A 57,671-nucleotide genomic window follows, 5' to 3' on the forward strand; every position below is an offset into this window, starting at 1 on the left:
CTTTATCGAAGGCAAACTTCGCTCTAATCCATGGACTGATGAAGACGGCAATAACCGCCACGCTATTAGTATTGTGGTGAGTAATATTCAGTTGTTAGGGCAAGCCAAAGCTAGTCAAAAGACAACAGCCTTAGCTGAGCAACACATGTTAGCAATGCGCGAAATACTGCAAGAAAACGCATCTACAACAAATGTCCCCTTTTAATCTTCTAAGTCATGAGCAAGCTATCTACTGAGTTTGCTCAGGCATCTTTTATTTAAGGAGAAAATAATGCTTACCCCAAGCATTTATGTGGCATGCCTGGCTTCTTATAACCATGGCATTTTACATGGCACTTGGATTAACGCTAATCAAGGTACAGACGAGATAAGTGAAGAAATCCAAACAATGTTAGCTCAAAGCATGACAGAGGACGTTGGCGACTATGCGATTCATGATTATGAAGGTTTTGGCAACATCAATCTCAGTGAGTATGAAGACTTAGAAACCATCACTCAATATACTGACTTTATAGCTACTTATGGTAAGTTAGGACAAGCACTCATTGCAGATGTTGGTTTTAAAGAAACTCAAACCATGATGACTGATGATTATGTAGGTTGTTACGATTCTGAAATTGATTTTGCCTGGCATATTTTGGAAGAATGCTATAGCCATGCGATACCGGATAATTTAATAAGTTATTTCGATTGCGAAGCGTTTGCTCGTGATTTGTTTCTTAGTGATTATTGTTCGGTTGAAGCGAATGGCGAGACGCATGTTTTTTCAAGGTATTAAGCCCCTATTTGGGGCTTAAATTACTATACAATTAACACTAATTTTTAAGCTGAAAATTTTAATCTGTTTAAAATTATCTTAAATAAATCTAATACCATTAAATACTCATCATAGAATTGCTCAATAACCTTTGATGTGCGAGTACTATGCCATATGTTCTAAAACTATTTTTTTGATACAACTTTTTACTACATAATTATTTATAACTACGATTAAATAGATTCGTCTTGCATTATTAAACTAACTTTTAATTGAAAAGGACTTAGAGTAAGAAAAATTATAAATTATAAGAGCTTAACTACCTGACTTAGTTAGGTAATTAAAATCTTACTTATTTTTTAAACTTCAATTTTACAATTATTGGAGTTTAATACTTATGTATAAAGCAAAAATGTTTCAACCAAACTCACCACTTGAATTTACATTGGATGTTGATGATTTATTGAAAAACTATCTTTATTTAGATAAATCATTATTTAAAATAAGAAAAGATAATAGTATTGAGCAAGGCGATGCATGTTTTAAAAAATTTTCAAATGAAGGTAAAGGGATTACCTTACCGTTGAGAATGAAACTAGATGCTATTGCTACCGCAATTAGAGAAAAAGAATTTACGCCTGAAGATGCCTTAAGCTATATTGATATATTTACCTTATATTCTAATCATTTAGACCAACAACGATTTAATGAAAAACCTGAGCCAAAAGAAAAAGAAAGATTGGTGTTAAATTATCTTGAAGCAGCCTTTATGCTTGATAAAAAATACGATTATGAGCATTTAGAAAAATACAGCCCACGCGAATTATCGAGTCATGCTCAGCTGCTCCATTATTTAGGTAAAGCACGTCGCTATGCAGGAATTTCTGCTGAAGAACGTTTACCTTTACTGTCCAATGCTTTGAAAATTGCTCAATATCTGAGTCATTTAAATTGTAATGAAAAAGAAGACCCTCACAATTATGAAAATCGTATTGCTACTTATGAAATGCCCGTTAATTATTGTCTGCAAGATATGAAACAGTATGATAAAGCAGCTGAATTAATCACACCCCAGTTAGCATTACCAAGTGCTTTTCATCGAGCTCAAGCCTCTATTCAATTAGCGAATATTTATATCAAAAAATATCAAGATTTTGGCTCTGGAATAGAAGTTGCGAAACAATATGCGTTACAGGCTGTTCAAGAAAGTCTTATGCCAGAAAGTAGCAGTTTAGTAAACTTTAATGCACGAGTTTGCTTGATGAAAGTTTTAGAAGCTGCAGATGAAAAAGATGAAGCCCAATCAATGGCTAGCAGTATTTTAGAAGAAATGGATAATAATCCTGAGTGCGGTGCTAAACCCACTCATAGGGAAGCAGCAGAAAAAGTAATTAATGCTCATAAAACCTGTACATTATAATTAAAAACATGATGCAGGTAATCATAGTCTTACCTGCATTTATTGATTTCTCTTATTGAAGGCTCATTATTTTTTGGGGCTCATGCTCTATAGTAGACTCTACATATGGAAGCAATAAAGTGATAAATTTGTTCAACCAAGAAGATATTTGCTCTACTGCATTAAAGATAGAAGGATTATAAATATCATAAATAAAATGAGAATAATTATACAGATTATTGTTAAGCTCGGAGAAGCGGTCGATATCCATTTTCATTACCGCAAAAATTTTCTTAAGTAGCATTTGAGCCTTACCATGGCAATTAAAATAGAGATTCATTAAATATTGGCCATTCCAATAGATATCAAGGTTAATAAAAAAATGCTCAACATATTGTTGTTCTTCAATATAAGGTAAAGGCAATTTAGGATTAAAATTATCTATTTTTTGTTCAGTAAAAAAATCACGAATTTTTGCTATTTTCTCTTGAGATATTCTAGAAGAAAGACAATATTTAGTAATATAAATTTTATCTTTTCGTTCATATTTCTCTGCCATTCTGTCGTATAAAGGATAGGTATGTAAGTGAGTTACTTGAAATGTTTTGCCTAGCTGATTTTTAAAAAAAGCTAATTCTCGCCAATCTAAAGAATATAGATGCAAATTAGAATAGCCGTCATTTACCTTTTCTAAGTAATAAGATGGTTTAGGACCAAAATAATCAAATTGAAGATTAAAGAGAGGGTCATGCGCTCGTTCCCAAAAAATGTGTGCAGAATTGCTTAAATTTGTTGTTTGCGGTTTAAGTAATTGTAGATGTTTTGCGTCTACCCGCTTACCAGCAAGATTTACTTCTTCAAAATAATCGTTCCAAAAATAGGTTTGACAATTAGCAGATTTTTTCACAATTTTATTAATACGATGAATTACATCTAAATAAGTTTGATTCGGTGTTGATAAATAAAGATTTGCCCATACGGGTATCTTATTAATTTCTTTTGTTTCGAGCATTAATAATAAATGTTGTCGTGCTAACATCAATAAAGCTTTTGACTCTTGTTTCTTTACTTTCAAAATTAAGGCGTCGAAGCTTTTAGTAATTTGATTGACTGCAGAAAGTTTATCAAACTTAGTTAATTTAATTTGTTTAAGTTTTTCATCATAAAAGCGGTTATTTAAAGTTTGAATGACAAAATTAATCAATTCTTCTAATAATTCAGCATGGTCTTTGGCAGATAGTTTTTGATACATTTCTGGTGGAAAACAATCAACAAGATGTAATGCTTTAATGTAATCACCCTGAGCAAGTAATTGTTTAGCTACAAAATAAGCGAGTGTGCCGCCATAAGAAAAACCTAACAAATGATAAGGGCCTTTAGGTTGTATAGTTTTAATCGCTTGTACATATCTACTAGCGGCTTCTTCCAAAGTTTTAGGTAGTAATGTGGCGTCATAAATACTAGGGTCTGATAGACCATAAACATTAAATTGATAATGAGATAAAAAAATCTGTGTTAATTCTTTATAAGTAAAATAGCCTTCACCTAATAAAGGCGGAAGGAAGAAATAGTTAGCTCTATCATTAACAGACGGGCATAAAGCTCGAACTATAGCACTGGTCTGCGTAGTTTGTTGGGTATTTTGTAGAGAGGCTCGTATTTGACTTAGTGTTAAAGAAGGTAAATTAAGTATTTTTTGATAACTAAAAGTTGAGTCAATATTCTGTTGAATTTGGAATACTAGCTGGCTTAATTGAATAGAGTCCCCACCTAAAAAAATAAACTCTTGATCTTCATCGCTCTCAGTTATTCCCAGGACATTACACCAGTTACGAGCTAATTGATCATAACGCTGTAATGTTTCTTTTGCGTCTCGTAAATGATGCGCCTTTACACCACAAAGTGGGTTAGTTTTATAAGCTGCAAGAATTTCTCTGGCTAGCTCGCACGCTTTGTTTTCTTCTTTGTTTTGTAGACAACACTTGATATAGGCTATTGCGGCATTGCAGAATACAACCTGATACTCATAAAATTGTCTCGATAATATGAGAGCCTCACTAGCCCACTCTAATGCTTCTTTAGGTTGCTTAAGGGAGAGTAATATCCCTGCGATATATGATTTGAATTGTATGATATGGAAAACTTCTTGCTTTTCTATAGCAAAAGCAACTTGGTTTTTTGCTAATTCAAGCGCTTCCTGTAGGCTACCTTTATCACGCAAACAAAGCATCAAACCTAGATTGTAAGTTAATAATCGACCTCTAAAGGTGTGGGGATCCTCAAGCTCTGATTTTTCTTCGAGATAAGAAGCAATAGTTACTGCTGCCTTTAAGAATTTAATGCGTTTTTCATGATAAGTTTCATTATAACGTAAGGCCTTACCATAATAATGCAGTAATTGAGCAAGACTGGCTAAATGAGAAATTGAATAGTTTTCCAAAATGCTCTGCGTTGTATTGTCTTCTAAAAGCTCGAGAGACTGAGGAAAAAATTTGGTAACTAACTGATAAGCTGCATCTACCCATGTCAGGACCTTTTCTTTATTACCATTTAAAGTTAATTCTTGATCAAGATGGTTTGCTGCAAGAACTAATTTATCAATTTTCATAAATAAATCGTCTTCAGTAGTGTACTCAATTTGATTGTTTTTAATTCTTTCAACAAATTCATTCATTTCATGCCTGACAGAAGGCTCTAAACCCATACCACTTGCAGAAAATTTTTCTTTATTTTGTCTTCCTTCATTAAAGAAGAATTCATCTGGATGATCAACTCTGGCAATAAGGGCTCGACGATCTATTTTTCCACTAGGAATTAAGCGAGGAAAATCAGATAGTGTAACAATAATAGGTAACTCTTCTTTACGTAGCCATTTCTTCAAATAAGCCATAAAATGAGGCTTAGAAAATTTATGCTGTACTACAAGGTAAGCAAACGGTTTAGTATTATTAAGCCATGGTTTAACGACTACATAAACTTGTAACGCATTTCTCCCTATTTCATCATTATACTTTTCAATACATTGCTGAATGGCATACGGGTCTACCTTAACGCCAGATACTTTTATATGTGCATCATTATCAATTCTCCCCTTAAAAATGAGTCGATTACCTTTAACTAAAAATTTATTTTCTGTATTAAAAACACGTACCCAGTGATCATTGATAAATAAAGTGGGGAAATTTTTTTTTGTAAGCTCAGGGGCATCAATATAACCATGGGATAAGAAAGGTGATTCTATATAAAGACACTCATCAATAAGATGGCATTTTACTTCTTCACTATTAGGAAACCCTATTGGGACAACAAGTTGTCCATTTTCATCCTGAATTTGTTCATCATTTACACGCAATATACTTATCCCAAATGTAGCTTCAGTTGGGCCATAGCAATTCCATAAATTAATATGGTATTTTTCACAAAGTCTCTTTAAGCCCATGCTACAAGCATCGCCTGTAACCATTAAATGAGTTAAACCTGCTTTAGCAAGACGTTGAATGAGTTCTTCCTGATTAGGCATTGTTAATTGAGAAGCAATTAATATCAGACAGGTTATATTCTCTTGCTCACACCGTTCAATAATCGTATTTAAATCTCTACGGGCAGCTTGCGGCATGAGAACTAAGGTGCTCCCTGCTGCAAAACTGCGAACATACTCAGAAATTCTAGCATCATAAGCAGGACTGCGTGTGCATAATATTTTATCTTTAGGTGATAATTTAAGTAATGTCCTCTCTACCTCTGCCCAGTAAGCAAGCCCTGATGAATTAATAGGAATCCATTTCTTATTACTTGATACACCTGATGAAGCAACTATATAGTTAGGTATATCAGGATTACGTTCAATTATTGGCAAACAAACAGACGTTAGTTCATTATTATTTTTAGGGATAATACCTTGGATAGGAAGATACGATTTAATTTGCTCAGGTATCTCATAATTTTGACAGAGATCTTTATCAATAACGATTTTATTTAAATTGAGTTTCTTAATATCAGTTACTAACTGCGCCGGTGGAATGTCCGTATCTAACGGTACAACAGTTGTATTAATCTTATCCAATGCAAGATGTAAAAAAGGATGTAAATCTTCATTTTTTGTAAGAACAGCGACTCTATTTCCTTGTTGTACGCCTATAAAAATAAAGTACTTTGCCCAAAACTCGACAAGTTCATCAACTTTCTTATAACTTAATTTTTCCCTATTACTTAAAATAATTGCAATTGCGTCAGAATCTTGCTGAACAGAATGAGAAAATATATTAAACATCAGAGTATAATTTGTTGAATAATTTTTTGATTGTAAACTGTCATGATCAAGCTACTTTTATTAGTAGCACCTAATTTCTCTTTAATGTTTTCGAGGTAAAATTCGATAGTTGTTTGCTTTAGTCTAAATGTTTCTGCGATCTCTTTAGCATTCTTACCTTTAAGAAGCTCAATAATACATTGAATTTCTCTTTTTGAGAGTGTAATTTTTTTGTCATAAATGACCACCGGATAAGAGCGCCTAATAAAATTATTATCCATCTCTTCCTTACTCATACTAATAGCAGTTTCTAGAGTTAGTTTGAAAGGTAAATATTTTGTTTTTACAACGCCTAATATTGCTGTAGGTTTACTTCCTTGGTTAAAGATAGGATAAATTGTCCCAGTCATTTGCTTTCTTAATAATTTATTTTTTTGCGGGAGAATTTCTTCATTGACTGGCAAAGATTGCTCTGTTTCAAGAACTTCTTCATCATGTTGTAAATAAACTTTTATTTTTGTTGTATCTCTGCAAAGATCATAATCTGTTTTTTTATAGAGGTTCTTTAATGTATTGAGTCCCATAAGATCTAAAAATTGTTGATTTGCATATTGGTACACTGAGAATTTATTTTTTATAAATATAAAGTTTTCTTTTTCTGATAATAAAGATAAAAAATCTTTTTGTAAGATAGTTAATTTATAAGAATTCAATTTGCTTACAGTAAAATCATACATCGTTAATATAGTCCTAACTAAACAATGCGCATGATCCGTTGCAAGTCTCCATAGAATTTAATTTAATATTCTCTAAAGTATTATTTTTAATAAAGAAAGATATTAGTGATAAAAGTGGCAGAGGTTAGCATATAAATTAGTTCTGTCGCAAAAATTTTCTAGAATGTTCTAATTATTTGATAAAGTGGTACTAAAGGTTTCCACGGCAAGATGCAACTTAGTTAGTAACCTACTTATAATTTTAGAAACTTTAAAATTATAGAATGCGTGTTAAGATGATTTGCAACTAACTTATAATGCCCCTATAAATGGGAAAGATCCTACTATTTAGAAAGTGTACCCAGAAGTGTACCCAAAAAGCACTAAGAATTAATTTATAATAGATAAGCCTTGATCTTACTATGCCGTTGAGCGGAATCGAACCGCTGGCCTATTGATTACGAGTCAATCGCTCTACCGACTGAGCTACAACGGCAATTTTTACAGTATAGCCTTGGGTATTTTGGTGGGCAAGTATAGCTATGTGCTTGTTTAACTTAAATAAGCGTCGATTGACCAGCTGCCGGCGCCTACTATTAATAAGTAACAGCATCCCATTAGCATGGCCCAATCTGATCTTAATTCATGCAGCATGCTCCAGAAACCGTAGCGGTTTACTTCGCGTACTTGAAACGGTCCCCACTGGCCGTTAAACCAAATAGGCATTTTTGTGGTTAAAAGAGCGATAATCATTAAAACAATGAGAGGAATACAGGCAATACGGGTAAATAATCCGAGAAGAATTAATACGCCGCAGATTAATTCAAGCCAACCTACTAAGGGGCCTAATATATGAGGATAAGGAAGTCCTAGGTTTTTAAACCAACCTCGGCCAAAAAGCTCAGGAAAAATTAATTTTTGTATGCCTTCAGGGAAGAAAATGAAGCCAACCCCTAAACGAATGAAAATGACCCAAGGAGATGGTATAGTACTGACTATGTCCTGAAATAGATTGTGCTCCATGCAAAATTCCTTTTCATTATTTCTAAATACAATCTTTTAAATTAACAGCTCTACTTTAAGACAAATAAGTGTCTTTAACTACCTTTTTGTTGTAGCACGACACCTAAGCTCCAATCTGCACTTTGATCTTTGGGCAAATAATTTAAAGCTTGCTCTGCTTGAATGCCATAACCATCAACAATTAAAGCGTAATAATAGGCTGGGAAGAGACAATAGCCATATAAATAATCATTATTTGAATATTGCGCACTAAACTCTGGCCATGCCTGCTGACAAACTAAGGAATTACCTTGATCGAGAAGTTCTTGGCTTGAGAAATGGTTATCGGCAAAATTAAAAGGTGCGCTCTTTGCTAACTCTTCTAGTCCACCACCTACATACCAATCCTTAACAGAGCTTAAGCTTAAAATAGGTTGAATGGCTTTATTAACATGATGTACGCTATTCATTAAAGCCGATACTTCGCTTTCACATTGATAGGCGTCCCCTTGAGCTAGCTCACCGCTTGGTAATTCATAATCTTTTATAAAGCAGCTATTGGTATCTAAAAATTGATGAGTGACTTCGGTTTGACCTAAGCCTAAAAAGCTATGTACAAACACTTTAAAATGTTGGCCATATAAATCAATATTCTTAATATCTTTTGTATCAGTAGCTTGGTCTTGAGCAACGGGGAAAGCAATTTCAACTGATGCGCCCCCCATATCCATATAGCCTGCGGGTTTTGCATCCGCATTGGCCAACTTATTTAATCGATAATTCAGAGCAAGCCAACCATATAAGCCTTCATCATTACCACTAATCGTTTTCGCAGCAGCCAATTGCCAATTTGAATTTGATTGAAACCAATTATCAACTAATGAATATAACTGTTGCTGTTTTGCTTGCGGAAGAAGACGCATGCCGGCTGTGGCATAAAAATAAACTGGGTAAGCTTGTCCCGGTGTACCAGAAAATAAAGTAGTAAGATAGGCATCTACAGTTGCTGCATTAGACTCAATGGTTGCAAAACCTGGTTTAATTTTCTTACTATAGCGCTCAGTAATCTTTATAGGTGAATTAGTCGGGTCTAAATCATAAGAATAAAGATGTAGACGTGAACCCGTACTCCCTGCATCAATAACAATGACACATTTTTGTTGCTCACAGCCACTGGGTGAAACGGCAAAAAGTGCTGAAGTATAAAGAAGACTTGATAAACAAAGAGTTACAGATAAACGCATTGATAAGGCACCTAAATCTTTAGTGCGCGCATAGTACACAATGATCATTTTAATGTCAATAAAAAATTGGCCGATTAACTAATTTAAATGACAAGTTTGCTTATAGCATTTGGTCGTAATTCCTTGTTTTTGAAGATTAAAAACGATTGAAATCATACCATAGTCGATGGTATTTAAAATGGTACTTTTATATTGAGCTAAGGTGTTGAGGGTTTGTTGATGTGGAAAGTGATAGCGATTATCAAATCCTGCTGAAATAAGCGCAAGCTTGGGCGCTACTAGTTTAATAAACTTTTGTGATGAGGAGGTTTTACTCCCATGATGGGCTACAACTAAAACATCCGAAGGTAATTGCTCTGCAAAATGCCTGATTAAATAATCTTCTGCTGCAACTTCAATATCGCCAGTCAATAAAGCACTACCTACCGGTGTAGTTATTTTCAATACACAAGAAGAATTATTTTTACTATGGTCTGTTAAATGAATAGGTAAGAAGCTAAAGCTAATTCCATCCCACTGCCAGGCTGGGTAATCATGGCAATTCTCGCCCCCTTGATAAAATTTAGGATTATCAACAAGTAAATCAACTTGGCCATATTTTTCTTCCAAACTAGGTAGACCGCCCCGATGATCTAAGTCAGGATGACTGATAATAACTTTATCAATTTTCTTGATACCATGTTTATTAAGGTAAGGTATAATCGCCATTTGGCCCATATCACCACCTTTATAAAATTTCATGCCTGTATCATATAAAAGTACATGCCTAGCCGTACGGACTACAATAGCCAATCCCTGCCCTACATCTAATACATCGAGTCGAGCTTGATTAAAATTAACTTCCGGGTACTTAGGTAATAATCCTGCGCATAATAAAATTCCTGCACCAATCCGTAGTTTATTTAAGGGCAGCAAAAAGATAATGACAATAGAAATAACTAAAGCAAGCAAGGTGTAGAACTCAGGTAAAGCGAAATTTAAATTGAGAAAGGTTAATTTATCTACCCATTTTAAGAAAATCAGTAGACCTTTAATTAAAGAATCCACAGGCCATAAAACCCAAGGCTCAGTAACCCAAAGGCTTACCATTAAACTTAATAAGGATAATGGTACAATAAGGTAACCAACCACAGGAATTGCAATCAAATTAGCTAATAACCCATTGATAGAGCCGTACGAAAACCAAAATAAAGTAAAGGGTAACAAACCAATTAAGCAAGCAACTTGCAGAGCAACGATTTGCTTAAATCCACGATAGTTAATACGTTGGCTAGCAATAATTAGAATAGCCACGGCAATAAAAGATAGGTAAAAACCAGGCAGTAAAACGGCATGGGGCTCAATAATTAAAATAATTAATAGTGCAAAACGCCAGGCTTGCCAGCTTGAATAATAGCGCTTAGAAAAATAGCGTAACATTAACACTGCACAAGCCGTTATTGCTCTTTGAGCAGGAATGCCTAAACCTGATAATAGCGCATAACTGAAAGCCATTATTAAACCGCCTAAACTTGCAGGTTGCATAGCAGGTCGATATAGAGATAAATAGCCAACTTGACGCCAGAGCCAGTAGATTAAGTTATAAAAAAGAGTGGCAACTAAATAAATATGTGCACCCGAAATAACCATCAAATGCGCGGTACCGGTGTGACGAAATAAGTCCCATTGGGTTTTATCAATATGATTTGTCAAACCTAAAGTTAAAGCTTCTATAATGCCTAAAGATACGCTTTCTGGTAAAAGAATAGCTAATTTACTGGCAAGATATTCACGAAAGGTAGACACATAATTTAAATTATCTTCTTGCAATAATTGTTGCTGACTTGGCTTTAAATACCCTACCCAATGAATATGTTCTGCTAATAGACGCTCCCGAAAACGAAAATGGCCTGGATTACCTAAGTTTTCAGGCTGTTTTAATTTAACTCGCAATTGCCATAATTGACCAATTTTAAACGTTGGACAATGATTGAAGCACGTTAATAAAATGGTTGTTTTAACAGGGTTACCATTTAATTGTTGTACACGAAATTGAAATTGGGTTTTTGATTCAGTAACAGTTGGAATAGAAATAACTTTTCCCACTAAAGAAGCTTTTTCAATAACTTTAGCAGCGGGCATGCCCCTATCAACTAGCCACCAATGGTGAGTTAGGCTCCAAAAAATGCCTAAAAAAAACCAATAAATAATACGTCCAGGGGCTTGCAATAAGAAGGCTATTAAAAGAAATAAAACAGAGTAGCCGGACTTTAAATAAATTAAAGCCACTCCAGCCAAAAAGCAGAGAATTTCCATAATTATTTTATTGGACTTGCAAGTGGATTAATTTAGAATAAATTTATATATTAATCAATTAATTAATTATCTTTTCCTTGAATAACCATTTATTTTAGACTTTATTAAAAACACTCTTATTTACTTAAAGTATGACAAATTTTACAATTTTTTTACAAAATGTACTAATATATTTAATATTATCTTAAGTTAATAATCTTATAGTAGGAAGAAAGTTGTAACATCATAGGTTTATTATGCAAACTTTAACAGAATATGAAAGTGCAGTCAGCAAAGACTGGCGAAACTTAAGGGCTGTTCCTTTTCACTTAACTTTTTCACTTTCAATGCAAGATCGATATAGGCTTTTAGAAAAGGCTATTGAACAATCACCTGAGGCGTTAGAATTGTTTCCGCGTCCAGTAGATAGTAATAATATCTCTAACGAGCACTTAGCAGTCTATTTAAAAGCACTTAATCATCCCCACTTTACTGTAGCGAACTTACGGCTTTTACCACTGCCTAATCTTACTACAGCTGGAAGTTTAAGCGAAAACCAATTAAAATTATTGGAAAAAGCAGCGACTATCAATCACTTAGCTATTTTAGGTCCTCTTAGTCAGATTTCACCCTTAAATCAACCAACTTTATATGGGGATTACCTGCAACTCCTTGAGCGATTAATTGTGAACGATCATCCTAACCTTAGAGAAAAGATAGGCGCACATTTCCCACATCAAGGTTCAGAATTTTCTCCAAGGGAGATAGCAATTTATATTGCTTTTGCTCAGAAATATCCTGAGGGAATAAGAAATGTTCGTAATGAGGCTATTAAAAATTTAATGATTGAACACTTAGGTGTAAAACATTTTATTCAATCAGATCTTACTTTAATCTCTGCAATGCCGGCTAAATATATAAAAGAGGCAAAGGAAGTAGTCAGACAAAGCCTTGCGGGTAAGAGTCAGATTATCATTACACCACCTCCCCCAAACAGCGATGAGCTTAAAGCAGTTTATAACGCTTATTCCAATCAAAACCATCCAGGCCAATGTGTTAGACTAACTTCTTCTCACTTGGAAGTTGTTAAAGATATTCTAGCTGAAGCTGGTAGGGTAAATGAAAATAAACCTACCTTAGTCTTTATGGGCCCGACACTAGGGGACTCTACAAGAATTGCTGATTATGATGCAAATCAAATTGCAGAGTGCGTGAAAGCACAGGGAAAAGTCCAACGAGTAGTATTAATGGGCTATAATACAGCAGGTGTTACTGGTTCTGTCGAGGATAAAAAAGGCCTTTTAGCACAAGTAGCAGGCGCATTTAAGGAAGCCGGAATCCAAGGCGTCAATGTTAGCGCTTTTAAAGGTGAAGGCTATTATAGTTTTGCACACTCATCCTATGCCCTATTCTCGTCTAATCAAGCTCAGCCCAGTATAGTAGGGCAAGTATCTGAAATTAAATACACTTCTCCTTAAACCTTTAAGTAGGGATATGGCCAGCCTTATCCCTACTTATCATTAATAAATTACTTTCTAAATAATGCCATAGCAAGAAAGCTAACCTGTTTAAATCTTTCCTTTAATTTCCGAAATTGGATAAAGAAATAATTTAGCTAAATTTAGTGAGCTAATTTCATAAATTTATTCCAAATTTATATAAAAGCTAGAAAAATCTATTGGTATATCATACGATAAATTATTTAGTTAAAGGATTAGCTATGATTATTGCTGCTTTAAATGAAAGCTCAGCAGACTCTCGGGTTGCTATTACTCCATCTATTGTTAAGCACTACACCAAATTAGGTTTTAAAGTTTATTGCGAAAAAAATGCAGGCCTTGCCTCTGGTTTTAGTGATAAAGCTTATGAAGAAGTTGAAGCAAGTATCAGTGATAATCGAGAAGAGTTACTAAATAATACGAATGTATTAACCTTCGTTAACTCTCCAGATCCTACTGTACTAACAAATCTACCTGATAAAGCGCTTATTATTGCGCCTGTTGATAATGAGCCTGAAAGTGAGCTGATTAACTGGTGTTGTAAACATAGAGTAAGCCTTTTTTCGATGAATTTAATTCCACGAATTAGCCGCGCTCAAGCTATGGATAGTTTATCTTCGCAAGCTAATTTAGCCGGGTACCGTGCCGTATTAGAAGGTATTAATCATTTTAACCGTGCAATTCCTATGATGATGACTGCTGCTGGCATGATTAAACCAGCTAAAATTTTAATACTTGGTGCTGGCGTTGCTGGTTTACAAGCGATTGCTACTGCTAAACGTTTAGGTGCGGTCGTTTATGCTTTTGATGTACGCCGAGCGGCTAAAGAACAAGTAGAAAGTTTAGGTGCTGAATTTATTGAAGTTGAAGATGGCGCTGATCTTGAAGCAGCAGGTGGCTATGCCAATGAAATGAGTGAAAGCTATAAGGCGCGTCAAGCAGCACTTATTCATAAGTATGCTAAATTAGCTGATATTGTTGTTACCACAGCACTTATCCCAGGTCGACCTGCACCAGTATTAATTAGGCGAGACACCGTTGAGGAAATGAAGGAAGGTTCAGTCATTGTCGACTTAGCCACTTCACGTGGCGGCAATTGTGAGTTAAGTGAAAAAGATAAAATAATTAAACACAGCGATACTACTATCATTGGTTACAGCAATTTTGCAGGTTTAATACCTGCAACTGCCAGTGAGCTTTATGCTAATAATGTCTTAAATTTAATACGTTTAATTACAGTTGCACCAACATCATTGTGCTTCCATGTAGAAGATGAAATTATTCAGCAAGCGCTGCTTTGTCATGAAGGTTCCTACATGCCATTTCAAAAAGCAAAGGAGGTTTAGCATGTTACATCACACTGTTACTGCAAATGACTATATTGCCATTTTAACTATTTTTGTATTGGCTTGCTTTGTTGGGTATTACGTCATATGGAAAGTAACACCTGCCTTACATACACCTCTCATGTCAGTGACTAATGCCATTTCAAGTATCATTATTTTAGGTGCTTTGATTGCTGCAGGTAATAAATTATTAGGAACGATCACAGTTTTAGGTGGATTTGCAATTTTTATTACTGCAATAAATATCTTCGGCGGCTTTGTTGTTACGCAACGGATGCTAAGAATGTATAAAAAATAATAATGGATACTACCATGACTTCATTAATTTCATTTCTCTATTTAATTGCCGCTGTCTTTTTTATTTTAGCTCTTAAAGGGTTAGCCAGTCCTGTTACAGCAAGAGGAGGAAACTTACTCGGTATCCTTGGTATGATTATCGCTGTTGTTGCAACCTTGCTGATGCCAACGGTTAATCATCATCTAATTTTAATAAGTCTTATTATTGCTGGTGGTATTGTAGGAACTATTATTGCCCTTAAAATTAATATGACTGCGATTCCGCAATTAGTTGCCGCTTTTCATTCTTTAGTAGGCTTAGCGGCAGTTTTGGTGGCCTTTTGTGCTTTTCTTTCTCCTGCTTCTTTTAATATTGGCGTACCTGGTGATATTGAATTTAAAAGTTTAATCGAAATGAGCTTAGGTTTAATTATTGGAGCGATCACTTTTTCAGGTTCAGTCATCGCTTTTTTAAAACTACAAGGAATTATGTCCGGTCAACCTATTCGTTTTAAGGGACATGTTTGGATTAATTTAATTATTGGTCTTGTTATTTTAGCGCTTTTGGTTGCCTTTGTTATGCAACAGACAATAAGTATTTTCGCAAGTCTGACTTTTTTAGCTTTTTTAATTGGTATTTTATTAATTATACCTATTGGGGGCGCAGACATGCCCGTTGTCATTTCTATGCTTAATTCTTACTCAGGTTGGGCTGCTGCTGGTATTGGTTTTACTTTAAGTAATAATCTTTTAGTTATTACCGGTGCTTTAGTTGGTGCCAGTGGTGCCATCTTAAGCTACATTATGTGTGTTAGCATGAATCGCTCAATAATTAATGTTATTTTTGGTGGCTTACAAGGAGCCTCAGATGACAATAATGCTGCTATTCAACGTGATAATCAGTCTGTTCGGCAAGCAAATGGTGAAGATGCTGCCTTCTTATTAAGTAATGCTCAAGATGTTATTATTGTTCCAGGCTATGGGATGGCCGTTGCTCATGCCCAGCATGCGGTTAAAGAGTTGATGGATGCGTTAGAAAAACGCTCTATTCGTGTACGTTTTGCTATTCACCCCGTTGCAGGTCGCATGCCCGGCCATATGAATGTTTTATTAGCTGAGGCTAATATTCCCTATGATCGTGTTTTTGAGCAAAGTGAAATCAATTCTGATTTTGCTACTTGTGACGTTGCTTTTGTAATTGGCGCGAATGATATTACCAATCCAGCCGCAAAAACCAATTCAAGCTCACCTATTTATGGTATGCCCATTTTAGAAGTTGAAAAGGCTAAAACTGTTTTATTTGTTAAACGAAGTCTTGCCGCTGGTTATGCAGGTGTTGAAAACGAATTATTTTATAGAGATAACACGTATATGCTCTTTGGTGATGCCAAGGCAATGACAGAATCCATCGTTAAAGCGCTAGCGAATTTATAAATGTTTTAACTAAAGATACATACTAATTACTTAATGGCACAATTGCTATAGATAAAAATTAAGGGTATCTTAGTACCCGTTTTTTACACTAAGGATTTACTAATGCGAAAAATTGCTTTAAGTTTTTTATGTGCTGGTGCTTTAATAAGCAGTACAACCATGGCTATGACTCATAGCTTAAGCCCACAGACAAGTATAGACTATGAACTTCCAGCCAACTCTCCAGAAGTTTTTACTAATTTTACTATTTTTAAAATTCATGCAGTTTGTAAAGTTCAGACGCAAGATGAAAGTAATATTATGCATGTTAAAGGATTAAATCGCTCCGGCCAGGTTAATGGTAGAGTGATTAAAGCCGGCGATGAATTAGATATCATTATCCATAATGGTGATGTTTTTGATCTAGTTGCTGAAGCTGCAGCACAGGTCGAGTTAACAAATAAAGGGCCTCACTCTATTAAGACTAAATGTCAAATATCTTAAACTTGGCCTAACGTCTACTATTTCCTCTTAAACTTTTAAGAGGAAATAGTAAATTTCTATCTTATCTTTTATTAATCAGATTTAATTTCTTTCCTAGAAATTGCGCCAAGCGCGCGATCAAGCATTTTAGTGGTTAAGAACCGCTTTAAGAAGGCAAGTAAATAGGCAGGTAAAGTGACTAAATATTTGGCTTTAGGTTCAGATGATTCAATCGCGTGAATTAATTTTTTGGTCACAGCGTCTGCTTCTTTAGTAAAAAACGATGTTTCCTTTTGTTCTTTATAAGCATTCAACATATAGTCATAATCATTTTTAAAATAACTATTTTCCAGATCTATTTTAGTTAATGAAGAATCAACGACATTGTCCCTAAATTTACTTTTTATAGGCCCTGGTTCAATGGTAATGACTTTGATGCCTGAGGGTGCAAGCTCAAGGCGTAAAGTATCGCTCAAGCCTTCAACTGCATATTTTGAAGCATTATAGGCACCTCGAAAACGCATGCTAACAAGACCCAAAATGGAGCTTATATTAATAATTCGACCATAACCTTGTTTACGCATGATAGGTATTACTAAGCGCGTTATATCAAGAAGGCCAAAAACGTTGGTTTCGAACTGTGATCGTAGGGTCTCACGCGAAACATCTTCAAGCGCCCCAGCTTGTCCATAACCAGCATTATTAATTAAAACATCTAAACGGCCATCTGTCTTAGCTAAAACTTCTTGAAACGCTTGTTTAATTGAGGTTGAATCATTTACATCCAATAAAACAGCTTCTAAGCCTTGTGCTAATAAATTTTGTAAATCTTCTGGTTTGCGACAAGAAGCAATGACACGATGGCCACGTTTAGCTAAGGCAAGCGCTGCGTCATAACCAATCCCACTTGAACAGCCCGTAATAAGAATAACTTGGGGTTGCATAAATTAATATTCCTACAAATTTTGTTTCAATTTTGCCAGAAGGCAATAAAAAAAGCTAAGCTTAATAGTCTTTAGCTATTTCTGACAGAACAATTTTAAAAATTCTTCAATCGTTTGGGAGTTTGCTTGAGCATAGGTGGCTCTGCGACTGATAAAATTGCCAGTTAATTCTTGTAATTTTAGGGCCATTTCTGCAAATTTAGCACAAACTGCTATTCCATTCACAATAACTGCACCGCCAACGGTTAGATTCTTTTGTTGGGCAAGTAAAAGCATCGGCAAGCCACCTGCCAAGATAATAACTTCAACACCTTCTGCTACCATAGGCTTAATTTGTTCTAAGAAACTATTACGTAATTTTTCATAAACAGCTTTATTATTGAATGCTTGCTCAAAATCATCCACTTGTGCATTGACTGCTTGAACCGAGAGAATTCGCCGCTCTAATCCATAGTAATTAATTTGATTTTCATGCCAAGGAATAAAAATAGGATTAATAGTGGCTAATCCTATTGTACGGCCAATGCTACAGGCATAAAGCATGTTTGCCTCACCAAGTCCAATGACAGGTATATCTAAAATAGCTTTAATTTCATTGATACCCGGCTCTTGAAAATGTCCAATTACAAAAGCATCAAAACCCTCCTTCTGTGCTTTAATCGCATTTTGAATAGTCTGTGCTGCGCAACGAAACTCAGTTAAAGGATGCAGATTTTTATCAGGCGGCGTCAATCCATATACTTCAAATTTAAATCCTTTATCTGCATAGGCGTCTAAAAAAGTTTGTAGGTGAGTTAAATAATTTTTCTGTTCTTTGGGGTCAACAAAACTTTGATACCAAATCCGTTTATTATGCAAAGTTGCTCCTAACTGGGTTATCTTGATAATAAGATAAATTATAGCACTTTGTTAGAACTCATTTTTATTGTTTAAGAAAGTATACAGTGAGATTTATAATTTAAAGGTAACGGTTCTAAAGAATATTTAGAACCATTATCTTAGTAATTTTAACTTTAAATCTTTAATTATATTCTAGAGAGCTAACAGGTTCTGCTAGGGTCAGTTTATTATTATGTATCTTTTTTACCTGTTTTTGTAAATGACCTGCCTTTTCTTCTAATAACTTCAGACCATCAAATAATTTGGTGTAATCTTGATAATATTCTTGTGAAGGTAAGATTTTATGAGATAAAGCTCCTTGGACATTATTTGTAGCACCAACCATTTTTGAACATGTATTTTCTATTTTATAATCTTTAACGATTGTTTTTGTAATTTCCTTAACATCTTCCTGAGCAAAACATTGGTTTAATACTTCTATTGATTTTTTAATTGATTTTAGATAGGTCATAAACTCTGATAAATCTACCTTCATTGTCTGTTGAGTGGGCAAAGTGCACTTAGAATTAAACATATTAATACAATTAGGCCCTGCTTCTTCTAATTGTGCAACGTAAGTACTTAATGCCTTAACTTCCTCTCTTAATTCTTCTAAGGTAATTGCTTTTCTAGTTTTCTCTGCAACTTGAGATTTATTGTTTGTTTGGAAGAAATAATTTCCTTTAAGCTTACCAAATCGCTCTTCTAAAGTAAGTTCTGGTTTGCTCGTGCTATGCGTTATAAAAGACGACGAGTAATTTCGGCTTGTCGTTTCATTTATTTTTTGTAGTTGAGGTTGAATAGTTACAGGAGTTACTTTAGTTGATTTAGCTTCTAAACTTGCAATAATTTGAGGAATCTGACGAGTTTTCGCTATATCTAACGGCGTATTACCAGTTATATCTCTTGCTAAACAATTTGCGCCAGCTTCAAGTAATAAATTTACAATTTCTACATAGCCAAAGTTAGCAGCAGCATGTAACGCAGAGAAGCCATTTTTTGCCCCAACTATATTCACATTGGCCTTACGTGCAATTAGTTTTTTGACCATTTCTGTATTACCAATACAACAAAAATGAAACAAAGCTGTATGTTGTATTTTATCATCAATATTTCTAATTGATGTTTCAATATCTGCACCCTTATTTAAGAGTTCCTCAGCCTGTTCCCAACTATATTCAAGGATTGCTTCCTTAAAATTCTTATTTAATAAATCACGATATTCCTGCATATAAATTTTAATAGGATGGTTATCAGCTTTTTTAAAAGCAGCTGAAAATGCATTTTCAGAATTATGATTGCTTATAGTAGGGCTAGCGTTATGTTGTAACAAATAAATCATTTCAGAATAATGATTATTTGTAACGGCATTTAATAAGGGTGTGGAACCATTTGAAGTAGTAGAATTAATAGCTTGAGGACATTTAGCAATAAGCTTCTTTAAAATATCTAATTGCCCTTCATTTGCTGCCCAATGCAGTGGATTGCCAGTATAAACAGGATCAACTATCTCAGTCATAGAAACATGCTTAAGAAGATTATCCAATAATGAATCTACAATAAGCACATTCCCTTCCTTAACTGCTTCAATAAATACACTAATTGATTTATTAATTTGATCATCTAAACGCACTACTGTTCCCCTTAATATATAGTTGAAATCAAATTGCACTGATTTTACACACTGGATTACTCGGGTCAATTAATTAATTAGGAGGATTTTACAGTTTTGCCAACCATGGCATTAGAAAGCCCTACTAAGTTAAATAATTTCAAATAGTTTAAACTTTGACGGTACAGGTTATTTCCTTTTTTAATAAAGAACCTCCCTAATCAAAATTTACTTCAATAAACCAATATGTCTAGAATATTATCAAATTTTGATTATAATGGGCCTCAAAATCATAATTTATTTGGGTATGTAGGGAAAAATCCTTAAAAAACGATTAGGTTACAACATGATTAATCAAGCAAACCTTAGCAAATATCACTTAAAGCAAGATCCTGAGCAGGATAAAAATATCTGCGAGGTTTTCGCCAGTCAAATTATGCGGTTTATTGCTGAAAAAATTGGTGAAGATCCAAATATTATTGCTAATGTTTCTTATTTGCCTTTGTCCTCTGACGAGGGAATTTATATTGCTTCTGAATTATTCCAAGATTACCGAGATCTATACTTAGATGCCTATCTTGCTTATCAATTACCAGCTTATCAAGACTTACGTAAAGCTGTTGGAGATAAATTCTACACTCTACCTGATCATAGGCCTCGTTATTTTGAGTATGATATCTGCATTGATACAATGACTGAGGCAGGACGCTATAAAGACCTGATTCCTGGATTAGCAAAGCGTGGGATTGTTGATGATCCAGATACCCACTATAAAAATATTGGCGCTGCTCCCATAAGAAAATCAATTGACCAAGAACTTATACCTATCTTTGAGAATGCGAATTACACCGGCTATTGCACAAAAAAAACGCTTCCCGAGAATTATTCTGCAGATGAAATTGAAAAAATAAGAATTAATGATACAACTTATTATAAATTTAGATTAGTTAGGCAACCTGATATTGATGAGTATAGTGAGGCTTTTATCATCCATAATAAAAAGTATTATTTAATACCTAATATAGGTAATACACGGGCTGTACAAATTGATTTTGGTGGGGCCCTAGGTGATTTCCGTTTATTTGGTCAGCGTAAATTTGATGAAAGAATTCATCTTAAAAGTTTTCATAATCTCTTTCGCTATCATCCCTCTTATAGTGGGCCTCCAGCTTATCATGATCAAATTTCTGACGCTCTTACCTATTCTGCTACTTACTTTTTTGAAACCTTAGCTCGCTACTCTATGATTAACAAAGATGAGTTGGCTGAATTTATTAACCAGCAAATCGACATAGCAATAGCTCAATATAAAAATCAACCACTAATTATTCTAAATTTTGCACATCGTATAGGCTTGAATAGTTCTGAAACTGACTTAACTAACCTCGATTTATTAAGTCACCAGATTAAGCAATTTTTACAAGAAAATTTTATTAGTCGGCAAGAGCATGCCAAATTACTTTTCTTACGCCATTTTTGTCAACTAGATTATACTGCTCAGCTTACTTTAATGAATAGCTATAAAGATTCACATGAACAAAATGCAAAACTTAAACAAAAGTTAATTAGTGATTTTTTTCAAAACTTAAAAGGGACAAACCTGTTATTTTTTACCGCTCTCGAAAGTATTCAGCAATTAAATCTGAGTAGTACCTATTACAATAAGAGCGATTTATTAAAACTTAAGCTTCTACTTCATCAACAACTTTGCAAAGCTTATCTTAAAGGCCATTTAGAGAATAAAGTGGCCGGAATTCAAAAAATTAGTGAACAAACGAATTATTTACTAACGGAATTTGTTAAAACTAAGTCCGCATTAAATAAATTATCTCTTAATGATTTACAAGGAGCGAATCAATTAATAAGACAATTTATAATTACCGCTAATCAATATAAACAAACCTGTGTAAAAGCAACAACTAACCAAAAAATTATCATGGCGGCCTGTACATTAGGTGGTGCTTTAGCAGGTGCCGTCTTAGGAGCAGCATTGGGCATCTTTGTTGGTGGCTTAATATTTGGGCCATTAACGACTATGGCAGGTACTGCACAAGGGATTACCATGGGTATTGCTTTAGGAGGAGCCATCATATCTCTTTTAGCGGGGGCAAGTGCTGCTAATAAGCTAACTCGTTATCACATGTTTAAATCTATGGATACATATACGAAAAACTTAAGTGATTCATTAACTTCTTCAATTTGCCCAGAATCACAAGCACCGTGTGTATGTTAATAAAGGCCTTTTATTATAATAAGAGGCCTTCTACTTTACTTAGTGTTCTCTTGTTGATGAAAAATGAATTTTCGGATAACGCTCTTCAGCCATGGTTAAGTTAACTCGAGTAGGCGCTAAATATATTAACGCATCACTACCATCTAGTGCTAAATAATCATATGCTTTTGTGCGAAACTCTTGCATCGCTTTATCATCTTCTGAATAAACCCAGCGGGCACAAGACACACTCACTGATTCATAAACACAATCAACTTTATACTCATGATGAAGACGATGCGCAACTACATCAAATTGCAATACACCTACTGCACCTAAAATCAATTGATTACTATTTAATGGTCTAAAGATTTGAGTGGCGCCTTCTTCAGATAGTTCAACCAATCCTTTTAATAATGCTTTACTTTTTAAAGGATCTTTTAAGCGTACCAAGCGAAACAATTCGGGAGCGAAATTGGGAATACCTGTAAATTTTAACACTTCGCCTTGGGTAAAGGTATCACCAATACGAATAGTGCCGTGATTATGTAACCCGATAATATCGCCTGCCATGGCCGTTTCAGCATGTGATCTATCACCTGCCATAAAGGTTAATGCATTGGCAATTACAACTTCTTTTCCTAAACGTAAATGATTTAACTTCATGCCTCGCTTAAAGGTACCTGAGCAAATACGTAAAAAGGCAATCCTGTCACGATGCTTAGGATCCATGTTCGCTTGAATTTTAAAAACAAATCCGCTAAAACTTGACTCGTCTGGGTTTACTTCTCGCTCCAAGGCTCGGCGAGGCCGCGGGCCTGGCGCGTGCATTGTAAAATCATCAAGCAATTCTTTAATACCAAAATTATTAATCGCTGATCCAAAATAAACTGGCGTTAACTTACCTGCTAGATAAGCATTTAAATTAAATTCATGCGAAGCGCCTTTAACCAATTCAATTTCGTCACGCAATTCTTGTGCAACATCACCGAGTAATTGATCAAGCTCAGGACTATCCAAACCATCAATCTGAAGTGCTTCTTGTTTTTGGGCATTTTTTCCTGGCTGATAGAGATAAATTTTATCTTGGTAAAGATGGTAAATTCCTTTAAAGCGTTTACCCATACCAACAGGCCAGGTGACAGGCGCGCATTGAATACCTAACACTTCCTCTACTTCATCAAGAAGAGAAATAGGCTCCCGCCCCTCTCGGTCTAATTTATTAATAAACGTCATAATAGGTGTATCACGCAAACGACATACTTCCATTAATTTAACCGTTCGATCTTCAACACCTTTAGCGACGTCAATTACCATAAGCGCTGAATCAACTGCGGTTAAAGTCCGATAAGTGTCTTCTGAAAAGTCCTCATGACCGGGCGTATCAAGAAGGTTAATCACGTGTTTATTATGCACAAATTGCATCACTGAAGTTGTGATAGAAATTCCCCGTTCTTTTTCCATCTCCATCCAGTCAGATGTTGCATGCCTGTCAGCCTTGCGCCCTTTTACTGTGCCCGCCAACTGAATTGCACCACCAAACAACAATAATTTTTCTGTTACGGTGGTTTTACCAGCATCGGGGTGAGAGATAATGGCAAACGTTCTTCTTTTAGTAAAATCCTCATAAAATTCGGACATACAAAACCTTAGTTTAAAAAGCGATAATTTTAAGGGAAAGCGCTTAAACAAACAAACTTAAAGTGGACATTGTATCTTATTAATTTTCGATTATAATGAACAAAAATCATATTTTCATTCTATTCCTTGAACAAATTACTAAAAATATTGATTGGTTTCTTTATTTTCTTCGCTGCCCAGCCTACCTGGCCTGCTATCCGCTTTTTGGCTCTTTCAGATATTCATTATGGAGCGAATAATATCACCGGCAATGGACATGATACAGGCGATATCTTATGGTCTTCTGCTTTAGAAAAGTTTAAAACGCTGCAGCAAGACGTCGATTTTATTCTGCTCCTTGGTGATTTACCTACTCATCATTTCCCTTTTTTCAGCAAGGTTGATAAAGCTCAATATGAAGCAAAAATATTTCATGATTTATTTATAACAGATAACACGCATAAACCCATTTACTATGTTCCAGGTAACAATGACTCTCTTGCCGGTAATTATCAACCTTTTGCAAAACAAGGTAAATCACCTCTTAGTTATGCTTATGATTGGCAAGGCGCTTGTGCTTATTGTGATGGGTTAATGATAGATAAAACTGCCATGGAGAGTGGCGGATATTACGCAACATATGTCCTGCCAAAAAACAAAGACATAATACTTATTGTCTTAAACGCAACACAGTTTGCTAAGCTCCCTCTGTGGATTCCTTCTTATTTGAATCAAGACGATGATGCCGAGCAGCAACTAGAATGGCTAGCGACCCAATTAAAAAATCATCAAGCTAAACAATTATTAATTGCGATGCATGAAGAACCTGGTATAGATTATCGTAATAAAAAAGTTTGGAAAGATAAACCTTTAACGCAATTTATTAAATTACTTAATAAATATCATAAAAATTATCAGCAAATTTCGTTATTAACATCGCATAGTCATTATGATGAATTACGTAAAATTACTCTAAAGAACGGGAAAGCTATTTATGCCTACTCAACCCCTTCTATAAGTCGACGTCACTATAATAATCCGGCCATGAAAATTTTTCATTTAAACGATGATTTAATTCTACAAGATTTTACTACCTACTTTACCAATGACGAAGCAAGGTGGGGTGATGATCATTATTATGCCATTAATTCCCAAAATAATATTTTTAGCACTTGCAAAGATAGATCATTAGCCGCATGTCTAAACTCATTAAATACTGAAAAAATCTGTGAGTTAATGGAAGGGAAAGCTATTTATAGTACTAAAAATGAAGATAAAAAAGGGTTTAATTGCCTAAAGAGTTATAACATAAATTAGATAAAACCGTTTTTTATCATTAGAGCTCTTATGTAACGTGTAGATTTTACTTTAGTGCAAGGCGCAAAGGTTTCAAAAGGCGGGATTATAGAAAGTAGAAGCTCTGCAAAAAATTTTGCAAAGCAACATTAAACTAAAAGTTGTAGTTACTCAAGTTAATGGTTCAGTTAATTTTAAGAATTTGTCATTTCCGCGAAGGCGGAAATCCATCTTAACAACCGCACTGTGCTTGCAGAGATAGATTCCCGCCTACGCGGGAATGACATTGGCTTTAGAAAAACACATTTATTAACTATGCAACACAGCCCCACAGGAAGGACAGAGCTGTTCTTAAGTTGGCGTCATCACATGAACAGTTACTCTTTAAGTGGTGTCACGCTTATTTCTTTAAAGTACACATGGCTATCTTTATTTAAAGCAGTATGATCATGATTTTGTATGCCTATGTAACCTACTTCAGGTCGAACTCCTCTATTTGGATCTGAATATAGCTTTTTCTCTGGCATAGATTGAGTAGAATGAAAATCATTTACTAACTGATCATTTAAGAAAATTTTTACCTCATCATTTTTCATTATGATTTCAAAAGTATTCCACTGGCCAGGTGGATAGGAAGCAAGCTTTAATGGCTTTGCCATTGTATAGATAGCGCCCGTTCGATAATACTCATTATGAACTTCTTTTCCTTTGTCACAAATTTGTACTTCATAACCTTGATGTACAGCATCCCAAACATCCTTAGGTTTATCAGCAATACGAATAAAAATACCTGAATTAGCTTCTGGATAATCAACTTTATAAACTACTTTTAATTTGACATTACCAAACTTCTGTTTAGTGTACCAAAGCAATCCCATCCCACCTTCAGTGACTAATAAGTTATCTTTAACATGAAAAACCCCTTCACCAATGTGTTGCCAGCCAGAGAGGTCGTGATGATTGAATAGCTCAGTCTGTTGTTTAGCCATTAGTGGACCTGAAATAAGTAGAATTAAAATAGTTATAAATAAATTCACAATAATACATCCCTTACTCAAATAATCCTATTACAGATACTTTAACAAAATAGTAACAAATAATCTTTTAAAAATTATTTTGGCTACTTAGCTAATTTTTCCAGGGCTGCACAAAAGTTATTTATCTCTTCCTCTGTATTATAATAATGAACAGAAGCTCTAATTAACTCCTTAATATTCCTGCTTTCTAAGTCTAGTCGTGCATATTCTTGTAAAGATATAGTGACATTGATATTTAATTGAGCTAAATGTTTTTTAATGGCTGGTGCAGAAAAATTTTCTAAGGTAAAAGTCACTAATCCACATTGATTTTCACCTAAGTCTTGTAATGTAAGCCCAGGTATTAACAATAAGCGTTGACGTAATAAATTTGCTAAATATTTAATCCTAGACCAAATAACAGGCATACTTAAATTAAGTGTATATGCTATTGCTTTAGCTAGGCCAATTTTAGCAGCGATATTTTGCTCCCACGTTTCAAAACAGCGCACGTCCGCTCTTAATTGATAACTATTCATTGCTGTCCAAGTTGCTGAATGTAGATCAATAAAAATGGGCTCACATTGCTTAAGCATTTTTTTGCGAACATATAAAAATCCAGTTCCCCGTGGACCACGTAAATATTTACGGCCTGTTGCACAGAGAAAGTCACAGCCAATGGCTTCTACATCGATAGGCAATTGGCCTACTGATTGGGTTGCATCTAGTAAATATGGAATATCCCTCTTGCGAGCAATTTTTCCTACTTCTACCACCGGATTCATCAAGCCACCTTGGGTTGGAATATGCGTTATTGCAATTAACTTAACATCCTTAGTTACTCTTCGTTTTAAATCATCTATATCAACCTGGCCATGCGCATCATTTTTTATAACTTCTATAATAATCCCAGAATTCTTAGCTCGTTGTAAAAGTGCTAAATAATTACTGGCATATTCACTTATACTAGTTAAAACTCTATCGCCTTTTTTAAGGGCAAACTATGAAAAGCCACAGCCCATGCATGCGTAGCATTATCTATAAAAGCAATTTCATTAGCATACTATTAATAAGCCTTGCAGCTAAAGTATAGAACGTCTCAATTTGATCGTTAACTTGTTCAGCTGCCTCATAACCACCTATTTTTGCTACTAAGTTAAGATGAGAGTGTAAAGCATCAATGACAGGAAATAGGCATTAGAGCAGCGCCTGCATTATTGAAATGCAATACATGTTCACAACCTGGCGTATCCTGACGTAACTTATTGATAAGCTGTTGCTCCATCTTAACTCCCAAAATTTAACTCTATTTGCTACAATTTATTGCGCCGATAATCTATTATTAATAAAGAAATTTCAACTGGTGAATGTTATGGACAACAGTAATAATGGATTAATTCCAGCAGGCTTAAAACGCCACTGGGGCTGGCTTCTGGGTTTAGGAATTTTATTTATTATCCTTGGCACTTTGGCTTTAGGTACATTAGTAGCTGTCACTTTAGCAAGCATCATAATGATCGGTGCTATCCTTGTTATTGCTGGTATCGTTCAACTTATAGATGCCTTTAAGTGCAAAGGTTGGAAAGCGGTAATCTGGCACATTCTTATTGCTTTGCTTTATATATGGGCGGGCATTTTAATCATTTATGATCCTATATTAGCCTCAACTATTATAACAGCTTTCTTAGCTTGGCTTTTAATTGCTATTGGTTTTATCCGCTTTATGATGGCTTTTACCTTAAAAAAAACTAAAGGATGGTTTTGGCTTATTTTAGCAGGTATTGCATCAATTATTATGGGTGTTATTATTCTTAGTAGCTGGCCTGTCAGTGGACTTTGGGTTATTGGCCTGCTTATTGCTATTGAAGTATTAATAAGTGGTTGGAGTTATGTTTTGTTTGCCCTAGCATTACGACAGACAAAATAGTCTTTAAGAGTAATTTTTTAATAAAATTAATTACTTGCAGTTGCTGTATTACATCCTAGCAGGATAATTATTATAATAAATTATGTGGTATTTCACTATCTTGGTGAGAGCTTGATCCATTACTAGTTATTATTCTGCTATAATTAAATGTCGTAGATTTAGATGTTCAAAATAGGATAATTAACTTAAACAAAAGGAAGAGCATCATGAATAAAGTAATATTAGGATTTTCTATTTTAATGGCAGGAAGCGTTGCTTTTGCTAGCTCAAGCACAAATAACCAAACACCCAGCACTAACATGAAAGCTAATTGGATTTGTACTACAAATGCTAGTAGCAGCGATATTGCAACTGAAAAAGCAGCTGATGACAAAATGGCTCAACAAAAAATGTCTGCTGAAGATTCATTTAAATTTGCTGCTAAGCATTGCCGTGATTGCACTAAAATTACTTGTGAAGTGCAAAATGATGACAATACTACTAATACTAATACTAATCAATAATAGAATAGGGCTCGATGAGCCCTTCTTTTTACCTTTATTTTATATTCTTACTTTCTTGTTTAATCCTTTCACATTCTTTTTCATAAGCAGCTCTTAAGCGATTTATTAAATCTTCTATTATTAAAAATTGGTAGTTTTCATGTTTTCCTAACCATAGCCCTGTGAAATCGAAAAAACTTTTTTTTCTACACATGCTTCTTAAATAAGTAGTCGCATAATGCTGTACTGGGAAAAGATAATCTGCTTTCTTCAAGCTAGTTGCTAAAGTATTTTCTATACTGCGTACCCACTTACCTGTAATAGCATCGGTAAGCTTAGTTTTAATTGGGGGCTGGTCTGATAAAAGATATTGTATACATTTTTTACTTAACAAACTTAGATTACTAAGCATAAAGAGTGTACCTAATTGCACTAATGCTGCGCCTGCTTGCCAATAAGTTTTGATATTATCTAAATTAATTCCACCTGCAGCTATTAAAGGTAAACTTAGTTCTAATTTTTTAACTTGTTTTAGTAGATCTAAGGTAGTTAACTCATTAGGTTCATTAGTTAAAAAACTACCTTGATGGCCGCCTGCTTCTGTTCCTTGTAAAATTAATGCGTCTGCGCCTTGCTCTGCAGCATATTGCGCTTCAGCACAGCTACAGCAATTTACCAATAATTTTACCTCATGCTCTTTTAAGTACTTAATTATATCTGCATCAAAAATACCGAAAGTAGTACTGACAATAGGCACTTGATGTTTAACAAATAATTGGGCAAAGCTTTGTTGATTAATTGTTTTCGGAATAATAAATGTTTTTTTTGGCACCAATCCTGCCTTTTTCTCCAGCGCTAAAATAGTTTTAGGCTTTGGTAAAACTTGTTCTTTACAGCGGGGCTCTTCAATAAAAACATTAACTATGTAAGGTTGAAAGGTAAGAGATTTAACCGCTAAAATTAATTTTTCACAGTCTTCTAAACTAAGATATCCGCTGGCAATAGAACCTAACATCCCAGCATTTGAAACCATGGCTGTTAATTCAGGCGACACGATACCGCCAGCCATTGGTGCCTGAATAATAGGATATGGAATCGATGTCAATAAATTAGATTTCTTCACGTTTTCCCTTATACGTCCGCTTAACATAGATTGTTTTTAGCACCAAAACCTAGGCGTTTATCTAGTTAAAATTTCCAATTAAGTAACCAATTGGCTTTAAAGGTTCAATTTCATCACAAATAACCTTAGTAATTGCAAGTACTGGAAGAGCAAACATAATACCTGTAAAGCCTAGTAACAAACCGCCAACAAATAGCCCAAGAATAGCAACAAAGGGATTGACGCTTACCTGTCTACCTACAATATTAGGTGTTAAAAAATTACCTTCTAAAAATTGTACAAACATAAAAACAAAAATAACGCTTAACATATACCCAAGGGAGCCCTTAGTTAACAAGGCAAAAATTGCCGGAAACAGAGAGCCAATAAAAATCCCGATATAAGGAATTAACGTAAGAATAGCTGCCATTACTCCAAAAAGAATAGCGTGCTCGATTCCTAAAAGCCAAAGGCCAAGTGTATTTAAAACACCTACGATAAAGATGACTAAAAATAAACCAAATATATAATGTTCTACAACAAACTGGCCCCTCTTTAAAATTCTTTGCAAGGCTAAATGGTTTTTAAGAGGGGTGAATTTAAAAAGAAATAAAACAAGATTTTTTCGATAATAAAGCAAGAAAAATAGCACAATGGTAAAAATTAAAAGAGCCGTAAAAACAGAGGCTGTAAAAGACATTGTCCGATTTATTAAAACAGAACTATTTTTTACTACCGTTGTAAGTCCTTCCATAAGAATAGATTGTTGTTGCTCTTGAGTCACGCCTAAAATACTTGTAATCCAATTTTGTATTTTAGTAGGAATGCCAATTATATTTTGACTAAAATTACCCAATTCAAAATCAATATTACGCACCTGGGCTTGAAAAAATATAATAAGAGCCACAAGAATTATTATAAGCAACAATACCGATATAATGGTACTCAACAACCTCGGTACTTTATAATTCTCAAGTAGCGAAGCAAAAGGCTTTAATGCTAAAGCTAAAATAAAAGCTGCCAAAAATGGATTAAATAAAGTTGCTGACACAGATAAGAGATAACCTGTAAGCATAATACTAGCAAGGAGGTAAAAATACTTTTTTAAAAAGGTCATTTTTTTTCATATGATAGGCCTATTTCTATCATATAGGATTTATTTGAAATATTTAATGGAAACTTTAACCCTGATTATAAATACGAAAATTGAGCATTATCTACTACGAGTATACCGCGTTTTTGAATTTTCTGACTTTGTTGTTTTTTCATCATTATCTTCTTCTTTAAAGAATTGCTGTGGAGATTTCGGATATTGCAGGAATAAACTATCCGGCTTATATATAAAATCAGGAGGATTTGCTTCATCTAGCTTAAAACCTGGACATTTTTTCCAAAAAGCGTCAGCATTTTGTGAAGTTGTGCGAATTGAAAATTTTTTCGCATCAGCAAATTTTGTAATCGCCTCGACAAGAAACCTTCCCGATCCCTTTGCATCAGTATCAAAAACATTAGAAAGAATAAAACGTATAATAATTAATTTATCTTTTTCGTCGCCGATTAGTAACGCACAAGGCTTATTACTTTCATCAGACTTAGCTAACAAAAAATGAGCATGCCTTTCGTCCTTTAACGTTTTTATCATTTGTGTTGCTATCGACTGTGCATTTGTTTCTATTTTATTTCTTTTTTTGCTTAAGAATTTTTTTTCCCAATCACTTAAAACCTCTAACATCCTTTTTGAATCTACTTTTTCTGCTTTAAATTTCATAATTTTAAAATAATAGATATAAGTAAAATAATTATAGTACATGCTTATTTTTTAGTTTAATTGAGATTTATAGTCGCTGTATTTCCTATCAACTGCACTTAAATTTATTAATTTTAAGTCGTAAACCACTTATGAGTCTCTGTTCTTGGCAAGGCTTCTACGCCATGGGCATCAATAAAAGCGACCAATGCCCAGCGCGCAAACGGCTGTCCAATTAAGTTTTCATCCAACTGAATCACATCGTGCCAAGCTGGAAATAGGTCTGGGTTATCAATCATTTTTCGATAATTTGATGAAATCATAAAAATAGCATGATCGGGATTATGTTTGATTATTTTTAAATCACTTGGATTTCTACCGATTCTTAATCCAGGACAACTTTCTGCAATAGCTAACGTAAAAGAGCCAGCATCATAATGAGGTTTAGCTAGATATTTCCCTGATTGCTGCCAATCATATTTTAAAAACCTTAAAAGGATATGTGGCTTACTTGTTGCAAAAATTTTATTAACTATATCAGGATAGACCGGCTCAAGGGATGTAAAAATTTTAAGTATAAAATTATAAACTATATCCCAAATTAGTTTGGCTTGATTGATAAAATTAGCTACGGTTTGATGCTCAGCCAAATAACTTTGAAACCCATCAAAAATCGCTGGATGGAAATGAAAAAATTCCTTATTGTCATTATAAATATGGTCATCTGCTTGCCGTTGCTGATAACCAACATCACCTCGGCGGTGATTAGGCGCTATGGAGAAATTAATAACTTGTTTAATTTCTTTAGGTTCCTTTAGGAATTGAAAAAAAGCTGTTATTGCCTTATTTATTTGCTGCTGAGTAAGATTAAATGGCAGCTGTACATAACTTTGTTGCTTTAATTCATTTAAGATTTGCTCTGTTATTTCCATCTTTATTGAAAACTCTATTCTAACTTATACAAAAATTAAAAAGCTGCTTAATGCAGGGGCTGTTTACAATTGCTATTTACGCCTACGTCCCGTGGCTTGTCCACGGGATCCAGCATTGATCTTAATATTAAAACTCTCATGGCTTATTCAAGATCTTATGGAGCCCATGGATAAGCCAGAGGTAGGGGAAAATGAATTTTCAACACACTTAATATTTAAACAGTTACATATTTATCTTTCGATAAGTAGTAAACATTATTTTTCGCCTGTTACCAAATAAACCGAACATTTGAATTTACAAATTCCCTGCCACCTTTTTTGGCATTCTTTTTCATACCAATCAACCATGGCCGCATTAAGCAATTTTATTTCAGAGTCTAAAATACGCCCCTGATAAAACGCAATACCGTTTACAAGTTTTCTAAAAATATCAATGCTTGGCAAGGTTATGGATTCCTGAATACGGTCTACCTTAATTTTTTTACAAGAAATAGAGGCTAATTTTATAGCTAGATTATCCAGTTCTTTATAGTCCATAGGCGCCTTAAAATCATGAAGACAAGCAAACTGCCCTGATTCTTTAAGTGCATAATAAGCCTTAATATAAGGATCATCTCCGGCAGGAAAAATGGTAAAAATCTTGCCACCTGGTTTAAGTGCGTGGACAATATTGATAAATGCTTTTTTAATGTCTGTTGCCCATTGCAAGCACCAAAAAGAAACAACCTGATCAAATTGATTAGCATATGACATATCAAGAACATCATTCTTCTGCACGGAAAAGTTAGAATAATCCTTACAGACTTCTTCTGCTAAAGCGAGCATATTTTCTGATGCATCAACTCCTAATACTGACCCATAGGGAACTTTATCAAGAATTTTACGTGTATAATTACCATCACCGCAGCCAATATCTAAAACATCATCAGTTGGATTAAGTTGTAAATTTGCAAGTAAATGATCTGCAATAGTTGCTTGTACATAAGAACCAACTGCATAATCTTGGGCAGGCCATTCCGCGTTTGGCATTTTCTATCCTTATAACGAAATTTGATTAATTTTCTAATTAAATATTTTGCAATTTCTTGCACAGCAAATTTTAATTTAAAAGAAATCTTTTTTATAGTCACTTAATTTCTAAAACTACAAAGTGTTTAACCTTAAGTTAAAACATTGAATTGATGTAATATTTTTATACATTTATTAATTGACTCAATTAACCAATGATTATTTTTAAGAAAATATGGTGGTTTTAAAACAACAAAAAATTTAAATTTAGGTATATTGTCTTCTCTTAAGTAATCCTTAAGCTTTCAAAAGTATAATCGGCGCACATTTTTGTCTATAAAACAAAAAGAGGTATTCTGTGCCAATTCATGTCTTTGTAGGAGCCGGCCCTGCCAATTTACACCGTGCTTTAAAGGTTAGAAAACTTAATCCCAATGCTCAAATTATTATTCTAGATCGTCGTTTAAAACCTGAAAATCATAGCATTGATAGAAAATTATCCCGGGCCAATATTTTTCGTTTTGAACGAGAAGATGTTACAGAGAAGTTAATTAATAATGGCATTGATAAACAAGCATTAGATAAATTAATGCACGAACGAAAATTTTCTGTTGCGCAAGGTTTCCAACAAGGTGATGATTCTGTTTTTGCTGCTAAGCACTTCAGTCAAATCCAGATTCGCGATTTACAACAAATCTTACTTGATACCCTTTTTCAGCAAGGCAATTTACAGCTTATTAAACAAAACCTTGACCTCAATGATTCTATTTCTGAGCAAGTACTCGACATTATAAAAGACTTAGGTTTAACCGATAATGATATTCAAATTCATGTGGCAACTGGCGCACTCGAAGGTGATTCAAAAAAACATGAAATTATTTATCCTGATCAGAAAAAATATCGAATGGAAAATGCAACGCCTGATGTTGAATCTATGCCAGTTGTTCCTGTTCATGGGACAACGACCTTTTTTATAAAAGACAAATTTGAGCAAGAAATCATTAGCTGTAATACATTAGAGCAAAATCAGCGTTCACTTGATTTATCGCCTTGGCAGAAGCCATTAAAACAATTTGGCTGGAATCTAATACGTCCTCCACGTATCCGGGTTTTTTATGCTAATGATATATTATATATTGGTGCAGAAATTCCTATCGCCATGATGGTCATGGAAAAGAAAGAATTCGAAGAAAAAGTTGCAAACTATATACGACAAATTGCAATACTAGTCTTCCCTAGATTACCTATAGATAGTTTAGAAGCAAATGAAGTATTACGTTCAAGGTTTCCTTCAGGACGTGGCGAGAGTGGCCAAGTTATTTCTTCTACTACAATTGAGTTAGAAAACCAACAAAAAGCAAATGTAACTATTTTTAATAATGGTGATAGTCGATACCTTCCTCATTACCAAACAGGTAGCGGCTTTGTAACGGGCTTTTTACAAAATGAAATATATGCGGAAATTTATCAACATCAAACGCTTAAAGAGTTATTTGAATGGGGACAAGAAAAGAAACATATCGATAAAATCAAAGATTTTCAAAAATATCGAACTACTTACGCGATATTAACTAATTCTCAAGATGAAAAAATTATCTTACGTGCTGCTCAAGAAGAATTATATATGGCACTAACTCGCGATGTCATTGAACAAAATAAGGAAAAAGTTGGTAAATATTTTAATGCGTTACACCAACAAACGTTAACATTAATGTCTGATAATTTTGATGAATTGTTTAGCATATTCAAAAATTATCACTCAACTCCAGCTATTTTACCTTTAAAATTTTCAACAAAATCAGATAAGACGATTGCTGTGCTAGCAATGTTAAAATCAGGCAATCCTGATTTTTTAAGAGCAATTTTACCACGCTTTCTTAACGACGATATTAGTATACTTACAAATGATCAATTATTAAATTTAAGAGATGCTTATTTCGATGATCTAAAGCGTAATATGTCAACTGCAGAGGGTAAAAGTTTTAATAATTTTGAAATTAAAGCTGAGTTTTTAGTTAAATTAAATAAGCTTAACTTTACTGAAATTCTTGCCAATTACAATCAAGTACATAATACAGATTATCAAGAAAGCGACTTTCCTGAAGGTCATCGTCTAATCACATTGGTAGAAATGCTTAACCTTAGCAAAACAACAAAAGGCATAGCGTTTATTCGCAACACGCTGCTACCTAAATTAGTGGAAGAAGATATCTCGCAATATACTGATGAGGATATTTTAGCTTTAAAAGATCAACTTACTGAAAATTATATTGACTATATTGATGTAGAGCAAATAGCAACAAAAATACTTACTCAGCTTGACCTTAATAAACTTAAATTACCTAAAAATGCTTTAATTAAATTTAACCGGCAAGACCCTCAAGAAAATCAAGTACGCTTAATAATAGCCTTAGCGCAAGAAAATAATACTGGATTAGTTGAGTTGATAATACGCCAATTAAATTTTCCCCTTATCAATAAAAAAGCTGATCAACAAGCAATAGGTTTAAGATGGGCAAAAGCACTTTTAATTGAGAAATGTAGCCATCCGATTGAAGGTTACTCGATTGAAGCAGACATCAATAAATTAATACAATGTAGTGATAAAAAAGAGTTAGTTAAAAGACTTAAGGGTGTTAAAGAAGTTCTTACAGGACATAAGGAGTTACATCAACGCGCTGCTTTATCGTTTTTTAAAGGTAAACACAGCAATACCATTAATGAGTTTTTCCTTGCGTTGGATAAGTTAGTTTCCCAACAAGATTTAACGCTAGAAACATTACAATTAGAAGCTTTAAATTTATTATTTAAGTTTCATTCTAAACTTAAAGCAGGTCATTCAGTAAGAACAATTGCTGTTTTAAAAGACGCTATTATTAACAATAAGCCTGTGCTAATGGAAAATGATTTTACCAACTTAGCTAATATTTAAAATATATAAATAGCGAGGGAAGATGCCTCACTATTTTTAAACGCTAATAACACAACTATGCAAGTTTTTTTCTCACATTGTGTTATTATGTTTTTATTTAATTCTATTAATGATTAACAGTGTCTTTTTCTAATACACTTTCAATTTGGGAAGAAAACCCAAACGCATCAATTTCATTGTTGTTTCTGCATGGACATTGCACAAACAAGACATTCTTCCATCACCAAATGAATGCTGATGTAATTAAATCTTATCATCGCATTGCAATTGATTTACCTGGTTATGGCCTAAGTCCCCCGCCTCTTTCACCTCTACAAACCTATAGCTTCCCAGGCTTTGCTGACACAATTATCAGTGCATTGCAATCTTTATCAATCGAAAAATTATTCATTATCGGCTGGTCCTTGGGCGGTCATATCGCTTTAGAAATGGTTGATAAAGTTCCACAACTCAAGGGTTTGTTACTTACAGGCACGCCACCTCTAGAAGTTTCCTTGCAAGGTATACAAAAAGGTTTTAAGGCTCTAGACCCAAAAATCATGGCCTGCTTTGGCAAGGCACATTTAACGTATACGGAGGCACAATTACTAGCAAGTGTTTCTGGCTATGACGGTCGTGCTGAAAAAGAATTTTTAGTCGATGCCATACTCAATACTGATGAAAAGGCGCGTATACTTTATCCACAGTCAATTATTGATGGGATAGGTAGAAATCAGTGTAATATTGTTGCGAATTGGGATAAGCCTATTGCAATAATAGGTGGTGAAGATGATATTGCAATTAATTATGACTATGTTCAACATGAAGTAAAATTTAAGAATCTTTGGCAAGATAAAATACATTTTATCAAGAACGCAGGACACGCAGTTATGCTTGATAAGCCTGATGAATTTAATCAGCTAATCTTAGAATTTATCCATGATTTATCCTAGCAAAATATTAAATTTTCTATCCTCTATTAGAGGATAGAAACAGATACCCCTTTAATTTTCTACAAGCAAAGATAATTCCTCTCCATCCTGCTCAAAATAATTAGCCACTAAAGCTGGCGTGACTGCAGCTAGGCTATCAGGTGACCAACGCGGTTTTTTATCTTTATCAATTAATAATGCTCTTATGCCTTCATAAAAGTCATGATCACGCATAAAATGAGTCACTAAACGATAATCCATTTTCACACAATCCGCCATAGATAATGATTTAGCTCGCCTAATTTGTTCAAACGTGACAGCTAAACTTAAGGGAGATTTTTGCTCTAGCGTTTGTAACGTAGTCAAAGCCCAAGAATCCTCACTTTTTCTTAATGCTGTAATGATATTTTGCACGCTGGATTCTGAAAAATATTGATTAATTTTTTCAATATTTGGGAAGGTTGTTTTAAAGCTGGTTGCAATTTGTTGTAAAAGTATTTTTATTTGCTGATGAGGATTATCACTTAAATCCAATTTATGTAAACAAGAAATAATTTCTGTAAACTTATCATTGCTAACAACATAGTCTACTAAACCTGCAGCATAAGCTTCTGCAGCATTTAAACGATTACCCGTTAAAGCTAAATATAAGCCAATCTCTCCTGGACAATGTGATAAAAGATAGCTTGCGCCAATATCAGGAAATAATCCAATACCAGTCTCAGGCATTGCAAAAACAAATTGCTCTTGGGCGATAGTATAAGAACCATGCAAAGATATGCCAACGCCTCCACCCATAGTAATGCCATTGAGCAATGCAATATAAGGCTTTTTTAATTGATGAATATAATAATTTAGCCGATATTCATGCCAAAAAAATTGCATCTGTTCTGCTTTGTTTCTTAAACCTGTTTCATAAAGCCATCGTACATCACCGCCTGCACAAAATGCTTTACCTGGTTCAGCCTGAATAATAATAGCCTGAACTGAATTATCTTTTTCCCACAGCAGCAGTTGTTGTTGTATTGCTTGAATCATGGCTAAATTAATTGCATTTAATGCTTGCGGGCGCGCTAAAGTAATAATACCAAGTTGGCTCTGGCAATCGAAGCGAACGTCTGTCATGCTTTAAACCCCTTTAAATGACGCTGGTCTTTTATTCAAAAACGCATTGACCCCTTCCGCTTTATCCTCACTCGCACATACTTTTGCAAAATGAACTGCCTCAAGATGTAATGCATCACTTAGAGATAAATCATAACCTCGATCAATAACTTCCATAATACTTTTAGCAGCAATAGGTGCCATGGAAATAAGATTTTTCAAAATCTGATTTGCCTTATCAAGCAATAAATCAGGTTCAACAACTTCATTAACTAATCCCCAAGCCAGTGCAGTTTGCGCATCAATGAAACGGCCGGTTAAACATAAATCAAGTGCACGACCTTTACCCACCAAGCGAGCTAAACGTTGGGTACCACCATAACCAGGAATGACGCCTAATTTAATTTCAGGCTGGCCAAATTGAGCATTAGTGGAAGCAACACGGAGTGTAGCTGCCATTGCTAGTTCACAACCACCGCCAAAGGCAAAACCATTAATTGCAGCAAGAGAAGGTTTGCCCATTGTTTCAAGCTGGCGAAAGACCTCTTGTCCATAACAAGCAAATTGATAGCCACTTTGTGCATCACATTCTGCTAAACGATTAATATCTGCTCCTGCACAAAATGCTTTACCGTTTCCTGTAATTAATAACGCTTTAACTTCTGCATTATATTTAGCTTGCTCAATTATTTCTTGCAAGGTTTGTAATACTTCTTCATTAAGTGCATTTAACTTTTCAGGACGATTAAAGGTTATGGTTAAAATTCCCTTATCTAAGTTCCTCTCTACAATACTCATTTATAATACTCCTTTTAATAGATCTCTTGCATAACCTACCTCTTTTACGCAAGTGCTGCGTTCCAAGTGTTTCTCCGGTGCTCATTTGCAGCGTGTAAATTCCGCTCCTCAAAACACTTGCGCCTTGTACTTACATAAAATAGGCAGATCATATAAAAGATCTAATCAATAAAAAACTCTTCATCTAATACAGATTTTGCAATAATTTCACGCATAATCTCATTTGTTCCTTCGAGTATTTGATGAACTCGCAAGTCACGAAATATGCGCTCAATTTGATAATCATGCAAATAACCATAACCACCATGTAACTGCATTGCCCTATCACTAATACGAAAAGCAACATCTGTGGCTAGCCGCTTTGCCATGGCACAATACATAGGTGCTTGCTTATCTTGTTTATCCAAAGCATCAGCAGCCCGATAAACCATTAAGCGAGCAGCCTCAAAGTCTGTAAGCATATCCGCAAAATAGAAACGTAATGCCTGCATTTGAGTTAGGGGTTTCCCAAATTGTTTACGCTCTTTTAAATAAGCTTGCGCTAAACGTAAACATGCAGTGGCGCCGCCAAGTGAGCAGGAGGCAATATTAACGCGGCCACCATTTAAAGCATTAAGGGCAATTTTAAAGCCCATGCCTTCATCACCAACGCGATTACTAATGGGAACTCGACAATTTTCAAAATAAAGCATGCACGTTGGCTGATTGCGCCAACCGAGCTTTTTCTCTAACTTACCAAAGCTTAAACCTGGCGTCCCTTTTTCTACTAATAAGCAAGAAATTCCATGATGCGACTCGTCACCGGTGCGAACCATACAAAGGTAAACATCACTTACACTGCCGCCAGAAATAAATGCTTTTGTACCATTGACGATATAATCTTGCCCATCTTTTACAGCATGCGTTTTGAGAGAAGCTGCATCTGAACCTGAGTCGGGTTCTGTTAAACAATAACTACCTATTACTTCCATAGATGTTAAACGTGGACCCCAAATCTGACGTAATGAAGCATCTGCGTACTTATCAATTAAGGAGGTAACCATATTGTGAATAGAAAGGTAAGCGCTCGTAGTAATACATCCAGCAGCTAACTGTTCAAAGATAAGAGCCGCATCTAAACGCTTCAGATTAGAACCCCCAATATCTTCTGCAGCAACCATACCGGCCATACCCAATGCGGCAGCTTCGCGTAAAATCTCTATAGGAAAATAACTTTGCTCATCCCATTCAGCAGCCTTAGGAGCAAGTTTATTACGTGCAAACTCTCTAGCCATGTCACGAAATGCTGAGTGTTCCTCACTATAGTAGAAATCCATAAGCCTATCCTTAATTTAAGCTAATTTCACATAAGAATAAAATTAACTTGTTATCTAATCTTAAATAAAAAACCATCTTCATGGCATCGTATTTATTTAGCAATTAAAATTTGTTATCCATTTTATTTACTATTCTAGTATTATCTCATACTCGTCATATTAATTATTTTCTTTATGATGATATAGATAAAAATGCTATTATTGCTAATTTTCGGCGTCCGTGAAATAAAAAAGAAAAGCACATGGAAATTTCGTCCAATCCGCAAACAAATTTAATTGATCCTGCAACTGCTTTAAAAAACTATTTTGGCTTTGCCCAATTTAGAGGATTACAAGAGTCTATTATTAATGATTTGCTCGCAGGAGATGACTTACTCGTTTTAATGCCTACCGGTGGTGGAAAATCATTGTGCTATCAAATTCCAGCTCTTATTCTTAAAGGTATAACTATTGTTGTCTCTCCCTTAATCTCTTTAATGGAAGACCAAGTTGCTGCTTTAAAATTACAAGGTATTCGCGCAGCTTATTATAATTCTTCCTTAGATAGTGAAGAATCTAGACAAGTTCTTGCTGATCTCCATAATGATCAACTGGATTTATTATATGTTGCTCCAGAACGTTTAATTAGCTCTGCTTTTTTGGACCGTCTAGATGACTGCCGTATTGCTTTATTTGCTATCGATGAGGCCCATTGTATCTCACAATGGGGCCATGATTTTCGCCCTGAATATGCCCTTTTGGGTAAATTGAAACTGCATTTTCCAGATGTTCCTATTATTGCCCTTACCGCAACTGCCGATCAACAAACGCGATTAGACATTGTCGCTAAATTAAATTACCAGCCTAAGATTTATTTAGCTTCTTTTAATCGGCCTAATATTCATTATTCGGTAACACTTAAAAATAATGCTTTTAAACAACTACAGAGTTTTTTAGAAACACAGCGCTCGCAAGCCGGGATTATTTACTGTGGAACGCGTAATACCGTTGATAAATTAACCGAAAAATTAAGAGCCGTAGGATTTGCAGCACGAGGCTATCATGCCGGCCTTTCCTATAATGATAGACGCGAAGTACAAACGTTATTTCGTTACGATAGAATCGAGTTAGTGATCGCAACGGTTGCTTTCGGAATGGGTATTGATAAACCTAATGTTCGGTTTGTTGTTCACTATGACTTACCTAAGACCATAGAAAGTTATTACCAAGAAACTGGCCGCGCGGGGCGAGATGGAATGCCTGCCAGAGCACTTTTACTTTATGATCCAGCCGATAGTGCACGTTTACGAAGCTTAGTAGCAACAATTGAAGATAATCACAAACAACATATTGAAATTGCTAAATTAAATCACATGTTGGCTTTCGCTCAAGGTAATCACTGTCGCAGGCAAATTCTACTCCGTTATTTTGATGAGGAGTATGATTCAGACTGTAATTACTGTGATATTTGTGATAATCCTCCTGTTTTGCAAGACACAACTGAAGACGCACAAAAATTGTTATCGTGTATTTATCGCTTAAGACAAAACTATGGCATGGCTTATACAATAGATGTATTACGCGGCAGCACGGCTGATAAAATTAAACAAGCAGGACATGATAAACTAAGTACTTATAGCATAGGTAAAGATAAGCCAGCTTACTACTGGAAACAACTTGCTTGGCAATTAATTCATCAAGATTACTGTTATCAGGATATCAATCACTTTAATGTTCTACGTCTTAAAAACAAAGCTATCTCCGTCTTAAAAGGCGAGGAAAGAATTAAGCTAGCCATTTTCAATACGGATAAACCTGAAATAGCTAAAATATCAGAAAAAATTAAATTGCCATCCCTCAAAAACAACCCACTGTTTGAAAAATTACGTACGCTGAGACGACAAATTGCAGATGAAGAAAGTAAGCCACCGTTTATGATTTTTAGTGATAGCACGTTACAGGAAATGGCTATAAAAAAACCACAAAGTTTAGAGCAACTATTATCTATTTCTGGCGTAGGCAAATATAAGTTAGATCATTATGGTAAAGCGTTTTTAAAGGTTTTACATGAAACTTCAGAAGTCTATGAGGCAGTAACTTAATTTTAACCACTTAAATTTATCATAATTCAAACAAATATTACTTAAATTTAACAAACTGGTCTAATATTTAATAAAAGTTTATATATTTTGCTTGGACTATGCCTGATTTAGACCCTTTTTTCTACTTATTACAAACCGTAAGTAAGCGCGTTTACCAAGAAACCCCTACGGGGAATATAGAGGTTAATGAGTTAATAAAGCAAAAACCTTATTGGATTCCTGCCTCTTTGCCTAAAAAACAGCAGCCTAAAAAGATAATTCTTGCTGATTGGAGTGCTAGAAATTGGTCTGAGGATAAAATAAGTGCTGTAATTGAAGAGCTAACCAAACTCATTGACGCTGGTTTTTCTGTTTCAATATGGCAAACAGGTCAGTTAATTCCCTTAACAAAAGATAATTTAACGATTCTTCGAGATAAAAGAATACGTACTGCTATGATACCTGCTTATCCTAATGAAATTAGAGCACCTAATAAGCACTATAATCAGGACAATAGTCTTATTTTAGATGACTACTGGGTTTCTTATTTAGTCGAAAATAAGCCTACCTTAACAGAAGGTCGTGGATTAAAAATAAGTGATTACTTAAGCTTAACTGAAAGTGAGCAGGCAAAAATCATCGCTATTTTACAACAAGCTACCCCTCCTTTTACGTATCTTATTCATGATATTTTTTCAAGCGAAGCCAATACCGCTTGTAAGCAATTTCAGGAGAAATTCCCCTTTATACCCATTAAAACAAAATATGAATCAATCTCTTTTTTAAATTTCGAGCAAGAAGAAGTTATCAAAAATTTTATTCTACATGGAATACCCATTGTTCTAGAGGGATTTACATTAACTCAAGAGGATTTAAAAACGCTAACATACTTTAATTCTAACTTAACGATACAGCCATTAGTATTACAATCGTTATTTAAAATCGCACCCAAGCTTAAGACTTTGCAAATTAAACTAGATTCTCAAGACATTAACCTTGAAAAAGAAAGCCTTAGTAACCTGCAAGAAATTTATTTTGCAGGCGTCAATTTTGTAAATCTACAAAAATTTATTCTAGCAGCATCTAATTTAAGATCGTTAAATTTATATCATGCCTTTGTGCTGCAAGAAAGATTAAATATTGATTTGAAAAATTTAATTAGTTTAGAGGAATTAACTTTATCATCCGCTTTTAATGGTGAAGGGTTTTATAGAGAAAATATTAATTTATTAATTGCAGCTGCAAGTCAACTTAAAAAAATTTCTATAGAAAGTTACACGCCTGAATCTATAACAACACTTAGTCATCTAGAACACTTATCTGTATCCTATAGTTCTATTTCACAGGATCTTTTACAGAAAATATTTTCTGCTTGTCCTATTCGAACATTTCAAGCAAGTCATATAAAAGAAATAAATCTAAGCAATGAGGAAATTGAATTAAATACGCAAAATGTAGAAGAAATTGAATTAAGTGATTGTAAATTTAGTGCATCTACAATTAATTCACTTCTTAAGGCTGCTTTTAAACTTAGAAAACTATCTATCAGAAATTCTAAAAATGATATTCATTTACAACTCGAAAAAGGTAGCTTAAGCCACTTAACCGAGGTAGACTTTTCTAATACCTCCATATCTGCTGATAATTTATCAATATTGTTATTAGCTGCACCCAATCTAACTAGCTTAAGTATAGAGAGAAATCTGCTATTAGATATCCCATTGAAAATAGATTTACAAGCAACAAAACTTGAAGAGATAATCGCCTTTAAAAGCAATATTTCAATTGCAAATTTACAAGTAATCTTGCGTGCCTCGCCTAAGCTAAAAAAATTAAATTTAGCCCAGTGCACAAATTTAAATGAAGCACTAAACTTAACACAGGGCAGCTTACCTGATTTAGAACATTTAACTTTAGACGGTAGTAACATTAATAAATCAAGTTTAGATGCACTACTTTTAGCCTCACCTAAATTAAGAGAGATTAGCTTAATAAGGTGTTCAGAATTATCGGGCGACTGGAAACTTAGCCAACAAAATTTAGCTAACCTTGAAATATTTAAGGCCAATGGCACCAGAATTAATATATCAACTGTACAATCCATATTAACTAAAGCAATAAAAATTAAAGAATTATCTTTAAGTCAATGTCAAAACTTAACAGGTGAATTAGCTCTCCCCAAGCAAAGCCTACTATATTTAGAAAAAATAGATTTGAGCTATAATACTTGCACAAGTTTTAACCTAGAAATTTTATTAAAAGCTGCTCCTCAAGTTAAAACACTAATTCTAGGCCCTTTAAGTCATCCTTCTAATTTAAATCTTCCAATACAAAGCCTTAAAAGCTTAGAAGAGCTTCAATTAGCGTCTGAAAGTAATCATGCTATTCAAGCTTTACTAACAGCAGCGCCTAATCTTAAGATAGTTAATTTCTGTAAAAGCGTGGCGTCACTAAATGATTTGGCTCTTGAAGAGAAAAGTCTAAAGCAGCTAGAGATCTTAAATCTTAAATATAGCCATATTTCTATTTTAGGCTTAAAAGGGTTACTTAAAGCCGCTCCTAACCTTATTTCTCTTGATTTAGAATCTTGCCCTGCCCTCCATGGCCAACTTAATCTCCCTATCAATAGTTTATCAAAACTACAAGATTTAAACCTAGGCTCAAGCTCTTTAAATCCTGATGGTTTAGTAAGTATTTTAAGAGCAGCACCGAAAATAGTTAATCTTGATTTTAGACATTGTCAGCCATTAATGGGTCAAATTAAAATCCCAGAGCGTAGCCTTTTATATTTAGAAACCATTAATTTAATTAACACTAAAATTACACCCAACGATTTAAAGGCGTTACTATTAGCAGCTCCAAACCTTAAAACCATTAACTTAAATAATTGTGGTATTGATTATAAGCAGATTAAACAGGATGCGCAGTTAAAACAATTATTAGAAAAAATTCAGGTCATTGGCATTAATCTGGATGCAGTTCCTAAAGATGAAAAGACTGACAAATCAGCAAATAAAGATGAAAATATTAATCGTAATAGGAACTCTCGCGATGCCATAATTACTCTACCCAATCTAGAAGACTCAGCATTAGATCGCCCATTTAATCCAACGGAGCAAAGAAATTTTGTGCCTACACCCGATGAATTTGAATTTCATTATCGGGGATTACATAAAACAAAAAATCAAGGCATGATCATTGAAAAATTATCACAGTACTTAACTTTAAAGGGACAACATTTAGCGACTATTTCTAAGATGCAAGATGGCATTTGTAACGCTTTAACTCATCTTTTTCAGGCGAGAGCTCATAATGAGTGGAATACTTTTATTGATACCATTGCTAATTGGGATGGAACGCAAGAAAACATAAATCCATCACTTCAAAAATACTTTGATGAATTACATGGCTTTGTAAAGAACTACCAGTTAAATCCTAAGAAGGTAGATCAGCAATATTTAGGGGATAATTTAGCCGATTTTTTAAAACTCAGACAACCTGCCATTTTAAATAATGCTTGGCATGCTATTGCTATACAACCTTTACCAAGCGGTAAATGGCTTGTTTATGATCCTAATTTTACACTAGGAGCGCGTGAAGTTGAGAATCATCGATTAATAGAAACCATTCATATGGCATTAGGTAATTTAGTTGGTGTGGAGGCACCTTCGGTAAAAATTAAACCTAAAGTAAAAGATCCAGCCATTTTTTTAGAGGAAGGCGGATTATTAATTTTAAGTAATTACAATAATCGTACAAAGATATTATCACAATTAACGCCTCTGAAAAATCTCTCAACTGCAGCCCTGGAAGGCATCTTACTGCGTAATAATGAAGGAATACCAGCATGGGTTATTGGCTTAAAGAATCCTGAACTGCAAGGATTTACGCACCTGTTGCTGCAACAATTTATGGAAAAAAATCCTGAAAATACAGCAACATTACGAGACAGTATTGCTCATTTAAGTGAATTTCAACGTCATGAAATCCTGACCTATCTCCCATTAATTAAACCTTTTAAAATTAATACCAAGCCTACAAATCGTACTGCTAAAAAAGAAAAAATTATTAATTTAGCCGACCTTGTTCACGATCCTAATTTACTATTAAAAGGATATGAAAAAGCTTTTACTACATGGAGGCCAACAAAAGCAATAGCTGATAATCTCTTAAGTTATACTCAATCCTGTATCCAGCCTTTAGCTGAGAACAAAAAACGTTTAATAAAGGTCAATGACACCAAGGAGGTCACGGCCGTAATTTATGCTTTAGAAAGTCATTGTCAATCAAAAAGACGGCCAGTTTTTCGAGTTGATAGCCCTGATGATTTAATTTGCTCATCACCCTTTATATCTTATGATAGTGGTAACAAAACCGGCCAATTAAAAAAAGGTCCTGGTGGGCGACTATATAATTTTTTAACAGCTCATAAAGGCGAATCACCGGTTATTCTGGTTAATTATGATCGCTTTTCAGCCAGTGATTTAGTCCGCTTTAATACCTTGTTAGACGAAAAACGTCAAGCCGACGGTACTCTTTTACCAGAAGATACTTTGGTAATTGGGGTAATCAATACTAAGAAACCTGACTGCTATCAAGGCTCAGATTTTTATTCTCGTTTTAAAATTATTGAAAATTGCCCTATTGCGCATGAGCCTTTAGTAAAGGTCGTTCCTAACTTAAGTATTCCTAAAGCAATTTTCAAGGAGTACCCATCTAGTGATGACCCTACCATTATTAACCTTTATCACGCTGCAGATTGGGAAACCCAATTATTAGGCCAGTGGACATTGTCTGGTGATCAATTAACTTTTAAGGAGGGAAAATTAGCTAAAGCAATAGATAGCGGGAAACATATTCAACTTCATAATGCTCCTTGGCATGACGAATCCTTTGTTCGGTTTTGGCAAGATGCCTATTTCCGAGGCTCAATTCAAACACCAGGCCCATCTATAAAATTTCCACAAGAAATCACGCTGGCCAAACATGAAGGTTATGATTGGGGTACTTTAGAAAAGTTCATAACATTGCATCCTGGTCTCTCTAAAGAAACTCAAACGGTTTTAAATCCAACCTCTTATGGCGATTTTCTAAGTCGTTATACTGTAGTTGGCCAAGGTATTAAACTAATACCAGGTATTATTGAAGAGAATAAAGGTTCAACATTAGATATCAATGTTACCCGCTCTCTTAGTCAACATGAATGGGCCAGACTAATAAATACCTGCCAAGTTCATGGCGTAAAACTAGCAGTACACTGTGCACCTGGGGTTGCTCTACCTTCTGAACTGGGCAGTACTCAATTAGTAGAATCTTCATCATCCTCTCTAAATAAATGGACAGGTGAACTAAGTCAAACTCAAGTGCTAGTAAGTTCAGAGTTAGACACAACCATAGCACAAATAACACAAAACGGAAGCTGGGAAGTCATTGATGTTTCTGAATGTAAACCTTCAGATTTACTTTATCGCTTACATGGTCAGTTTAAGGAAAAAGAATTACGCTTCGAATTTAGTAGCGAAAATAAAGCACTTTTGCAAGCCCTGGCGCAAAAGAAAAAAGTTCTTCTAAAAGGGGAATTCTCAGCAGAATTGCGAGATGCGCTAGCCCCTTTACTTTTACAGCGTTTAAACAACAACTCCCCTGAGGGACAATTAGTTTTAATCACTGATAAAGCTGACGATTTTCATTTTGCAAATCCGCAATGCCATTTCGTCAGTGTAGAAGATATACAGTCTCAATTAAACTTTGATGAAGAAGTGGTTTCACAACTACATCACTATATTGAGGCTGAACCATTAAGTCAACTTAAAGCTCGTGCTCGTTATTTGGCCCAACACCCAAAATCTAACAGCGATGAGGCTTGGCAAGGCATCTATGATTTACCAATAAACTTTCGTGAGCTTTCTAATTTTAATCCAGAATCTAGCCAAGCTGAAGCAGAAAAATTTAGTAAAGCAAGACGCAATCAAATTCTTGAGATTTTAAAGCATTCACCCTTTGTATTTTTAACTGGGCTTTCGGGTGTAGGTAAGTCAACGTTTGTCGAAAATGAGTTATTAGAAAAAGATGAAGGAAAATTGTATATCGGTGAAACCAATATTACTGATTGGGCCACCAGTTCAGTTTTAGGGAAAAAAATTCTGTTTTTGGATGAAGCTAATTTAAGTCAAAAGCAATTTAGTGAATTTGAAGGACTATTTAATAAACCGCCTACTATTTTGATAGATGGGGTAATGCATACTTTAACTGATAAGCATCAAGTTATTTTTGCCGGAAATCCCTTAAGTTATGGTGATGAGCGACAACTTGCTCCCTTTTTCAAACGACATGGCAATACTGTCATCTTTAACCCTCTACCTCCGGCTGTTTTGTATGAAAAAATTTTAAAGCCAGTTTTTGAAAAAACTCCTCTCAGTGCTCAGCAACAATCTATCAGCAAACATATTCTAGAATCCTATCGCTTCTTATGTGCCTTCTCAACAACTGATATTTTAATTACGCCTCGTGAGTTACAAATGATGGCTCTTCTAGTGTTGGCACAATATACTAAAAATCCAACTATCAATATTGAGTCGCTTACAAAGCAAATTATCTCTGAAATAGCACGTCCTCTTGTACCAACTACTCATTTGGAAAATTTTGATAAGCAATATAAACCTGCGCCCAGTCCGCCTGTAACCAATATTCAAACTCTACGTGCAGGAAAAAAAGAATTCTTTATTACCTCTTCAAGACACGCCCTTACCAAACAACTTAATGATTTACTAGATTTATGTGAATTGCGAGACAGTAAAAAAGAGAATTTTAATGTTATACAACGATTTGGTGGTCTAGGAGGGATTATTATTGAAGGTGATCCTGGGATTGGTAAAAGTGATCTTCTGCAAGCACTATTTGCCGCACGCGGTTATGAGCAAGCGCAACTTAAAGACGAAAATCCGAAAGATAAACCTTTCTATATCATTCCAATTAGTATGTCGATTAATGAAAAAGAAAAATTACTCCTAAGAGCATTTGATGAGGGCGCTAAAGTAATTTTAGAAGAAGTTAATAGCTCACCTATGATGGAAAAACTTCTAAATAGCTTGTTGATGGGCAAAACACCTGAAGGTAATCTTCCTAAAAAACCTGGCTTTATGATTTTTGGAACCCAAAACCCTACTTCAATGGCTGGGCGACGCGCTGCAAGTACCGCTCTTTCCAGACGCTTAATCACCACCATCCTCACACCTTATCCTACTTCAGAGATGATAGCCATTTTAGTACATAAAGGCCTTCCTAAAACCCGAGCGGAGGTGATGGTTAAAGCCTTTGAAAATCAATTAGCCTATGCTCAACAACATCATTTATCACCGCCACCTAATTTCCGAAATTTGATACATTTAGCAGAATTAGAAATAGAACACTTATCACCCTCCAAGGCTTTAGAATTTTCTTCCCAGGTAGAAACAGCAAAAAACTCAGATGCCATTCAAAACATTCAACAAAATCAATCTCTAGCGCCTAATACATTAGCAGACATACATAATCCACAGGCTTTTCTTATCAAGGTAGTCAACAGTTACATTAAATCTCGTGAGAATAAAAATGAAGTCATATTACCTTTTCAATTTACTAAAAAAGAAAAACTGCAGGCAGCGAGACAATTAATTATTGCCCTAGAGAATACGAGTACGTTTATTTCATCTAAAGATAGAAAAGCCTTAATTGAAGGTAGTTTATGTGAAGCTATACAAAATGTTTTAACATCTGAAATTTGTCAAACAAAGTTTCAAGGTCAACTGCAAGCAAAAAACCCTATTAATTCTGTTAATGAGCTGATTGATTTTTTAAATCAACAAAATCCTAAAGAGACATTACGTCATTTGCTAGAAGATTATGTTAGCCAATATGAATCTGGTCAAAAAACCTCTACAATATCTTTTTTTAATCAAAAAACCAATTCAATATGCCTCGCTAGAGAGTTAATTACAAAACTTCAAAGTGATGATTTGTTCGAGATAAGCGGAGTTGACTATTTAATGCAAGGAGCCCTAGGTAGTCAAATAAAAGAACTTATGAAAAATTATGAAAAAATTAATGGTATTAAAATAAATGATCTTAAGCAATTGATTAATATTTGCCAAGCTCCTATACAATCTGAATCTCAAGCCTTGGATATATTTTAGATAGGATAAGGTTTGATTATCTAGTTTAATAATAATTCTTTTAAGCAAAGCACAGCTAATACTAAAAATTAAGCTGTGCCAAATTGGTAAATACTAAAATTAATGTGTATGACAACCAACTTTTAAATGTACTTGATAATATTTGTTTTTATTATCTTCAATAAAACCCCGAGTTTGAATCACTTCATACCAATCAAGTTTACCGTATAAACTTGCAGCTTTCGCAATTCCATTATTGATTGCATCTTCAATACCACTTTCTGAAGTTCCAACAAGCTCTACAATCTGATAAACGCGATCTGACATGTCTATTCCCTTTTGTAATTAGATAAACTATTTAATTTTAGCGGAATTATATAAAAAGTATACTCTAATTACTTAATTTCAAGCACTATCTTTAAAAATGGTTAACTTAATAAAACTACACTTAAACTTTAGTTTGCTGAGCCAGCGCTTTTGCAATCGCCTTGCGCAGTGCTGAAGCCTCTTCAGAATCTGGTGTCGCTAATTTCAGTAATTGCTGCCAATAGTTAACTGCTTCATTGTATTTTTTACTTTCATAAGCATCTAAAGCAAGCATTGCTAAAGCATCTGGCTGATTAGGATTGCGTTGCAATAACTGCTCAAAAAGCGCACGAATATCTTCGTTAAATTGCTGATGATTTAATTGCCATAAACTATTGGCATAATAAATAGAAGACGCCTCATCTTGTGGATTTAATTGATGAGCTTTAGCAAATGCATCACCTGCAGCAGTCCACTCACCTTGACTTGAATAAAGGCGACCTAACAAGAACCAACCTCGTGCACTAGCAGGCGTATCATCTAAATGTGTTTTTAATTTAGCAATAAGTTCCTCAGGCGACTTTATCTTATCTAATAAGTCCTTTGCTCGTTGCTCAGCCAGTTCATTTTGCTTGTATTGTTGCCAAGCAGGAAATGCACCCCAACGATAATAAGCAACACTAATGATTAAGGCGAGGCTTATAATAAACGGAAGAAAACCTTTTTTTAATGTTTTTCCTAAAGGAAATATGATCAGTAAAATAGCAAAGCTTGCGAGTGTAATAAAACAGCTAATTAATCCCCAACTAATCATAATTGTTTTCGCTTAATACAGGTTCGCCAAAAAATAAGAAAGCCTAATGCTAGAAAAATAATAGGCCCATACCACAATACTACTGTTAACGTTTTTACGGGTGGATTAAATAATATAAAATCACCATAACGGGCTGTTAGATACTGAATAATTTCTGTGTCACTCTTACCTTCATTAACCATCGTATACACTTGATCACGTAAATCTTTAGCTAAGACAGCATTTGAATCAGCTAAATCTTGATTTTGACAAACTAAACAACGTAACTCTTTTAAAAGATGTTCAAATTGAGCACTCTGTTTAGGTGTAGGTAATGGATAAAGTGTATTGGCGCTAATTGTAGGTAACCATAAAAATATAAAAACACCGCAAAATAACTGTTTCATCCTTGCCCTTTCAACTGCTGAATACGAGGTAGAAATTCTTTGGTCCAAACCTCCTCATTTAAAACACCTGCATGGCGAAAACGAATAATACCCTTTGCATCAACTAAAAAAGTTTCAGGCGCACCATACACTCCTAAATCAATAGCAGCCTTGCCCGCTTCATCTGAACCTATTTTTCTATAAGGATTACCCCATTCTGCTAACCATTTTTTAGCGCTTGCAGGATTATCTTTATAATTTAAACCGAAAATAGGAACACCAACATCAGCTAGGCGTAGTAAAAAGACTTGTTCCTCACTGCAAGCCGAGCACCAACTTGCCCAAATATTTAATAAAGAGACGTCACCTTGCAAATCCTTAGCAGTTAACATTTTATTTTCACCATCAAGCAAGGGTAAATTAAAATTTGGTACTTGTTGCCCTAACTTTACTGAAGGTAATTTCTGCGGTTCTAAAAACAATCCACGTCCTAAGAAAACAGCTAATGTTGCGAATAGAACGAGTGGTATAAAACGCAAGACATATTTTTTCATAATAGACTTTCTCCTATGCTATTTAGAGCAGCCTTTTTTTGTTTTAGGTAATAACGTCTATCAGTCATAGCAAGCACGCCACCTGCTAAGATCATAAAACCACCGCCCCAAATAAAACGAATAAGCGGTTTATAATAAAGTCGAACAGTCCAGGCCTTATCATCCAAAGGCTCACCTAAGGCAATATAAATATCTCGAATGGGATTTACATCTATAGCTGATTCAGTCATAGGCATTTTACCCACATCATAAACACGCTTTTCGGGGAAAATAACTTTTATATGCTGGCCCTTGCGAATTTCAAAGCGAGCTTGATAAGCATGATAATTCGGTCCTTTAAGTTGCTTTTCCCTAAGGAAAGTAATGGTATAACCTTTTAAGTGGGTACGATCCCCTGGCGCCATTTTTATATCATCTTGGATGCCATAGCCTGTTGAAACGCTAATACCAATAACTGTAAAGGCTAGACCACAATGAGCTAAGACCATTCCCCAGAAAGATTGATTTAAGGTATACCAAGTTCTTTGTTTAGCTCTGATAAAAACAAATTTTGCGGTACTCAATAAAATCCAAGCTGCAAAAATCAAACCTAATAGAGTAGAAAAATCAATAGAATTTTCAAAGCAAACTAGCGCTAGCAAAGGCACTAAAAAGCTCATCAAGCCAATAACACCAAGCCGAGAAATAAGTCGTTGTGGTTTATCTTGTTGCCAATTTAGATGAATACCTAAACCCATAAGAAGTAAAAGAGGAATCATTAAAGGTACAAAAACAGCATTAAAATAGGGTGCCCCTACTGATAGTTTACCTAAACCTAAGCTATCTATTAACAAAGGATAAACTGTCCCCATAAGAACGGTAAGCATAATAACGACTAAAAAAACATTATTTAAAAGCAGAGCACTTTCCTTAGAAAAAAGACTAGGACTAATGCGACTTTGTAGGGTTTGCGCCCGAAATGTGAAAAGACTTAAGGAGCCACCAATTACAACGAATAAAAAACCTAGAATATAAATACCTCGTTGTGGATCAACAGCAAAGGCATGTACGGATGTTAATACGCCTGAGCGCACTAGAAATGTGCCAACCAAACTTAAAGAAAAGGCTGTAATAGCTAAGAGTAATGTCCAAGCTAAGAATTGTTGCCGCTGCTCACTTACCGCCAAGGAATGCAGTAAAGCAGTACCAACTAACCATGGCATAAAAGAAGCATTCTCAACTGGATCCCAGAACCACCAACCGCCCCAACCTAGCTCTCGATAAGCCCACCAGCTACCTAAAGTAATACCAGCAGTTAAACAACACCAAGCAGCCAAAGTCCATGGCCTTGTCCATTTAGCCCATGCCACTTCAAGTCGTCCTAGCCAAAGGGCTGCAATAGCGAAAGCAAAAGCCACTGAAAATCCTACATACCCCATATACAACATAGGCGGATGAAATAAAAAACCAGGGTCTTGCAATAATGGATTTAAATCACGACCTTCAGTATTTAAAAGTTGAAACTGTCTGGCAAAAGGATTTGATGTACATAAAAGAAATAGAATAAAACCAACGCTTAGCCAACCTAGAACAATTAAAACACGAACTTTGAATACTTGGGCTAACGATCGACTAAAAATACTAACAGACACCATCCAAAAGCTTAAGATGCTTACCCAAAGTAACATAGAACCTTCATGCCCACCCCAGACAGCGCATAACTTGTAAAACCAGGGTAGCAAGGTACTAGAGTTAGCTAAAACATAAATGACACTAAAGTCGTTGGTTAAAAAGCAGTAGGTTAAACAACAGTAAGCTAAAGCAATAAAAAAGAATTGGCCCAGTGCATAAACAGGTGCTGCGGAAATCCACTCAGGTTTATTTTTTATTAGGCCAATTAAGGGTATAATGCCAAGAGAACTTGCACAAATTAAAGCTAATACCAGGGAAAATAAACCAATCTCAGCAATCATCCTTCTCTACCTGCTTTTTCTTGTATCGATTTCCCTAAAGCATCTTTTACTTCAGGTGGCATATAATTAGCATCGTGCTTCGCCAATACTTCAGTTGCTTTAAAATGTCCGTTATCAAGCACTGTACCTAGAGCTACAATACCCTGCTCCTCCCGAAACAAATCAGGTAAAATACCACGGTAACTAACTGAGACGGTTTGCTTAAAATCAGTTAATTTGAATTGAACAGATAAACCATCAGTTTCACGTATTACACTTTTTTTCACAACCATTCCGCCAATACGAACTAATTTACCTTGTGGTGCTAAGCCTTGAGTTACTTGGCTTGGTGTATAGAAGAGACTTATATTTTGTCGCAATGCATACATAACCAGTGCGAGAGCCACAGCCATTATAATCAATATAAATAATATCATACTCAACTTTCGGCGTCGTAAAGCGTTCATTATTGTTTCTTAAACCATTGTTGTAACTTTTTTTTAGTTTGTAGTTGCTGTACTTTAATCCCTAAAAGATTCATGACTAGCACAATGCATACTAAACCATACGCAGGCCAAATATAAATTGAATAACCGCTCATTGCTAACCAAGTTATCAGTTTATTCATATACTTTCCTTTTCAACTAAATCCTTTACCCAATGTTGTCGACGCTCCCGTAGTAATAATTCATTTCTAGCTTTATATAAAACTACCCCTAGACAATAAAAGGAAAAACCTAAAATACTTATTAATAAAGGGTAAAGCATAGGCGCTGCTATTTTTGGTTTAGCAAAAACTGATAGTGTTGAACCTTGATGTAGGGTATTCCACCAATAGACAGAATAATGAATAATGGGTAGGTCAATTACGCCAACTAAAGCCAATATTGCAACAATTTTATCACCTTGGTCTCTATTACTAAATGCTCTACCTATCGCTAAAATTGCGATGTAAAGCAATAGCAAAATTAGCTCTGATGTTAGTCGCGCATCCCATACCCACCAAGCACCCCACATAGGCTTACCCCAGATACTTCCTGTAACAAGCGCGAGAAAAGCCATGATAGCACCTGTTTGCGCAAGGGTCATTAACATGATACCAGCTAGCTTAATCTGCCAGACTAACAATAATAAAGCACAAAATGCCATTGCAGCATATAATGCCATGGACATAAATGCCGTTGGAACATGAATGTAAATAATACGAAAGGCATCGCCCTGTTGGTAATCCGGAGGAGCAAATATTAACCCCCAAAATAAACCTATTACCAATAAAAAAGTCGTGACTATAGCTATTTTTGGCAACCAACGCCCAGTCAAGCAATAGAAAGACTTAGGTGATGCTAATTGATATAAAAATTTCCACATCGAAAGTTTAAGCTTTCAAAAAAAGACAAATTTTATCATGTATTAGACATGACATACTATAGTCTTACTAAACAAATTAAAATTTGAACTCCATTTAGTATAAATTCAATATAAAAAACTTGCCTCTTTCATAATGCACGTAGCTCCTGTCTTGAATAAAAAATTAAAGACAGGAGCTATAGCACTTCTATGTATCCAGTAACCTTTAGCCGGACTACGTCCTGAGGCTTGTCCGCGGATCCAGTGAGGTGGCTGGTTCCTGGATTCCGCAAACAAGCCGCGGAACGTAGGCATAGAGTTAAGCTAGCCTCGCTAGTTATAATCGTAACCTGAATGAAACATAGCAATGGTAGGCACAAGGTTGGGGCTAGGCATAACGCAGCCTAACAGTTTTAATCATACTTGTAGTCTACTATCATTTGTTGGGCTGCACTTCGTTTAGTCCAACCTATGCTGGTTAACTTGTTAAGCTAATTCTTATAATTGCTGCAATAGCAAAAGGGAGAAAGCAGCTACAAAGCAATGAAATTGCCAATAAAATAGCTAAAGTACCTGTTATTTGTGAAAATTCAAACATTTCTAAACTACTGCTACCGAATATCATAATAGGTAATGTGAGTGGCAATAAAATTAATGCCATCATAATACCTTTTTGTTGTAATTTAATGCTAAATGCAGCAGCTAATGAACATAAAGCTAAAATGGCAGGCGTACCAACAATTAAACTACTGACTAAAATCATTAATTCTAGTCCAGAAAAACGGAAGAATAATGCTAAAAAAGGGCAGAATATTAGTAACGGTAAAAGTGTCAATAGCCAATGCACCGCCAATTTAGCACTAACAATGATTGTTAGTGAGTAGCCTGAAGTAAGCCACTGCTCAATAACCCCTTCTTCGTAGTCCTGCATAAATAATCGATCTGATGCGAGCAACATAGCCAATAAAACAGCCACCCAGATAATCCCAGGAATAACCTGCTTTAAAATATCTATATTTGGAGGAAAAGTTAAAGGGAAGAAGACAACAATCATTATAAAAAACAGTATCGCATTCATTAGAAAACGAGGCTGTCGCATATTTAATAATAAATCACGTTTAAATTGTCTTTTAAAACACTGCCATGACGTTAACATAATTGATATTCCTGGCAATTTTTAAAATTTTTAGGTAAAGCTTGATGGGAGGTCATAATGATTAAACCACCTTGCGCAAGATGTTTGCTAAAACAACCCAATAAAATTTCTATAGATGTATTGTCTAATGCAATTAATGGCTCGTCCAATAACCAGAGCGGTGCTTTAGTCATTAAAAGACGCAGTAGTGCTACACGTCGTAGTTGTCCTGATGATAACTGTGAACAAGGCTTATCCATTAAATCTTGTAATGAGAGAAGCCTAAGAAACTTCGGTAATGAAGAGGTATTATGCTGCCATTGTAAATCGAAAAGGCAATTTTCTCTGACTGTTAATTGACTGCTTAAACCTAATTTATGGCCCACATAACATAAGCTTCGCTGATAACTAGCTAAATTGTTATAAATTGACTGACCTTGCCAATGGATATCTCCATGTAAGGGCTGCAATAATCCGGCTAATATTTTTAATAAGGTTGTTTTTCCTACCCCA

45 protein-coding genes and 1 tRNA gene (1 of these 46 running past the window's edge) are annotated in these 57,671 nt (G+C 34.9%); 16 read left to right on the top strand and 30 right to left on the bottom strand.

Going from position 1 to position 57,671, the window contains the following annotated elements; all coding sequences use genetic code 11:
• The 3 genes from E1P04_RS17685 to E1P04_RS12480 form a co-directional block, all read left to right on the top strand.
• Window positions 1-205 (top strand): single-stranded DNA-binding protein (locus E1P04_RS17685; RefSeq protein ID WP_427853348.1); only part of this gene is annotated, 205 nt, incomplete at its 5' end.
• A 66-nt stretch (window positions 206-271) separates the two neighbouring features.
• Window positions 272-778 (top strand): antirestriction protein ArdA, encoded by a 507-nt coding sequence (locus E1P04_RS12475; protein ID WP_131783237.1) that lies wholly within the window; start codon window positions 272-274, stop codon window positions 776-778.
• A 376-nt stretch (window positions 779-1,154) separates the two neighbouring features.
• Window positions 1,155-2,177, top strand: a complete 1,023-nt coding sequence (locus E1P04_RS12480) for a hypothetical protein (RefSeq protein WP_131783238.1) — start codon at window positions 1,155-1,157, stop codon at window positions 2,175-2,177.
• Window positions 2,178-2,229: 52 nt separating this feature from the next.
• Here the strand turns inward: E1P04_RS12480 and E1P04_RS12485 are convergent, their stop codons facing one another.
• The 6 genes from E1P04_RS12485 to E1P04_RS12510 all read right to left on the bottom strand — a co-directional run bounded on the left by E1P04_RS12485 (window position 2,230) and on the right by E1P04_RS12510 (window position 11,635).
• Window positions 2,230-6,426: a non-ribosomal peptide synthetase gene (locus tag E1P04_RS12485; protein ID WP_131783239.1), complete on the bottom strand. Its 4,197-nt coding sequence runs from the start codon at window positions 6,424-6,426 to the stop codon at window positions 2,230-2,232.
• Window positions 6,426-7,142 (bottom strand): helix-turn-helix transcriptional regulator, encoded by a 717-nt coding sequence (locus E1P04_RS12490; RefSeq protein ID WP_131783240.1) that lies wholly within the window; start codon window positions 7,140-7,142, stop codon window positions 6,426-6,428. The genes E1P04_RS12485 and E1P04_RS12490 overlap by 1 nt, the downstream gene beginning before the upstream one ends.
• Before the next feature lie 402 nt (window positions 7,143-7,544).
• Window positions 7,545-7,617 (bottom strand) — tRNA-Thr (locus E1P04_RS12495).
• 56 nt (window positions 7,618-7,673) lie between these two features.
• Entirely contained in the window at window positions 7,674-8,144 is a 471-nt protein-coding gene (locus E1P04_RS12500; protein WP_131783241.1) for a DoxX family protein, read from the bottom strand.
• 74 nt (window positions 8,145-8,218) lie between these two features.
• Complete coding sequence (locus tag E1P04_RS12505) at window positions 8,219-9,367, bottom strand: multidrug DMT transporter permease (RefSeq protein WP_131783340.1); 1,149 nt, start codon at window positions 9,365-9,367, stop codon at window positions 8,219-8,221.
• A gap of 78 nt (window positions 9,368-9,445) precedes the next feature.
• Window positions 9,446-11,635: a DNA internalization-related competence protein ComEC/Rec2 gene (locus E1P04_RS12510; RefSeq protein ID WP_242604466.1), complete on the bottom strand. Its 2,190-nt coding sequence runs from the start codon at window positions 11,633-11,635 to the stop codon at window positions 9,446-9,448.
• Between the two features lie 263 nt (window positions 11,636-11,898).
• Here E1P04_RS12510 and E1P04_RS12515 point away from each other — a divergent pair, with 263 nt between their 5' ends.
• The 5 genes from E1P04_RS12515 to E1P04_RS12535 all read left to right on the top strand — a co-directional run bounded on the left by E1P04_RS12515 (window position 11,899) and on the right by E1P04_RS12535 (window position 16,679).
• Window positions 11,899-13,119 (top strand): hypothetical protein, encoded by a 1,221-nt coding sequence (locus E1P04_RS12515; RefSeq protein ID WP_131783243.1) that lies wholly within the window; start codon window positions 11,899-11,901, stop codon window positions 13,117-13,119.
• A gap of 242 nt (window positions 13,120-13,361) precedes the next feature.
• Window positions 13,362-14,486 (top strand): Re/Si-specific NAD(P)(+) transhydrogenase subunit alpha, encoded by a 1,125-nt coding sequence (locus tag E1P04_RS12520; RefSeq protein ID WP_131783244.1) that lies wholly within the window; start codon window positions 13,362-13,364, stop codon window positions 14,484-14,486.
• Between the two features lies 1 nt (window position 14,487).
• On the top strand, window positions 14,488-14,784 hold the full coding sequence (locus E1P04_RS12525) for a proton-translocating transhydrogenase family protein (RefSeq protein ID WP_131783245.1): 297 nt from the start codon (window positions 14,488-14,490) through the stop codon (window positions 14,782-14,784).
• A 14-nt stretch (window positions 14,785-14,798) separates the two neighbouring features.
• Window positions 14,799-16,196 (top strand): NAD(P)(+) transhydrogenase (Re/Si-specific) subunit beta, encoded by a 1,398-nt coding sequence (locus tag E1P04_RS12530; RefSeq protein ID WP_131783246.1) that lies wholly within the window; start codon window positions 14,799-14,801, stop codon window positions 16,194-16,196.
• A 102-nt stretch (window positions 16,197-16,298) separates the two neighbouring features.
• Window positions 16,299-16,679, top strand: coding sequence for a hypothetical protein (locus E1P04_RS12535; RefSeq protein WP_131783247.1), 381 nt, complete (start codon window positions 16,299-16,301; stop codon window positions 16,677-16,679).
• Between the two features lie 71 nt (window positions 16,680-16,750).
• Here the strand turns inward: E1P04_RS12535 and E1P04_RS12540 are convergent, their stop codons facing one another.
• From E1P04_RS12540 to E1P04_RS12550, 3 genes are all read right to left on the bottom strand, one after another.
• On the bottom strand, window positions 16,751-17,602 hold the full coding sequence (locus tag E1P04_RS12540; protein WP_131783248.1) for an SDR family NAD(P)-dependent oxidoreductase: 852 nt from the start codon (window positions 17,600-17,602) through the stop codon (window positions 16,751-16,753).
• A gap of 75 nt (window positions 17,603-17,677) precedes the next feature.
• Window positions 17,678-18,460 carry an aspartate/glutamate racemase family protein gene (locus tag E1P04_RS12545; protein WP_131783249.1) on the bottom strand — a complete coding sequence of 261 codons (783 nt, stop codon included), beginning with the start codon at window positions 18,458-18,460 and terminating at the stop codon, window positions 17,678-17,680.
• Between the two features lie 163 nt (window positions 18,461-18,623).
• On the bottom strand, window positions 18,624-20,114 hold the full coding sequence (locus E1P04_RS12550) for an ankyrin repeat domain-containing protein (RefSeq protein WP_165482776.1): 1,491 nt from the start codon (window positions 20,112-20,114) through the stop codon (window positions 18,624-18,626).
• 325 nt (window positions 20,115-20,439) lie between these two features.
• Between E1P04_RS12550 and E1P04_RS12555 the strand changes: the two genes are divergently transcribed.
• Complete coding sequence (locus tag E1P04_RS12555) at window positions 20,440-22,326, top strand: hypothetical protein (RefSeq protein WP_131783251.1); 1,887 nt, start codon at window positions 20,440-20,442, stop codon at window positions 22,324-22,326.
• Window positions 22,327-22,365: 39 nt separating this feature from the next.
• Here E1P04_RS12555 and E1P04_RS12560 read toward each other — a convergent pair whose 3' ends face one another.
• Entirely contained in the window at window positions 22,366-23,946 is a 1,581-nt protein-coding gene (locus tag E1P04_RS12560; RefSeq protein WP_131783252.1) for a peptide chain release factor 3, read from the bottom strand.
• Window positions 23,947-24,072: 126 nt separating this feature from the next.
• On the opposite strand from E1P04_RS12560, the gene E1P04_RS12565 reads away from it, so the two are divergent.
• The gene (locus E1P04_RS12565; RefSeq protein ID WP_165482777.1) at window positions 24,073-25,242 is read left to right on the top strand and encodes a metallophosphoesterase; all 1,170 of its coding nucleotides are present in this window, start codon (window positions 24,073-24,075) and stop codon (window positions 25,240-25,242) included.
• A 356-nt stretch (window positions 25,243-25,598) separates the two neighbouring features.
• Here the strand turns inward: E1P04_RS12565 and E1P04_RS12570 are convergent, their stop codons facing one another.
• Entirely contained in the window at window positions 25,599-26,258 is a 660-nt protein-coding gene (locus tag E1P04_RS12570; RefSeq protein WP_131783254.1) for a 3-keto-disaccharide hydrolase, read from the bottom strand.
• Between the two features lie 83 nt (window positions 26,259-26,341).
• Window positions 26,342-27,202, bottom strand: coding sequence for an aminotransferase class V-fold PLP-dependent enzyme (locus tag E1P04_RS12575; RefSeq protein WP_207386027.1), 861 nt, complete (start codon window positions 27,200-27,202; stop codon window positions 26,342-26,344).
• Window positions 27,203-27,609: 407 nt separating this feature from the next.
• Between E1P04_RS12575 and E1P04_RS12580 the strand changes: the two genes are divergently transcribed.
• A complete protein-coding gene (locus E1P04_RS12580; RefSeq protein WP_131783255.1) occupies window positions 27,610-28,164 on the top strand; it encodes an HdeD family acid-resistance protein in 555 nt (184 codons plus the stop codon).
• A 206-nt stretch (window positions 28,165-28,370) separates the two neighbouring features.
• The gene (locus E1P04_RS12585; RefSeq protein WP_131783256.1) at window positions 28,371-28,667 is read left to right on the top strand and encodes a hypothetical protein; all 297 of its coding nucleotides are present in this window, start codon (window positions 28,371-28,373) and stop codon (window positions 28,665-28,667) included.
• Window positions 28,668-28,701: 34 nt separating this feature from the next.
• On the opposite strand, the gene E1P04_RS12590 is transcribed toward E1P04_RS12585, so the two are convergent.
• The 5 genes from E1P04_RS12590 to E1P04_RS12610 all read right to left on the bottom strand — a co-directional run bounded on the left by E1P04_RS12590 (window position 28,702) and on the right by E1P04_RS12610 (window position 33,456).
• Complete coding sequence (locus tag E1P04_RS12590) at window positions 28,702-29,769, bottom strand: nitronate monooxygenase (protein WP_165482778.1); 1,068 nt, start codon at window positions 29,767-29,769, stop codon at window positions 28,702-28,704.
• Window positions 29,770-29,830: 61 nt separating this feature from the next.
• Window positions 29,831-30,865: an AI-2E family transporter gene (locus E1P04_RS12595; protein WP_131783258.1), complete on the bottom strand. Its 1,035-nt coding sequence runs from the start codon at window positions 30,863-30,865 to the stop codon at window positions 29,831-29,833.
• A 96-nt stretch (window positions 30,866-30,961) separates the two neighbouring features.
• Window positions 30,962-31,516, bottom strand: coding sequence for a hypothetical protein (locus E1P04_RS12600; RefSeq protein ID WP_131783259.1), 555 nt, complete (start codon window positions 31,514-31,516; stop codon window positions 30,962-30,964).
• Between the two features lie 113 nt (window positions 31,517-31,629).
• The gene (locus E1P04_RS12605; RefSeq protein WP_131783260.1) at window positions 31,630-32,427 is read right to left on the bottom strand and encodes a hypothetical protein; all 798 of its coding nucleotides are present in this window, start codon (window positions 32,425-32,427) and stop codon (window positions 31,630-31,632) included.
• Between the two features lie 255 nt (window positions 32,428-32,682).
• Window positions 32,683-33,456: a class I SAM-dependent methyltransferase gene (locus E1P04_RS12610; RefSeq protein WP_131783261.1), complete on the bottom strand. Its 774-nt coding sequence runs from the start codon at window positions 33,454-33,456 to the stop codon at window positions 32,683-32,685.
• Between the two features lie 337 nt (window positions 33,457-33,793).
• Here E1P04_RS12610 and E1P04_RS12615 point away from each other — a divergent pair, with 337 nt between their 5' ends.
• Window positions 33,794-36,367 (top strand): hypothetical protein, encoded by a 2,574-nt coding sequence (locus E1P04_RS12615; RefSeq protein ID WP_131783262.1) that lies wholly within the window; start codon window positions 33,794-33,796, stop codon window positions 36,365-36,367.
• Window positions 36,368-36,486: 119 nt separating this feature from the next.
• Entirely contained in the window at window positions 36,487-37,299 is an 813-nt protein-coding gene (locus tag E1P04_RS12620; RefSeq protein ID WP_131783263.1) for an alpha/beta fold hydrolase, read from the top strand.
• A gap of 51 nt (window positions 37,300-37,350) precedes the next feature.
• Here the strand turns inward: E1P04_RS12620 and E1P04_RS12625 are convergent, their stop codons facing one another.
• The 3 genes from E1P04_RS12625 to E1P04_RS12635 all read right to left on the bottom strand — a co-directional run bounded on the left by E1P04_RS12625 (window position 37,351) and on the right by E1P04_RS12635 (window position 40,496).
• On the bottom strand, window positions 37,351-38,403 hold the full coding sequence (locus tag E1P04_RS12625; RefSeq protein ID WP_131783264.1) for an enoyl-CoA hydratase/isomerase family protein: 1,053 nt from the start codon (window positions 38,401-38,403) through the stop codon (window positions 37,351-37,353).
• A gap of 3 nt (window positions 38,404-38,406) precedes the next feature.
• Complete coding sequence (locus E1P04_RS12630) at window positions 38,407-39,180, bottom strand: enoyl-CoA hydratase/isomerase family protein (RefSeq protein WP_131783265.1); 774 nt, start codon at window positions 39,178-39,180, stop codon at window positions 38,407-38,409.
• A gap of 161 nt (window positions 39,181-39,341) precedes the next feature.
• Window positions 39,342-40,496 carry an acyl-CoA dehydrogenase family protein gene (locus E1P04_RS12635; RefSeq protein ID WP_131783266.1) on the bottom strand — a complete coding sequence of 385 codons (1,155 nt, stop codon included), beginning with the start codon at window positions 40,494-40,496 and terminating at the stop codon, window positions 39,342-39,344.
• A 242-nt stretch (window positions 40,497-40,738) separates the two neighbouring features.
• Here E1P04_RS12635 and recQ point away from each other — a divergent pair, with 242 nt between their 5' ends.
• Window positions 40,739-42,577 (top strand): DNA helicase RecQ, encoded by a 1,839-nt coding sequence (gene recQ, locus E1P04_RS12640; RefSeq protein ID WP_131783267.1) that lies wholly within the window; start codon window positions 40,739-40,741, stop codon window positions 42,575-42,577.
• Window positions 42,578-42,675: 98 nt separating this feature from the next.
• Complete coding sequence (locus E1P04_RS12645; protein WP_131783268.1) at window positions 42,676-50,727, top strand: hypothetical protein; 8,052 nt, start codon at window positions 42,676-42,678, stop codon at window positions 50,725-50,727.
• Window positions 50,728-50,826: 99 nt separating this feature from the next.
• Here E1P04_RS12645 and E1P04_RS12650 read toward each other — a convergent pair whose 3' ends face one another.
• The 10 genes from E1P04_RS12650 to ccmA form a co-directional block, all read right to left on the bottom strand.
• The gene (locus E1P04_RS12650) at window positions 50,827-51,033 is read right to left on the bottom strand and encodes a dodecin (protein ID WP_131783269.1); all 207 of its coding nucleotides are present in this window, start codon (window positions 51,031-51,033) and stop codon (window positions 50,827-50,829) included.
• A 121-nt stretch (window positions 51,034-51,154) separates the two neighbouring features.
• Complete coding sequence (locus E1P04_RS12655; protein ID WP_131783270.1) at window positions 51,155-51,826, bottom strand: tetratricopeptide repeat protein; 672 nt, start codon at window positions 51,824-51,826, stop codon at window positions 51,155-51,157.
• Window positions 51,823-52,212: a cytochrome c-type biogenesis protein gene (locus E1P04_RS12660; protein ID WP_131783271.1), complete on the bottom strand. Its 390-nt coding sequence runs from the start codon at window positions 52,210-52,212 to the stop codon at window positions 51,823-51,825. The genes E1P04_RS12655 and E1P04_RS12660 overlap by 4 nt, the downstream gene beginning before the upstream one ends.
• Window positions 52,209-52,745, bottom strand: a complete 537-nt coding sequence (locus tag E1P04_RS12665; RefSeq protein WP_131783272.1) for a DsbE family thiol:disulfide interchange protein — start codon at window positions 52,743-52,745, stop codon at window positions 52,209-52,211. The genes E1P04_RS12660 and E1P04_RS12665 overlap by 4 nt, the downstream gene beginning before the upstream one ends.
• Window positions 52,742-54,697, bottom strand: coding sequence for a heme lyase CcmF/NrfE family subunit (locus tag E1P04_RS12670; RefSeq protein WP_131783273.1), 1,956 nt, complete (start codon window positions 54,695-54,697; stop codon window positions 52,742-52,744). The genes E1P04_RS12665 and E1P04_RS12670 overlap by 4 nt, the downstream gene beginning before the upstream one ends.
• Complete coding sequence (gene ccmE, locus E1P04_RS12675; RefSeq protein WP_131783274.1) at window positions 54,694-55,143, bottom strand: cytochrome c maturation protein CcmE; 450 nt, start codon at window positions 55,141-55,143, stop codon at window positions 54,694-54,696. Before ccmE ends, E1P04_RS12670 begins: the two co-directional genes overlap by 4 nt.
• Window positions 55,143-55,304 (bottom strand): heme exporter protein CcmD, encoded by a 162-nt coding sequence (ccmD, locus tag E1P04_RS12680; RefSeq protein ID WP_131783275.1) that lies wholly within the window; start codon window positions 55,302-55,304, stop codon window positions 55,143-55,145. The genes ccmE and ccmD overlap by 1 nt, the downstream gene beginning before the upstream one ends.
• Window positions 55,301-56,044 (bottom strand): heme ABC transporter permease CcmC, encoded by a 744-nt coding sequence (ccmC, locus tag E1P04_RS12685; RefSeq protein WP_131783276.1) that lies wholly within the window; start codon window positions 56,042-56,044, stop codon window positions 55,301-55,303. Before ccmC ends, ccmD begins: the two co-directional genes overlap by 4 nt.
• 457 nt (window positions 56,045-56,501) lie before the next feature.
• Window positions 56,502-57,179: a heme exporter protein CcmB gene (ccmB, locus tag E1P04_RS12690; RefSeq protein ID WP_131783277.1), complete on the bottom strand. Its 678-nt coding sequence runs from the start codon at window positions 57,177-57,179 to the stop codon at window positions 56,502-56,504.
• A protein-coding gene (ccmA, locus tag E1P04_RS12695) for a cytochrome c biogenesis heme-transporting ATPase CcmA (protein ID WP_131783278.1) crosses the window boundary here: on the bottom strand, window positions 57,173-57,671 show its 3' portion. Its footprint extends 107 nt past the window's final position; 499 of the gene's 606 nt are visible here — the last part of the coding sequence; the start codon falls outside the window, past its right edge — the gene reads right to left on this strand; it ends in the stop codon at window positions 57,173-57,175. Before ccmA ends, ccmB begins: the two co-directional genes overlap by 7 nt.

It is taken from the genome of Legionella gresilensis, assembly GCF_900639865.1.
GTDB classification, from domain to species: domain Bacteria; phylum Pseudomonadota; class Gammaproteobacteria; order Legionellales; family Legionellaceae; genus Legionella_C; species Legionella_C gresilensis.

Bases quoted from the DNA above. Each gene is read 5' to 3' on its own strand.
- E1P04_RS12475 (WP_131783237.1), top strand. From the start codon at position 272: ATGCTTACCCCAAGCATTTATGTGGCATGCCTGGCTTCTTATAACCAT.
- E1P04_RS12480 (WP_131783238.1), top strand. From the start codon at position 1,155: ATGTATAAAGCAAAAATGTTTCAACCAAACTCACCACTTGAATTTACA.
- E1P04_RS12485 (WP_131783239.1), bottom strand. From the start codon at position 6,426: ATGTTTAATATATTTTCTCATTCTGTTCAGCAAGATTCTGACGCAATT.
- E1P04_RS12490 (WP_131783240.1), bottom strand. From the start codon at position 7,142: ATGTATGATTTTACTGTAAGCAAATTGAATTCTTATAAATTAACTATC.
- E1P04_RS12500 (WP_131783241.1), bottom strand. From the start codon at position 8,144: ATGGAGCACAATCTATTTCAGGACATAGTCAGTACTATACCATCTCCT.
- E1P04_RS12505 (WP_131783340.1), bottom strand. From the start codon at position 9,367: ATGCGTTTATCTGTAACTCTTTGTTTATCAAGTCTTCTTTATACTTCA.
- E1P04_RS12515 (WP_131783243.1), top strand. From the start codon at position 11,899: ATGCAAACTTTAACAGAATATGAAAGTGCAGTCAGCAAAGACTGGCGA.
- E1P04_RS12520 (WP_131783244.1), top strand. From the start codon at position 13,362: ATGATTATTGCTGCTTTAAATGAAAGCTCAGCAGACTCTCGGGTTGCT.
- E1P04_RS12525 (WP_131783245.1), top strand. From the start codon at position 14,488: ATGTTACATCACACTGTTACTGCAAATGACTATATTGCCATTTTAACT.
- E1P04_RS12530 (WP_131783246.1), top strand. From the start codon at position 14,799: ATGACTTCATTAATTTCATTTCTCTATTTAATTGCCGCTGTCTTTTTT.
- E1P04_RS12535 (WP_131783247.1), top strand. From the start codon at position 16,299: ATGCGAAAAATTGCTTTAAGTTTTTTATGTGCTGGTGCTTTAATAAGC.
- E1P04_RS12540 (WP_131783248.1), bottom strand. From the start codon at position 17,602: ATGCAACCCCAAGTTATTCTTATTACGGGCTGTTCAAGTGGGATTGGT.
- E1P04_RS12555 (WP_131783251.1), top strand. From the start codon at position 20,440: ATGATTAATCAAGCAAACCTTAGCAAATATCACTTAAAGCAAGATCCT.
- E1P04_RS12560 (WP_131783252.1), bottom strand. From the start codon at position 23,946: ATGTCCGAATTTTATGAGGATTTTACTAAAAGAAGAACGTTTGCCATT.
- E1P04_RS12580 (WP_131783255.1), top strand. From the start codon at position 27,610: ATGGACAACAGTAATAATGGATTAATTCCAGCAGGCTTAAAACGCCAC.
- E1P04_RS12585 (WP_131783256.1), top strand. From the start codon at position 28,371: ATGAATAAAGTAATATTAGGATTTTCTATTTTAATGGCAGGAAGCGTT.
- E1P04_RS12595 (WP_131783258.1), bottom strand. From the start codon at position 30,865: ATGACCTTTTTAAAAAAGTATTTTTACCTCCTTGCTAGTATTATGCTT.
- E1P04_RS12600 (WP_131783259.1), bottom strand. From the start codon at position 31,516: ATGAAATTTAAAGCAGAAAAAGTAGATTCAAAAAGGATGTTAGAGGTT.
- E1P04_RS12605 (WP_131783260.1), bottom strand. From the start codon at position 32,427: ATGGAAATAACAGAGCAAATCTTAAATGAATTAAAGCAACAAAGTTAT.
- E1P04_RS12610 (WP_131783261.1), bottom strand. From the start codon at position 33,456: ATGCCAAACGCGGAATGGCCTGCCCAAGATTATGCAGTTGGTTCTTAT.
- E1P04_RS12625 (WP_131783264.1), bottom strand. From the start codon at position 38,403: ATGACAGACGTTCGCTTCGATTGCCAGAGCCAACTTGGTATTATTACT.
- E1P04_RS12630 (WP_131783265.1), bottom strand. From the start codon at position 39,180: ATGAGTATTGTAGAGAGGAACTTAGATAAGGGAATTTTAACCATAACC.
- E1P04_RS12635 (WP_131783266.1), bottom strand. From the start codon at position 40,496: ATGGATTTCTACTATAGTGAGGAACACTCAGCATTTCGTGACATGGCT.
- recQ (WP_131783267.1), top strand. From the start codon at position 40,739: ATGGAAATTTCGTCCAATCCGCAAACAAATTTAATTGATCCTGCAACT.
- E1P04_RS12645 (WP_131783268.1), top strand. From the start codon at position 42,676: ATGCCTGATTTAGACCCTTTTTTCTACTTATTACAAACCGTAAGTAAG.
- E1P04_RS12650 (WP_131783269.1), bottom strand. From the start codon at position 51,033: ATGTCAGATCGCGTTTATCAGATTGTAGAGCTTGTTGGAACTTCAGAA.
- E1P04_RS12655 (WP_131783270.1), bottom strand. From the start codon at position 51,826: ATGATTAGTTGGGGATTAATTAGCTGTTTTATTACACTCGCAAGCTTT.
- E1P04_RS12660 (WP_131783271.1), bottom strand. From the start codon at position 52,212: ATGAAACAGTTATTTTGCGGTGTTTTTATATTTTTATGGTTACCTACA.
- E1P04_RS12665 (WP_131783272.1), bottom strand. From the start codon at position 52,745: ATGAAAAAATATGTCTTGCGTTTTATACCACTCGTTCTATTCGCAACA.
- E1P04_RS12670 (WP_131783273.1), bottom strand. From the start codon at position 54,697: ATGATTGCTGAGATTGGTTTATTTTCCCTGGTATTAGCTTTAATTTGT.
- ccmE (WP_131783274.1), bottom strand. From the start codon at position 55,143: ATGAACGCTTTACGACGCCGAAAGTTGAGTATGATATTATTTATATTG.
- ccmD (WP_131783275.1), bottom strand. From the start codon at position 55,304: ATGAATAAACTGATAACTTGGTTAGCAATGAGCGGTTATTCAATTTAT.
- ccmC (WP_131783276.1), bottom strand. From the start codon at position 56,044: ATGTGGAAATTTTTATATCAATTAGCATCACCTAAGTCTTTCTATTGC.
- ccmB (WP_131783277.1), bottom strand. From the start codon at position 57,179: ATGTTAACGTCATGGCAGTGTTTTAAAAGACAATTTAAACGTGATTTA.